Genomic DNA, 57,671 nt, shown 5'->3' with positions numbered 1-57,671 from the left:
ATTGATGGCATTGATGATGAAGATATTTATCTATTAGGTTATGTATCTAACTCATTAACTGGAAAATACAAGCCGTTAAATAAAACTGGAATTGTCCTGCATCATGATCTTGACCCATATGATATCACTTGGAATTACGCTCATTTTGCTATTCCGCAAGAAGGCAGTGATCATGCAGTTGTAACAAGTTACATGACGAATAGAGGTTACTTCGAAGACCACAAATCTACTTTCGCACCAAGCTTCAAGCTTAAAATTAAAGGTCACAAAACATCTGTTGTGAAAAATAGTATTCTTGAGCAAGGACAAATAACTATAAAATAATGATAGTTAGGTAACATCCAAGAGAAAAGAAAATGCCACTACAATTGTTGGCATTTTCTTTTTCTATTCAGAAATACCTTTATCCTACCTTGTATGTATGAAAACCAAAAGCGTGGTGAAAACATGTGGTAAAGGAAAGAATAAATAAGAAATGGTATAAACAACTGAGTTTATTGCTCATTTTTTTCTCTATTATTGTAAGTATTTCATTACTAGTGAATCAACTGAACAAACCGAATGAAAAGGCATATGCTCACAACACTTCCACATTGAAAGAGGATTTTAACGGAATGGATTCGATTGTTCGTCAAATTGAACTGAAGCATGAGGGCAACATTGGATACTATTTAGCCTCCCAACCTATAGAAGCCTTAAATAGCTTAGCAACATCTACAGACTCCTTGAAAGACCTTGAAGTAAATGGCTCTGAAACACTTCTGATTAAAGGCGATGTCTATCAATTAGAAGCAGATATCTCATGGACAGAGAGCAAAAAATGTAGGGTTGAGGCTAAGAGAATCGACTGACAAAGAAAAACACGTTGATGTTGGAGTTTTCGTTGACTCGCCACAGCCTTATTCTTATGTCAATCGCTCAAAGACCGGACACCCAGACAAAGATCATCAATATGTAGAAAGTAAGGCTCCATTTGATGGGAGTAAGCAGCAGGTCCATTTGAAAATTTTTGTAGATAAATCAAGCATTGAAGTATTTGTGGGTGATGGAAAAACCACACACTCACATTTAATATTCCCAAGAGCTGAGGATCAAGGTATCACTCTCTTTTCGGAAGGCGGAACAGCGAGCTTCAACAATCTAAAGATCACACACCTTAGGTCCCTTAAATAACAATGCAGGTAAACATTTGGTTACGTACTCAAGTTTGGAGTAAAAAACACGCTTAGCTCCTTGCTAATTTATGGGTTCCCATATTTCATTACTACAAACTGAGAATCTACTATCCAGTTCTGTAATACTTGCAATAAACGAAGAAAACATTCTTAAAAATAAATGTTCACTCATGAATTTTTTTAAATTTCAGTGATTTCTCTGTATGCTTGTGCCCCTTAGTTGGTCCAATAAAAGAAAAAAAGAGGCTGTCGAGAAAAACTTTCTCAACAGCCTGAGACTCTGTTCAAAATTGTTAAACAAAGTTTTTTATGCACTTTTCTGTGAACTTACATTTACTCTTGTTTTATAAATTCCTGTGTGATTGAGGAATAAACAAAACAGGGAAAGAAGAAATAATAAGATAAAACTCAGAAAATAATCTCCGGTTATATCCTTTGAAAATCCAAGCGCAATTGGAGGAAAAAAGCCTCCGATTCCTCCAATTGCACCGACAATACCAGTTACAGTACCCGTATTCCCACTTGAGACTTCAGGTACCATCTTGAAAACTGCCCCATTTCCTATCCCTACCAACATAGAGATAATTAGGCAATTTATACTGAACAAAATAAAGTTATTATCCATATTAAAAGCAATGATCAATCCACATAATGATACACCGCTAAAGACAACGGATAACAATCCTTTTGCTCCAAAACGATCAGATAGATACCCGCCAACTGGACGTATTAACGTAGCAATTATAACGAATCCTGCTGTTCTAATTCCTGCATCAATGGCTGTAATGTTAAAAAGATCATTCAACAAAGTAGGTAAATAAATACTAAAAGTAACAAAGCTTCCAAAGGTAAGGAAATAAAAAATCGATAAAAGCCAAGTTTCTTTAAATTTTAATACAGACCAGGATTCCTTTAAAGTCTTGGTTTTACTTGTTCTTTGTACATCTTTTGTTCCAAACCAGAAAATAATAGCCATACATGCCATTGTGAAGGCAAGGCTCCAAAATACCCATGCCAATCCAAAGGAATTAAAAATCACAGGAATCAAAAAATTAGCCACTGCTGATCCCAAATTACCAATCCCCGCAATTCCTAGAATCAAACCTTGTTTTTGGGGTGGATACCATTTAGATACATAGGTAATCGAGATAGCAAACGTTGTTCCTGCCATACCGATAAAAAATGCCCAGAACAACATCATGGCATAAGAATCTGCAAATCCCGCTCCAATCATCGGTAAGATAAGGAGTGCCATAGTCAAAGCGTAAACTCTTCTGCCACCAAAGCGATCTGTTAAAATTCCCATTGGAATGCGCATTAAAGATCCCAATAAAACTGGGGTGGCAATAAGGATGCTTTTTTCTGTAATACTTAATTGATAAATTTTTTGAATTTCTGTAGCAATCGGTGCAAAGACCGACCAAACTGTAAATGAGACAATCATTGACAGGGTCGATAAAACTAATATTGATGTTTGATCCTTTTGTTTCATTATAAAGACCACCTTGCATTTTTCCTGGTGTTATGTGTTCTTAGTTCCAAGATAAATTAGCTTAATGTAAAATTAAATCTTTAATAAAACGTTTAATTATATATGGGTCGAGCATTAATAGTTTGCTAATTTTTATAGTATTTATGGAAAGAGAGTTTATTTCAATCTAATCAATTCACACAAAACAGGGGATTTTTTTAAAATACTACTCTTACAACTAATACGATAAATGAAAATAGATTGATATCTTTTTGCTTCTTCACTTTCATTTCCTCCAATTTTGTCTGAACTTTTATTAATATAAAGGTAACATTTTATTTTTTGTTTTTGTATTTTCATGTCAGAAAATGTGACATGAAAATTTTAATGCCTACCTGTCACGACCCGATTTTTGCAGATATTTGTCAATTCGACAGCCCACCACAACAAAGGCTAAACAAACGTTTAATTTACTTCTTTAATTTTGGGTAATACCTCATATTTGATAAGGGGAGGACGAGTATTTAGCGTCCTTATCCTTTTTGTTTAAGAATCCTTATTAGATCACACCCAATGTGTAAAAGATAATGACCAATTGTTAAAGGAAGAAGCTCATTTACATTCCCAAAAAAATAAAGAGCCCTCCATATGAAAGGCTCTTTTCTCACTGTTACATTAATTATTTATCTTTCATCACAAGTAGTGAACAGCATTCCACATGGCTTGAGTAGTGATTGCAAACAATATGATGTAGTCGTGTTTACCTACTTATTTCATATTTAGTAAAGCAATTTATAATCTTCTCGAAGTTTCCATTTCTTATTTTTTTCGGTATTTTCTCTTGTTTACTGGGGGTTCTACTTATCGTGAGGACATGGTTGTTATATAGTGTCAGCCATCATTCCTACAACATCTGCTGCTTGAATAATCCTATTATGATAATCTTTTAAGGTTTTTTCGAGTAGCTCACGCATCTCTTTTTCTTTAGGGCTATTTCGTTTAAAGTTGACTTGAATATGATCTTCAAGAAGTTTTTTTAGTAATTTTAAGCGTAAATCCTCATGCTCCTCTTTTTTTTGCAAATCCTTGAGAAATTCTTCATCAAGAATACTTATATCTGGTTTTTCAATTATACTCTATTGTAACGTCTGAATCAAAGATTCCTGCTTTATTTACTAAAGCCGTCGCTGGTCGTGCATGAATTCCTGTTTTATCTGTAACGATTAATGTTTTTTGTACCATTTCTATCTCTCCCTATATTCATTTTCTTAAAGACTATCACTTGTATATTTATAGGCCCTAATTGCAACAACACTTTAAACCTTCCATCTGCGCCCTCTTAATAGCACTAGTACTTTCAGACTAACTTCGCCTACCGTACTTAATAATGTACAATCTAAATCAGATGCAATTAGCTTAAAATTGTTTCTACCCCATTTCTAAAATCACTTTAGAAACTTCAACAATACTTAACTAGAAGGCTCGTACTCTTACTTCTAGAATGTATAAGTACAAAGAGAGAAGAGAAGATCTATTCTCTCTTTGTAAAATCTTCATTAAGAGCATTAAAGATTCTCTCCATTCGAACTAATGACATCTTTATACCAATAGAAAGATTTCTTTCTACTTCTTTCTAACGTTCCGCTTCCATCATCGTACTTGTCAACATAAATAAAACCATATCTCTTTGAATATTCTCCTGTTGAGGCACTCACTAAGTCAATACAGCCCCATGATGTATATCCAATTAGATTGACACCATCTTCAACTGCTTCGCCCATAGCTTTGATATGATCACTTAAATAATCGATACGATAATCGTCGTTAATACTACCATCTTCTTCTACCTTATCGTATGCTCCCAGTCCATTTTCAACGACCATGAGAGGTTTTTGATAACGGTCATATAATTCATTTAATGCAATGCGAAGACCTGTCGGGTCAATCTCCCAGCCCCAGTCACTTGCTTTAAGGAATGGGTTTTTCACACCACCAATGAGATTTCCTTCACCAATCTCTTCTGGTGTCTTTTCTTTCTTCTCTGTTCTTGACATATAATAACTAAATGAAATAAAATCAACCGTTCCTTCTTTGATTGTTTCCAAATCACCTTCATGCATATCAATTTCGATGTCGTGCTCTTTAAAGAATCGCTTAATGAAAGTCGGGTATTCTCCTCGAACCTGCACATCTCCACAGAAGAAATTAAAGAGTCTTCCTTCTTCTACTGCGTGCATCACGTTTTCCGGATTGCAATCATATGAATACGTCGGTGCGTAAATCAGCATACATCCAATTTTTGATTCTGGAATAATTTTATGACCAAGATTTACTGCAATAGCACTTGCAACAAATTGATGGTGTAGCCCTTGAAAACATTCCTGTAAACGTGTTTCTTCACTTGTTGCTGAAAACCCTAGGCCAAAAAGCGGGAAGTGTGTAGCACCATTAATTTCATTAAACGTTAACCAATACTTCACTTTACCCTTGTATCGTTTGAAAATAACCGTCACATATCGCTCGAAAAATTTAATTAACTTATGATTTTTCCACCCACCATATTCTTTAATTAAATGTAATGGTGTTTCGTAGTGTGCAATAGTTACTAATGGCTCAATTCCGTGTTTATGAAGTTCATCAAACACACGATCGTAAAAAGCCAATCCTTCTTCGTTCGGCTCCGTTTCATCTCCGTTTGGAAAAATACGAGACCATGCAATACTTAAACGAAATGTTTTGAAGCCCATTTCTGCAAATAAAGCAATATCTTCTTTATAACGGTGATAGAAATCAATACCCTCATGATTCGGATAAGTATATTTAGACTTATCCATTTCGAAATCAAAGCCAGTATCAGATAATAGCTTAAGTCTGTTCTCTCTCCCTCCAGGTAGTACATCAGCTAAATTTAGCCCTTTTCCACCTTCTTGATATGCGCCTTCTAATTGGTTTGCTGCGGTAGCACCGCCCCATAAAAATCCTTCTGGAAATTTTACTGCCATCATAATCACCTCATCAGATATAGTCAAAAATAATAGATTACCGCTAGGTTATATTGTTCTGCCAATAGAGCAACACGGCTGTTTGTTTAATCAATCACTACAATCGCTCATGATTTCGAGTAGTAAGTACAAGGTCTTTAAATTCCTATTCTCCTTATGTTCGGTTGGCACTATCGCTTTATAACGAATTTTTCTAGATAGTGCTTGCGAATAATACGTATCATCTACGATCGCCAAATATTATCCCTCCTTATTTCCGAAAGTATTTTTAAAGCTCTTCTCCATTTGTTTCAATTACTTTTTTATACCAATAAAAAGATTTTTTCTTCGTTCTAAAGTGCCGTTACCGTCATTATCCAAAACAGTAATGTGAATCGTGAAAACTACTATCCTCTATACTCTATTTTCAACCATATTGATACAATTCTACTCTCTGAATTTGCGGCATATCTATTCTCATAAAGTACCTTTCATCACCATTTAAAGTGCGTTCCCCAACCCACTTTCCATCTATAAAATTTCCTTCTTCATAGTCTAGAATTCCTACTTGATAACTCCTATTCTTTTTTGATAAGAACGAATAGGAGAAAGAGGTTCCTATAATATAAAATTCATTTTTTGCTGTTTGCAAAATAATACCAGAAGATTTTGGCGCTGTTTTAGTAGTTGGGTGATAAGCTATTTTGATGTCATATTCTTCGGTTTCAATTATACTGCCCCTCTCATGCTCATTCATTCGCATAAAAGAATACACTTTATTTTCTTCACGGCACTTTTCGATAAGTGTCTGTGCACCTTGCAGTATCTCATATGATTTTTTTAAATATTCACTTGTATTTGTAAATTCCCATGCTGATGTATCAATAGCTAATGTTTTCATGACTGCTGGACTAGCAATACCAGTTAGAGATTCAGGATCTTTTAAGAAATCTTCTATTCCAAAAGGGGCAAAACACAATGCTTGATATTTTCCAATTGCATAAAAGACATTTGATATATTTTGAACGTCACGGCGATGTTCTGGAATAAGAAGTGGGTTATTATACATCGCAAATTCGTTAGCTACTCCATTAAAATCTGACACATAAATGTCAGGTAATACAGCATCAATCTCAGGAGCTATTTTTTGCCAAAGCGGAATAAATTTAGCAACTGGCCCTCCACTTGGATGCACACCTGGTCTCCATGGGTATTTTTCTATCCACGAATTAACAAAATATGGTATTTTGTAGATTTTTTTACCCGCTTCTGCAATTTGATTAACAGCTTGGGCATATGCATATGCCATAAAATATTCTGGGGCATTCGAACCAAAAGCTTCATCATAATTTCCACTGACATTGTATAATTTAGCTAGATCATCTGGTATCTCTTTTTGATAGATACTTTCGGCAGTTTCTGAATAATCTCTGTCACTACCTAAAAGTCCTATTTCATTTTGAACTTGGATTCCTATAACAGTTTGATTATTCTCATCTATCTCTTTCACTTTAGTTACGAATTTTTCAAAAGTCTTTTTATCTGCATTTATTGCCTCTTCACATAATGGTGATATCACATCCATTGATTTTCCATACATATCTTTTGCTCGCCAGAACCTAGTTGTGTCTGTTTTCACCCATTTTGGCGTATAACTTGAGATGCCATTTTTCCATAAACCAAACCACAATAATATTAATTTCATATTGTTATCTCTAGCTTGTGAAATAATACCCTCTAATAAAGAAAAATCAAAATTGCCCTCATCCGGTTCTAACTTTTCCCAATAAATAGGTACTAGCAGTGTATTTAGATTAAGGTCTTTTACATATGGCCAAACCTTTTCTTCCATATAGTTAAGATTTGATGCACTAGAATTGTGTAATTCTCCCCCATAAGCAATGAAAGGCTTACCATCAACCAACCATTTCCATCCAGTAGATGTTCTTACCAATTTAGATAGTTCTGTCATTATTAGTTCCCCCTTAAAGATTCTAGAAAATATATCTTATAATCCACTTAAAACACATTATTTCTTGTTAATTTTGGGTATTTTCAAGCAGAAAGTAATCAAAATATGTTTTGTCTTCATCTCAGTCCATTTCCACTGGCATACATGCCAATAAATACTCCCGTAAATGCAGAATTAGCACATTCTGTAGCAAGATGCTTAACCCTAGTACTCTCAAATTCCTTTAGTTGCTCTTTACTAGTACCTCAAGAGAAATAATAGTTTTATTCATCTCCTGTTATCTTTAAATAGATTTCAACCGTGTCCTGACTCACGGCTATTACTTTCGTTTGAATATCAGCAACATTTTTACGTAGCAAGACTACTTTTATTCCATTTCGTACTGTAACCAGTAAACCCAATTGATGCTCGTTAACCATATAGATGGATAATCCAGATAGGTTTTTGTTAAGCCAATTCTTCACTTATAAATTCAAATGCTACTTCTTTTACGTCCTTACTATTTCTCCCAATAAATAGCTTGAATTTCCCTTTTTCCGCTTTATATTGCATGTCTTTTGTGAAAAACTTTAGGTCTTTTTCAGTGAGAATAAATTCAACACTTCTGGCTTCCTGCGGCTCCAAATCTACTTTCTTAAAGCCTTTTAACTCTTTAACTGGCCTTACAACACTTCCAGTGATATCTTGGATATAAAGTTGAACAGTTTCTTTACCTTTGACATTCCCTTTATTCTTCACGGTAACAATTGCTTTAATGGAACTGCCACTCTTAAAAGTATTTGAATTAAGTTGAATGTCACTATATTCAAATTCCGTATAGGATAGGCCGTAACCAAATGGGTATCTTGGTTCATTTCCTATGTCTAGATACTTGGATACAAATTTAGAGGAATGTCCAGAACCAACGATTGGTCTACCTGTTTTAAATTCATTGTAGTAAACAGGAATTTGTCCAACATTTATTGGGAAGCTCAATGTCAATTTACCAGATGGATTAACGTCCCCACTAAGAATGTCAGTAATAGCTAAGGCACCTTCTGTTCCAGGGAACCATGCTTCCACTAATGCGTCCACCTTGTCTAAAATGCCATCCAAAACTAATGGCCTGCCATTAAACAATACACAAACAATTGGTTTATTCAACTTAGCTAATTCATCCAGTAACTGAATTTGTATTTCATTGACGGATAAATCTGTCCGACTTGCAGCTTCCCCGCTTTGAAAGGTGTGCTCTCCCAGGGCTACAACAATGGTATCCGCATCTTTTGCAATTTCTAATGCCTCTGCTAAATCTGTTTTTGCATCTCTTTTTTCTAATTTCTCTTGAACCATAAAACCAAAATCACCTAATAAAGAGAAATCATCCACAATATCACAGCCATGGGCATACGATACATTTTCACCAAACTTATTTTCCATCGCTAACTTTAATGTTGTTACCTTGCTTTTGTCTGCAAAGAATGCCCACAAGCCGTTTAGGGATGTTTCATTTGCATATGGACCAATTAATGCTATTTTCTTATTCTTATTTAAAGGTAATACCTGATTTTCATTTTTTAATAGAACAATAGATTCCTGCGCTAAAGAACGTGCAACCTTCCTATTTTCTTCCGAATACAATACTTCTTTTTCTATTTTTGCATCCGCACCTCGAAAAGGGTCTTTGAACAAACCTAACTCATTTTTCAAGTTCAGCACTCTTAATACTGCTTCATCAATTAATTTCTCATCAATCTCGTTGTTTTCTACCAATGCCTTCAAATGGTTTGCATAGACTGATGTTTTCATATCGAAATCAACACCCGCTTCTATACCTAACTTTGCTGCATGGTCCTCATCTTCTGCATATCCGTGGTAGACTAATTCTTTAATGGCGGCATAATCTGAGATAGTTACTCCATCAAATCCCCATTCTCCCCTTAACAGATCCCTCAATAACCTCTTATTACCGGATACCGGAATGCCATCTACCGTATTAAAGGAAGTCATTACCATCTTGCAACCAGCGTCTACTGCTGCTTTATAAGCCGGTAAATAATCTTGTCTAAGTCTTCTCTCCGACATATCAACAGTGTTATACTCTCTTCCAGCCTCAGGCGCCCCATAGGCAGCAAAGTGTTTAACACATGAAGCTACGTGTCGTAAATCTAAGTCTCCTTGTAAGCCTTCTACTGCTGCTTTTGCAAACACGCTATTTAAGTAAGCATCCTCACCTGTTGACTCCATCACGCGTCCCCATCTAGGATCTCTTACTAAATCTGCCACCGGAGAGAATACTCCATGAACACCAGCTACTGCAGTTTCTTTTGCAACCATTTCCAGCCCATTTTTAACTAAGTCTGGATTCCACGAACAAGCATAAGATAAAGGGATGGGCAAAACTGTTTTATAGCCATAGATAACATCTGCACAGAAGAGAAGTGGGATTTTATTTGCGCTATTTTCCAAATGCTCTTCTTGGATTTTTCTTAACTCATTTGCACCAAGAACATTAAAAATAGAACCCATATTATGAATCACATCATCACTAATTCCTAATTTAGCCTTAGGTCCTGTGATTGCCGCATTCTCACTATAAAGTCCTCCATCTAGCTGAACCAACTGATATATTTTTTCTTCTAAAGTCATTTGATTCAATAGAGACAATAATTCTGCTTTCTTCATGAAAAACACCCTTTTAGTTAGTCATAAATTAAATAGTCTCTCAAATTATCTAAGAGACTATTTAATCCACAAATGTTATATATCAGAAATTATTAGTTAACCGTTCGTACACTAGCCTTATTATCATCTTCCGATTTAACATTTTCTTGTTGTATTGCTTGTTTTTCCGCAATTCTGAAAAATGGATACCATAATCCTACCCATATAACGATTAATGCAACTTGGAATAATGCAGTTTGCCAACTACCCGCCATTAGACCTTGTAATATTATTGGCATCCCAGCTGGTGCAGTTACTCCAGTTAAAGGTGGAATAATGCCCACCACTGTTGCAAGATATGCAAGAGTTAAAGAAATACAGTTATTAAAAATAAATGGAATTGCAAATAATGGATTAAAAACTAATGGTGTTCCAAATATAACCGGTTCCGTTATACCAAAAGCTGCTGGTACAATAGACAGTCTACCTAGTGTCTTATATCTTTTACTTCTAGCTATTATCATTAATATACACAGCCCTAAAGCTGAGCCTCCAAAAGTATAGACTGCAAAAAAGTTTAAACCAACTATATTTGGTAATTCTTGACCTGCAGAATACGCACTTAATTGTTGGGCATCCAAAGCCATCCATACAGGCATTACAACACTAAAAGTTACCATTGTTCCATGAATACCAAAGAACCATAATAATTGACCAATCAATGCAACAATTAATATGGCCCATATATTTCCGCCGAGTTGCTGTAATGGCGTTTGCAATAATCCATAAATAAATGCGTGTACACTTCCAAACGAAGTGTTTGCAAAGATTGCTGTAATAATTACAAAGAGTGCCACTATGATTGTTCCTGGGATAAGGCTAGCGAATGAGTTCTTAATAAACGGTGGAACAGATTCTGGCATTTTAATAGTCCAGCCTTTTTGTGTGATAAAAACAAACAACCTAGTTGATACGATTGAGACAATGATTGCTGTAAATATACCTGTTGCACCTAACCACTGCATCGGAATGATTGCCGATGCCATTCCTATATCGTCTATAATTGGTTCAACTGGGGTAATGATAAAGAAAGAGATCAGAGCCATAATTGCAGGTATGATACCTTTTACATCAAAGGTTTCTGCTAAACTGTTTGAAATACTAATCAAGAATATTACTGCTAAAAAATTGGTCGTAAAGGTAACTGGCAGTTGTAAAAAATGATCAATACCGTTTGAGATAATAAAATTTTGATAGGCTTCTATTGGCAATTGTTTTAAAATTGCAGCCAATGATCCGATGATAACTGCAGGTAGAGCCGCCATCATACCACCCATAATAGCCTTTAAATATCTATTTTCTGATAAGTTATTGGCTATTGGTTGAACTTTTTGTTGAAAAGCTTCCATATTTAATTTCATGTGTTTCCCCCCTATATATGTTAGTGTACTACCTCATAAACCAAAACAATTATTGGTTGATTTGCATCACTTATTTATTAATTCTAGTGCAAAATCAAGCACTTTCTTTCCATTCATGGTTCCATAATCTACCATATTAATAATATCGACGGGAATCCCTTCTGGACCACCAAATTCTTTAGTATAGCTTTCTTTCTTGTATGCGATTTGTGGACCCAAAAGTAATACATTAGCATCATCAATATATTTCTTGATATCGCCACCACCTGTAGCTTTGATTTTTATTTCTTCATCTTTCTCTTCTGCCGCCTGCTCCATTTTTCTAACAAGCATGCTTGTTGACATTCCTGCTGCACAAACTAATAAAATGTTTTTCATTCCTATCTCCTCCTACAAATGAATAGTTTTTTTAGTAAGATCAATGATTTCTATTGATAAGTCTCTCACTGTCATCGCGTTCATTAAGTGATCCTGTGCATGTACCATTAATAAAGAAATCTCTGTACCATCACCTCTTGCTTCCGCCTGAATTAAATCGGTTTGGATTCGATGAGCCTTGTTTATCTCCTCGCTAGATTCCTCTACTAACTTCTCAGCTTCTTCAAATTGGCCTTTTTTAGCTTCTGCTATCGCTCTCATCGCACAGCTTCTTCCATTACCACCATGAATGATGATACCCATAATTATCTCTTGATTTTCCAAGTTGTCACCTTCTTTTTGTTAATTTTTTTGCTTAACTAAACTATACAGAGAAAACGTTTTCATCAAAAGCCAACCTTTTTCCGTGTGTAAAGGAAAGAAATTGTCGATTTAAATAACAGTGAAAACATTCCAAAAATAAGAGAATGTAGCCATAACTACATCCTCTTGATCAGCTTTACAATTTCAGAGCGATCCGTTGCTGTGATAAGATGTTGAATGATTTCTCTATCATCGATAAACCGAAATAGTTTTTCATACATCGGCTCTAACTCCTTTTTATTCTCATCAGCAACATGCAGTAAACAAACAAATTGGACTTTATTTTTCCCCCAATCTATCGGCTTTTCCAATGTAGCAATCGTCCAGAAAGTCTCTGGAGATTTTGCCTCTAATGGATGTGGAATAGCTACTAAGTTACCATAGCTAGTCGAAGCAGCACGTTCTCGGTCCTTTACCGTTTCAATGATCCCCTCTCCAGTCATTCCTTTTTCTATTAATTGCTTCCCTAAAAATTCAATTACCTGATCGGGATTCTCACAGGCTAAGTGAAGAAAAATCAAGTCTTCTCTCATATATTTATCAATAACTGATTCTTTATAACCTCCAACAATTTGTTCGATTTTTGTCAGTTCACTTTCACCCAACAGGGTACTGATGACCACATTGGGGATAGTAATCGAATCTGGTAGTGGCACCGTACTAACAATAAAATCGATGTCCTCTTCCTTATATTTTGGGAGGTTATGTAATTCGGTTGTACCTAAGATGGTAAGTTTATTGCCAAATCTTGATCGCATCTTATACAATAATAATTGTGAACTGCCAAGACCTGTAGTACAAACAATCAGACACCGCTTTGGTTTGGTATTTAACTTTGCCCTCTCTATGGCAGCACCGAAATGTAGCGCAATATAACCTACTTCGTTTTCATTAATGACAATATTAAAGTCTTCCTCAATCACTTTCCCCGCTGAAATGGCAGCCTCAAAAGCAATCGGGTAATTGACCTTAATAGCCTCCAACATCGGATTTCGTAAATTCATGCCATGTTTAAAACGATGAATCGCGGGTTTTAAGTGGAGAGCAATGGCAGCAAATAATTCTTTATCATGAATGATTCCTAAGTTCATTTGGCTCTCTACTAATACAATTAATCGCTCAACTGTTTTTAGAATCATTCGATCGAAGCTATTTAACAAAACTGCTTGATTCTTATTTAATAGTAACCTAGTTCCTAACAAATGCATCGCGACGTATAAAATTTCTACACTTGGAAAACTGATGTCTAACGTTTCCTCAATGCTTCTTATAATCTTCTTTGCAACTTCATATTCCCTCTTCGTTTTAATGTCTTCCTCTATAGCATTTAGACTTTCTACATATTGCTCAATCTTTACTCTTTTATAAGCAATGGCAATATGTACAACTAAATTTTGCAAGGCAATATCAGATATATTGAGTTCAAATGATCTTAGCTGTTTTAATGCCGTATCACGAATTAAATCCAGCTTATCTTCCGGTAATAGCCAAGACCCCTGTTCCATGTTGTCCACAACCATAACTGTATGACGAAACAGTAATTCTGAAATAGCAAAACGTATATTCCTCTCTGAACCTGAAAGAATTAAACCATACTTAGGTCGTTGGAAAAGGTCAAGATTATATTGCTTTAAGATAACTTTGACATCTTTTAAATCATTTTTTAAGGTAGATCTACTTACATACAATTCGTCTGCTAAATCTTCTACTTTTAGATACTCAGGGCTCAACAGAAACTTCTTCACTAAACACTGTACCCGGTCTTCCGGTTCCACTGGAATATTATCGTCTATTTCAATAATGTTATAGATAAATTGCTTAAATGCCTCTTCATCTATAACATCCAGCTGGTACCCCTGGTTCCTAACAGAAACAATCTTTGCCCCAGCTTCATTTAACTGTTGATCTATAACTTTTAAATCATTTCGAATGGTACGAGAGGTTACTTGTATTAAAGAAGCTAATTGATCACCCTTAATTGGTTTATTAGTAGCAATCAGTTCTTTTAATATATGTTGTTGTCTAGCATTCATAAGTCCCTTCCTCTCGACTTTGTTTCTGTGTTTAATTGTAAAGCGTTTTCATTTTGTTTTGGGTATAGAAAATTTCCTTTAGTTAGGAAATATGTTAACAATGTAGTCAATCAATTTGAAATACATACTCCCCTTTAATTTTTCTACACATTTATTATAACAGTAAAGATTAACTGGAAATGTTTACCATTATTTGCTGCACAGTAATTGTCTATGTAATACAAGAGTTACTCCACAGCCTGTCCCTTTTGGCTGATCTTATTGAAAATCAATCAAATTCTTAACATTTTTGATTATCAAAACTTAGTTTTATACCTTTTTACCAGAAAAATTTTAGTTATAAACAGTCTTTCATACTTCGCCATACACAGGTACATTTCAATAGCTGTAATCAAAGACCGACTAAAACCAACATTTTAAGTAGATTAGCCATTGCTGAGTTGAATTCAACCTTAAGTAGCAATAAGAATAAACCATGGAGTAGATCGTAGATCAGTGGGTGATTATTATTAATATTGCCTCACCTCTTAACGTAAGCAAAAAGAAAAAGGCTTCCCAAAAGTTTAATCAACTAATGAGAAACCTCTTTTCTATTCCTGATGTTAGCATTTTGTTAGCAAATCGTAGAGAAACCCTTATATATCAAGGGTTTGAGCGGTTCTCATATAATGCCGACCATTAAATAATTTCTTCACTTCCTTAAAAACTTCAAGCATTAGTCAAATTTTTCAAAACTTAACTAAGTTGGTCCATGAAAATATACTGCATCATAGGGTTTTAGCAGGAATTATCTCCATGGATAAAATTTATTTAAAGTTTCATTTCTTTCTTTTAAATAATTTTCAACCCATTCAACTGCAATAGTTACGATCTGCCTGCATCCATGTATCACCTTGACCTTCCTTTTTGTAACCATATAGCAGGGAATCTGTTAATTGCACATATTTTAGCTTCATCTATATGTCCAGCTGGCTCAGATTTTTCTATTTATTCAGATCCATAATTAAAAACACCTTTTTATTTTAGATACTATTAATTATTCCCTTTCCAATCCGTATATGCAGTATTTGACTGAGGATCTGGGTGACAGTATTAATTACTTCTTCGAAAGAGGGTTCTTCATACGAATACTACACATTTGGTTTTAAACTACTCTGTTTAATCTATTAGGTAAGCAAATATTACACTGCTTTTTCTATAAAGCTTCTATAAATTTTTCAGCACCTTCTAGAGCATTAAACATATGTGCTTTCTAATCAGCAATTCAAAACAAGAAAAGATTGCTCCCATCTAGAACATTTAGCTAGGGGATATCAATCTTTAATAACTTACTCAACTTTCGCAGACCAAATTAGGCAGGTAAGCCCTGATATAACTAGGTAAACCTGCAACCCATTGTGATAGTTGATTATTAAGTAATTGTTGTGTTTGTTTATTCGTTTTCTTTAATACATCTTGAAGAAGCTCGATTAATTGCTGCAATGCAACAGCCCAATCAAGTTCATTCACTTCGTCACAAAGGTCATAAAATAATCCACCTAGTGTACGTTCATCTGTGTGGCGTAGCCCTTTCTTTCCTTGAAGTGGCGTCGCAGATCGATAGAGTTGTTTTAAGGAAAGCCTTTGTCCATTTACGTTGTAGCGCTGCTTGGCATTCTTCACCATCCCAATCACATCAAGCCCTTGTTCGACAATTGCTTGAATCAGAGGTTGTTGAGTAAACCAGGTATCCATCAACACGTAAGAAGCTTCAATCCCATTGGATAACGCTCGATCAATCATCGCTGGAATTTGGTTAGGTGCAGACTGGAGTGCTTCAGTACTACGTTTATAACCAGAACATCGCTTTTCAATTTTTTCGTTCATCCCATTAATGGTAGACGTTTTTGAGCTTAGCAAAGAGAAATCAATCGGCATGAAGGTATGACCGTCTGACCAGCCTAATATAAACATTCGAAATCCTTTATAAAATCGCATCTTCAAAGAAGCGTGATCAAAACAACGGGCAAGTAATTCAACATTTTTACTACGATTACGGTCAAACGTAGAGTCGTCAATAATGAGCACTTTTGGACGGTTCTTTGATGTAAGTATACTGACTTTTTGAATGGTAGCTTCGCTAAAGTGCAAAAGGAATTTTCTCCAAGCAAACTTGGAGTGATATAAAAAACGATAGACGGTATCTTTGCCTGGATAACAATCATTCTTCTTAGAAATAAAAAGGTTAAACCAATTTTTTTGATGAAAAATCAGACAGAAAACTAGTTGAAACAAATAGGTACATGAAAACCCAAAGCTTTTTCGAATCCCCGCTTGACGCAGGTGTTTCGATACTTGTAATTCAGTGAATACAGAAGAAAGTTCATTTGGTAGTTGCTCATTTGAGTATTGTTCCTTTATCATAGAGAAGGCACCTCTTCTTTGTGGTAATGGTTTCTAGTCAATTCTACTATAACAAAGAATCAGGTGCTTTTTCTTGTTTAAAGGCAATAGTCAAGAAGTAAAGTTGATCGTTCTTGAAGCTTTGATAGACCTAAAACAAGACCGATTTTCAATGTGCGAAAGTTGAATAACTTATATCTATTGTGTAGAGCTTGCTGGTCAATTTTTTTAGAAATTCTATATCCACTATGTTTTGCAAGTAATCTAAAGACGCTTATTTACCGAACATAATTAAAAACCACAGTAAAATGAAAAGAATGTTATTTTCAATAATAAGTACTAAAAATTCCAACAAAATTAACTACGATATATCGTTGCTAATAAAAAGCAGCAGGAATCCCTATTTGGGGCCTGCTGCTTCTTTTAAAACTATCTGCGAGACGCACTCCACATGCGCAGTATGCGGAAACATATCAACAGGCTGAACTTCCATCGTCTTAAACCCGCCACGCTCAAGAACTTCCAAATCCCGAGCAAGCGTCGCAGGATTACAAGAAACATAAACCACCCGCTGCGGCTTCATCTCTAGTATCGTCTCCAATAGCGCCTCATCGCAGCCCTTTCGAGGTGGATCGACCACAATGACATCAGGCTTAATTCCTTGCTTTCTCCACTCAGGAATAACCACTTCTGCTTCTCCAACTGCGAATTCTGCATTCTCAATCCCATTGAGTAAAGCATTTCTCTTTGCGTCTTCAATTGCTTCCGGAACAATTTCCACTCCATATACTTTTTTCGCCTTTTGCGCCAGGAAAAGGGTGATGGTGCCGATGCCGCAGTAAGCGTCGATGACGTTTTCTTTTCCTGTCAGCTGGGCGTATTCCAGGGCTTTGTCATAGAGGGCTTTTGTTTGTTCTGGGTTGACTTGATAGAAGGAACGGGCCGAGATGGCGAATTTGATGTCGCCGATATAGTCGTAGATGTATTCTTCTCCCCAAAGGACATTTGTTTCATCGCCGAAGATGACATTTGTGCGTTTTGGGTTGATGTTTTGAACGATTGATTTTACGTTTGGGTAAATAGAAATGATCTCGTCTATGATTGCTTTTTTATGAGGAAAATCGTTTGTTTTTGTGACGAATACGATCATGATTTCCTTTGAGACGACGCCGTAGCGGACCATGATGTGACGGAGCCAGCCTTTGTGTTTTTGTTCGTTGTAGGCGCGGATTCCATGGCTGCTGCAAATATTTTTAACTGCTTGGACGATTTCGTCATTTGCTGCTTGCTGGATTAGGCATTTTTCCATGTCAATGATTTCGTGGCTTCGCTGTTGATAGAAGCCTGCGACGAGTCCGCCTTCTCTTTCACCGACTGGAACTTGGGCTTTGTTCCGGTAGTTCCACGGATCTTTCATTCCTAATGTCGGATGGACAGTTACCTCATCCATGTTCAGTTTGCCAATTCTTGAAAGCACTTCCTTCACTTGCTTTCGCTTAAACGCAAGCTGTCCTTCATAGCTGAAATGCTGAAGCTGGCAGCCGCCGCATTGTTTGTATATTGGGCAAGGAGCATTTGTCCGGTGCTCACTTTCCTCTGTTAATTCAATCAATCTTCCAAAAGCAAAGCCTTTTTTTGTTTTTGTAATCTTTATTTTGCCTTTTTCACCGGGCAAAGCATTGGGTACAAAGATCGGGAAGCCTTCCACCTTTGCTACTCCGGCTCCATCATGTGTGAGGTCCTCAAACGCCACATGATAATATTCATTTTTCTGTACAGGTATCATTTGTATGTCACCTCATTTAAATGGGCCTGTTGTGTGCTCATCTTCTTTTACAAATGCTTTTTTTATAAAAGAAAGCAGCATACAACACAAAAACTTGGCTGCAAAAGCCAAGTTTACTGATTCATTTTTTCTGCTTTTTCTTTGGATGTGATGAATTCAATATGACGGTATAAGTTTTCGAATTCGGCTGGGACAAGTCCCCCGTATTCGCCGTCAAGGTTTAGCTGCATTTTTGCTTGAGAGTTTATCTTCACTCGATTCGCTTTTGTATAGATAATATGTTCATCATTAATATGCTCGCCGCGCATCGCCATGCTGGCTACCTTTATAAATTCGGCAATGTTTGCCTTCTTTAAGATAAGCAGATCGAACATGCCGTCATTTAAGCTGGAGTCTGGTGCAAGCTTTTCAAAGCCGCCGACTGAGTTCGTCAGTGACACTAGAAACATCATAATTTCACCTTGAAAAAGCTTACCATCATATTCAATTTCGACCTCTGTCGGACGAATGGATGGAAGCATTTCGATTCCTTTTAAATAGTATGCAAGCTGACCCATCACAGTTTTCAGCTTACTCGGCACTTCATATGTTAACTCGGTTAACCTTCCGCCGCCGGCAATGTTTACAAAATATTGATCGTTCACTCGACCGATATCTATCGCACGGGCTTCGCCTTCCAATATCGTATCAACTGCCCGGAGCACATCTTCGCGCGGGATGCCAATAGCTCGTGCAAAGTCGTTCGTTGTCCCGACTGGCACAACGGCTACCTTTGGCCTGTACTCCATCTCAGCAATTCCATTTACCACTTCATTTATTGTGCCATCGCCGCCTGCTGCGATAATAAGGTCATACTGACGCTCACATGCAAGCTTAGCCGCCTTTATCGCGTCTCCCTCACATGTTGTTGCATGGCAGGAGGTTTCATATCCGGCTACTTCAAATTTGGCTAATACTTCAGGTAAGTGTCTTCTAAATAACTCCCGCCCTGAAGTAGGATTATAGATAATTCTCGCTTTTTTCATTTCCCCATCATCCTAAAAGTATAGAATGTAATCCAATCTTTCTGACCAAGGATTAATTATACTACTCCTATAAAAATTCGCAAGTACGACTAGCTTTCAATAACATGCCCGAAAAAGCTAAGAAACAAACGTCAAGTCCAGCATATTGTAAAAAGTCTATTGAAACAAGCCGATTTGAATCAAACAAACGTTTAATTAATAAACTCTTTTTTAAAGTTTGTTTAAGAGATTGTTACTTTTTTATTTATTTGACATTTACAAAAAGGCAAACGGTGCACCCCTGATTGCTTCAAACTCACATCAGACCTCTACTTCAAGCTACACCAGAATTCTAGGTCTAAGAAGCTGCGTATTGCAACCAAATTTAGAGATAGCATCCATAATAAAGCCAAAGGCACCTTGAAAACGTTTCTTCCAGGTGCCTTTACACTATTATCGTTTGTTAATTTCTTCAAGCAATAGCTTATTAACCATTGGAGGATTTGCCTGGCCTTTACTTGCTTTCATTATCTGGCCTACTAAAAACCCGATTGCCCGGTCTTTTCCGTTTTTAAAGTCTTCGACGGATTGCGGGTTGGCATCCAGCGCTTCGTTCACCATTTTGCGTAATGTGCCTTCATCAGAGATTTGAACTAGCCCTTTGTCTTTGACAATTTGTTCTGGATCTCCGCCTTTTTCAATCAGTTCCTTGAAGACCTTTTTCGCAATTTTGGAAGAAATGGTTCCTTTTTCAATTAAGGCGATTAATCCAGCTAACCCATCTGGTGTAAGAGCGGCATCACTTAATTCTTTTTGCTCTGCATTCAGGTAAGCAGATACTTCTCCCATCAACCAGTTAGATGCTTGCTTGGCATCGCCGCCTGCTTTGACCGTTTCTTCGAAGAAATCAGACATTTCTTTTGTCAGTGTTAAAACTTTGGCATCATAAGCAGGTAAACCGAGCTCTTCAACATAGCGTTTTTTACGTTGATCCGGCAGCTCTGGTATGGTGGAGCGCACGCGCTCTTTCCATTCATCATCAATGTAAAGGGAGAGCAGATCAGGCTCTGGGAAGTAACGATAATCGTCTGACCCTTCTTTGACACGCATCAAGATCGTTTTCCCTGTTGACTCGTCAAAACGGCGAGTTTCCTGTTCAATAATGCCGCCTGATAAAAGGACTTTTTCCTGACGTACTTCTTCATGTTCAAGCCCTTTGCGAACAAAGTTAAAGGAATTCAAGTTCTTTAATTCCGTTTTTGTTCCGAATTTTTCTTGTCCGATCGGGCGCAAGGAAATGTTTGCATCACAACGGAGAGAGCCTTCTTCCATCTTACAGTCTGAAACGCCAGTGTATTGAATAATTGATTTTAATTTTTCTAAGTAGGCATACGCTTCCTCCGGAGTGCGGATATCAGGCTCAGAAACAATCTCTACGAGCGGTGTTCCTTGGCGGTTAAAATCAACTAGTGAGTATCCTTCACCTGTATGATTCAGCTTGCCTGCATCCTCTTCCAAATGAAGACGCGTAATACCGATTTTTTTCTTTTTGCCGTCCACTTCAATTTCAATCCAGCCATGTTCTCCGATCGGCTTGTCAAATTGAGAAATTTGGTAGGCTTTCGGATTATCCGGATAAAAATAGTTTTTACGGTCAAATTTGGTGTCTGTTGCAATTTCACAGTTTAAAGCCATCGCTGCTTTCATCGCAAAATCAACAGCTTCTTTGTTTAATACTGGCAGAACACCTGGGTAGCCAAGATCGATGACACTTGTATTTGAGTTAGGCTCTGCCCCGAAATGGTTCGGTGACGCAGAGAAAATTTTTGAGTTTGTTTTTAATTCCACATGGACCTCAAGTCCAATAACCGTTTCAAAGTTCATTTGTTCTCACCCCTTACAATTCAGGTTTTGCTTTATGATGATCGGTTGCTTGCTCAAACGCATGGGCGACACGATAAATGGTGCTTTCATCAAAGTGCTTTCCGATAATTTGCAATCCTAATGGCAATCCGTTTGAAAGTCCGCATGGGATAGAGATTCCCGGGACACCTGCAAGGTTTACTGGGATTGTTAAAATATCATTGGCATACATAGTTAATGGGTCATCTGTTTTTTCTCCAATTTTAAAAGCTGGAGTTGGAGTTGTCGGTCCAATGATGACATCATATTTTTCAAAAACATCTTCAAAGTCTTTTTTAATAAGCGTCCGTACCTTTTGAGCTTTTTTATAGTAAGCATCATAGTATCCGGAGCTTAGCGCAAATGTTCCAAGCATAATCCGGCGCTTAACTTCGTTTCCAAAGCCTTCTGAACGGGTTTGCTTGTACAAATCAATTAGGTTCTCCGCATTGTCTGTCCGGTAGCCGTAACGGATGCCGTCAAAGCGGGATAGGTTGGCTGAAGCTTCTGAAGATGATAATAAATAGTATGTAGCAAGAGCATACTTAGAGTGCGGGAGGGAAACTTCTTCCCAAGTGGCGCCAAGGCCTTCCAGCACCTTTAAGGCTGCAAGCACAGACTGCTTTGATTCTTCACTGACGCCCTCTCCTAAGTATTCTTTAGGAACAGCGATTTTTAAGCCTTTTACATCACCTGTAAGGGCAGATAAGAAATCAGGCACCTCGACATTAGCGGATGTAGAGTCGTTTTCGTCTACCCCTGCGATTGTTTGCAGGAGGTAAGCATTGTCTTCAACATTTCGTGTAATCGGGCCGATTTGATCTAAAGAGGATGCAAAAGCAACAAGGCCGAAACGGGATACACGTCCATAAGTAGGTTTTAAACCGACTACTCCACAAAATGCTGCAGGCTGACGAATGGACCCGCCCGTATCAGAACCTAATGAAAATGGTACCTCTCCAGCTGCTACCGTAGCTGCTGATCCACCGCTTGATCCACCAGGGACTGTCTCAAGGTTCCAAGGGTTTTTCGTTAATTGGAATCCTGAATTTTCAGTAGAAGAGCCCATTGCAAACTCATCCATATTGAGCTTGCCGATAGTCACAGCTTCTGCTTCATTCAGGCGCTGAGCAACGGTTGCATGATAGATTGGATCAAAATTTTCAAGGATTTTACTTGAACATGTTGTTCTTAAGTCCTTCGTAACAATGTTGTCCTTCACTCCGATCGGCATACCAAATAATAAGCCGTACTCGCTCCGATTCCCGATTGCATCATCTAGTTGCTTTGCATAGTCACGAGCTTTGTCTTCGTTTAATGTTAAGAATGCTTGGACTTTTCCGTCCACTTCATTAATACGTTTATAAGACTCGTCCACTAAATCGGTAACAGTGATTTCTTTTTTATGTAAGAGCTCTTTTAATTCTGATATTTTATGGTCAAATAATGACATGGATGTAAGTTCCCCTCCTTATTCAAGAATGGATGGTACTCGGATATAGCCATCTTTATGGTCAGGAGCGTTTTTCACAACATCCTCGACCGGTAAGCCTTTAGCCGGTACATCTTCTCTCAAAACGTTTTTCATATCAAGTACGTGAGATGTTGGCTCAACATTCTCAGTATCAAGTTCATTTAATTGTTCAGCAAATGTTATGATCGCGTCTAATTGCTGTGTAAACATTTCTGCTTCTTCTTCGGTAATTGCTAATCGGGCCAAGTGGGCCACGTGTTTTACTTGATCAATCGAAATGCGGGACATTTCTTGTTCACCTCCACGAAGTCGTACAATCACAATACTCTGATGATACCAAAGTTTAGGGCAGTAAAGCAACTTATATAGGAGACGATGGCTTTAATGTAAGCCATTTTCAATGATTTTTTTAAGAACGACCGCATGATTATGCTTTTCATCTTTTGCTCCGTATAGAATGGTGACCTTTTCTTTTTTCGCTAAAGCGGTTAGCTGCTTTAGCTTATCTGCTTTAGTGGAATCATTTTCAATTTCTTCTTTGTATTTTTCTGTAAACCTTTCAAAACGGTCTGGCTCGTGGTTAAACCATTTTCTTAGTTCACCTGTGGGAGCAATCTCTTTCATCCACTCATCTAAATCGGCTTTTTCCTTTGATATCCCTCTTGGCCATACACGGTCAACAAGAATTCTTTTTCCATCATGACTGCTGGGGTCCTCGTATATTCGTTTTAGATGGATGTGCATTTTCATCTGCTCCTTTTAAAATAGTACTTTCTATTTTCCCTTTTATACGGAAATGGCAAACAAAAGATCATTTTTTCATTCATCAACTAATAGTGAAAAGTGCCTTTTTTCCCAGATTTTAATTGTCAGAATAGTTTTACTTTAATTATATTGTGTAATCGCTTTCATATTAATAGGTATACTACATAGTGAAGGATTCTCTTCTTACCAAAACAGGTTTATTTCCTTGAACAATCGGGAATAGTTTGTTAGGTTAAGAAACCATAAGCGTCTAGACGAAGCACGTCATTTGTTGGTTTGTCAATAGATGACACTAAAATGTCAAAAGAAGGAGAGATAAAGTGAGTGTCGGAGTAATTGTGTCTTTAGGAATTTATTTTGTCGGTATGCTTCTTATTGGTCTGTATGCCTACAAGAAATCTACCGATGATATTGAGGGCTATATGTTAGGGGGACGCGGACTTGGCCCTGCCGTAACAGCATTATCAGCAGGAGCATCTGATATGAGCGGCTGGATGTTAATGGGATTGCCAGGTGCTATGTATACAACTGGTTTATCAAGTATGTGGTTAGCTATTGGGCTGTCTCTAGGAGCTTATGTGAACTATTTAGTTGTAGCGCCTCGTTTGCGGACATACACCGAAGTTGCGAATGACTCCATTACAATTCCTGATTATTTTGAAAATCGATTTAATGATAAGTCACGAATTTTACGAATGGTTTCTGCAATTGTTATTATTATTTTCTTTACGCTTTATACCTCTTCAGGTGCAGTTTCAGGCGGTATTTTATTTGAATCTGCTTTTGGAATGGATTATCGAATCGGCTTGTTTTTAACAGCAGGGGTTGTTGTTGCTTACACATTATTTGGCGGTTTCTTAGCGGTAAGTTTAACAGACTTTGTTCAAGGTGTTATTATGTTTTTAGCCCTTATTTTAGTGCCTATTGTTGCCTTCTCAGACTTAGGCGGGGTACAGCCTACATTTGATGTCATTCGAGAAGTAGATCCTGCATTGCTTGATATTTTTAGAGGAACGACGATTATTGGAATTCTTTCGTTTTTCGCTTGGGGACTAGGATACTTTGGTCAGCCTCATATTATAGTCCGTTTTATGGCAATTAACTCTGTAAAAGAATTGAAGCCTGCCCGCCGAATCGGCATGACCTGGATGGTTATTTCTGTTTTTGGTGCTATGCTTGTTGGTTTAACAGGGATTGCCTATGTGAACGAAACAGGAGCTACACTTGCAGACCCGGAAACAGTATTTATTATGTTTTCAAATGTATTGTTCCATCCACTTATTTCAGGCTTCTTGTTAGCAGCGATTTTAGCAGCGATTATGAGTACAATCTCCTCTCAGCTGCTGGTCACATCTAGTGCATTAACAGAGGACTTTTACAAAACTTTTGTAAAGCGAAACGCTAGTAACAAAGAGCTTGTATTAGTTGGCCGTTTAGCTGTATTACTTGTAGCAGTTGTTGCTGTTCTCTTATCGTTGACTCCAAATGATACGATCTTAGGATTAGTCGGCTACGCATGGGCAGGATTTGGTTCTGCATTCGGTCCAGCTATCCTGTTAAGCCTGTATTGGAAACGAATGACCCGCTGGGGTGCACTTGCAGGTATGATCGTCGGTGCAATCGTAGTCATCCTTTGGATCAGCATCCCTTTCTTTAAGCAAGTAACAGGAGATATGTATGAAATGATTCCTGGCTTCTCCTTAAGTTTACTTGCCATCGTTGTTGTAAGTTTAATTACAAGCAGACCATCTAAACACGTAAAAGAGAACTTTAAAGAAATGGAAGAAGTATTGGAAGAAGAATTAAAATAAATGAAAAGCAAAAGCCATGGGGAAAGCGATCTCCATGGCTTTTGCTAATTATAATCCAATTTGTTGTTTTTCATGATGGGACAGGTAGGCGGCTTCATTTACAGTCGTCAAAAGGATAATATCTTCCTTTGTAATCGATGGTTTTTTACCTGAAACAATTTCTTCTGCCCATTGATTCATTGGGGTGAGCAGAGGGGCTGGAAGGCTTGAAATCATTTTCTTTGTTTGGTTTTTTCTCAGCTCTATTGCTTCATCTTTTATATAAAGACATCCTTTAGTACCATATAGCTCTAAAAGAAAGGGACTGTCTTCTGATGTAAATGATGTTTCGAGATTTGCGAGAACCCCATTTTCATATTCGACAATGATTGTTGCTGAATCCTCAACTTCCTTTTGATAGGTGTAATGAAAATGAGCTTGTACTGTTATTGGTTTTCCTAAAAGCCGGTTACATAAATAAATCGGGTGTGCACCCAAATCAATTAGGGCCCCTCCGCCGCATGCTTCTTTATTATAAAAGTGGGCTGGCAGCCACCCCTCAGGAAAAGCTTCAGATGGAACAGCTCCATTGTGTGCTACTCGGCACCTGGCCATTGTCAGTTCCCCAAGCAGCCCTTCATCCACTGCCTTTTGTGCGTATAAGTAATAAGGAGAGCTAAGACGCGGGAGTGAGACCATTAGGGACACTCCATTTTTTTCTACCTCTTCATAGATGTTTGTGCATTCATCACCGGTGAAAGCTAGTATCTTTTCAGTAAAGATGTGTTTCTTATTTTTTGCAGCTTGTACAATGATATCCGTATGTAGGTTGGTCGGTGTAGAAACAACAACAGCTTGAATGGTTGAGTCATTAAAAATGCTAGTAAGGTCGTCAACAAAAGGAACACCAAGCTCCTCTCCCCATCTGACGCCTCTTTCGTTTTCCTCATCCCAGACACACTTTATTTCAAAATAAGGATTATTTTTCACTTCTTCCGCATACTCATCGGCATGGACATGCCACCTACTTAATAAAGCTACTCCTAACATACACTATACACCTCCATTTTTGAAAAGTTCTAAAACGGTTAGTTTTATTTAAAAAGCAAACGATATTTACGTGAGAAAATCCTATCTCTGCCTGATGATAAGTATTTTGTGCGTGAGACACGGCACAAATATAAAAGCCCTTCTACTTTTTTTAAGCAAGGTTAAGATAATGGGAAGCAACCTTTGACCGGAATACAATAATCCCTATTAAAAACCTCCCTAGAAACTAGGGAGATTTAGCAGTTAAAGCATTTCAGAAGTTGTTTGTGCTTGGAGGTGAAGGAGCAGGTAGTCAGGACCGCCCGCTTTGGAATCTGTACCAGACATGTTGAATCCGCCGAATGGCTGATATCCGACAATTGCTCCTGTACAGCCCCGATTAAAGTAAAGGTTTCCGACATGGAAATCCTCTCGAGCCTTCTCAATGTGTGCACGGTTATTAGAGATGACAGCACCAGTTAAACCATAATCTGTATTGTTTGCAAATTCTATTGCTTCATTAAAATCTTTAGCTTTTGAAAATCCGACAACTGGTCCGAAAATTTCATCCTGCATTAAACGGGCTGTCGGGGCAAGATCAGCAACAACAGTAGGCTGGATAAAGAATCCTTTTGAATTACTTCCTTCTCCTCCTGCTACAACTTTACCTTCCTCATTTCCAAGGTGTATATAGCTCATAATCTAGTCAAATGCGGATTGATCGATGACAGGTCCCATAAAAGTAGATGGTTTTTCAGGGTTTCCTTCAGAAATTTCTTTAGTTAGTTCAACTACGCGGTTCAACACTTGGTCATAAACTTCTTCTAACACGATCGCACGGGAGCATGCAGAACATTTTTGACCTGAAAATCCGAATGCTGATGCAACAATCGATTGTGCTGCTAATTCAAGATCAGCTTCTTTATCTACAACAATCGTATCTTTTCCGCCCATTTCAGCAATAACACGCTTTAACCATTTCTGGCCTGGATGCACCTTGGATGCTCTTTCATAAATGCGCGTCCCGACATCACGTGAACCGGTGAAGGATACGAAGCGTGTACGTGGATGATCCACTAAATAATCCCCGACTTCAGCACCGCTTCCAGGAATAAAGTTAAGAACACCTTTCGGTAATCCGGCCTTCTCCATTACTTCTACAAATTTAGCAGCAACAACAGGTGTTGTGGAAGCAGGCTTTAAAAGAACCGTATTGCCAGTAACAATAGCGGCAACTGTTGTACCAGCCATAATCGCAAATGGGAAGTTCCACGGTGAAATAACAACACCTACACCTAATGGAATATATCCATAGCGATTGTATTCGCCTGGACGGCTTTCAACAGAAACTCCGTCTTTAAGCTTCAGCATTTGACGAGCATAAAACTCCATAAAATCGATTGCCTCTGCTGTATCTGCATCTGCCTCTTTCCACGGCTTACCAGCTTCTTTCGTTAATAATGCAGAAAATTCATGCTTGCGTCTGCGCACGATCGCAGCTGCCCGGAACAAAATATCTGCACGAACTTCAGGTTTTACTTTTCTCCAATGGTTAAATGTCTCATCAGCAGTCTTCATCGCTTTTTCAGCTAATTCTTGATCAGCCTTCGATACCCGGCCAATGATCTCTTTTTTATTGGCAGGATTAATAGACACTATTTTGTCATCTGTTGTGACACGTTCTCCGCCAATTATCAAAGGATAATCAAGACCAAGATATGAATTTACTAATTTTAAACTCTCTTCATACGCCTTCTTATTAGATTCGACCGAAAAATCAGTAAATGGTTCATGCTTGTATGGAATCACTATCATCTACCTCCCCTTTTACGATTTTAATAGATAGAAAAAATTGTAAGTTGTCCTATCAAACCAAGTCTGTTAAGGGGTTAGTTCTCCTCAGTCCCCTTCTCTTCTTTCATTCTACCTGAAAATTGCTAAAACTTTCAAATATAAAGAGAAACGGGGGTATCAGGTACCAATGGTACCTGGTACCCCCGTTATTTGGGACACCTTCTTCATGTATATTATTCAAATATATGGACGGTTGGTTTTTCTTGATTTGGTTTTCGGACGATAAGTGCTTCTGGTCCGCCTGTTGAATGTATATCTACTTCAATGTTTAAATAATCAGGGAAGAATTCCATGATTTTTCCCGTAACAAATTGTGTAAAGGCGATTACTTCTGTTTTTCCGTAAAATTGCATTGGGATTTCAATCTTCAACTCTTGGAGTTCTCCATCTTTATAAAAGCCTTTGCCTATTACTCCTGTATAATTAGGGAAAAATTCATCAATTTCATTCTTGAAACGGTCAAATGTACTTGCGTCATCACGGTAAGCTTTAGTAGCCTCAGGTGATGGGAAGAAGTGGTGTTCCTCATTTAGGTTTTTCCAGTCTCCAATGTTTGTTTGGCCAGGCTTTACTTCTGCTTTAGTTAAAAAGTTACCTGGTACGATGGAGGACTTTGGTGCCTGCTTATACATCGCAATGACAATCGGAATATTTTCCATTCCCTTTTTTGCACGGACTCTTTTTACAACTTCTGCAGCGATTTTTTCTCCCTCAGCTCTTATCTCACTATCAGAAATAGGCCGCTGACGCGGATATCCATCCTCTTGATTGTAATAATAAACAGAATTGAGTGCCAATCCAAGCACAACACCACCGAATTCCACCGTTTCTTCGTTCTTTCTTTTAAAATAATTATGTTCGAGAATATGAGCTAAGTAAATTGGACTTTCCTCACTTTGTGCTTTAGCCGTTTCGGCATTGCTAGTCGGAGGGTTTAGGCCTAGGTTTTTAAATTCCTTATCCTTTTCTTTAGCCTCTTCAAGTGCTGCTCCTTCCTTTTTGCGGCTTAGCCAGCTTCGGATTGTCTCAGCATCCAATACCTGACCTTCTTTAAAACCATACTCCTCGGTTGAAAAAGTATCCTGTGCAATTCTCATTAAGCCTGTTTCAAATTCATCAATGTCCAGGCGTGTATTAAGGTTATCTGCTACCAATCCGCGTGCCTGTCCTGCTTCAAATGGAAGAACCATTTTATAATACTGATCGGAAATGTTGTATTTCGGAATTATCGCTTTTTTCTTTGTATCCGAATCAGTCTCTTGAACAAGCTCCTCTTCTTCCCCAAAATTCGGAGCGCATGCGCTTAAAAGCAGCATGACAGCCACCGATAATACAAGCATTTTTTTCAACTTTTAACACTCCTCTATTTCTTCAATTCTTCCAGGAGTCTTGCTTCATCCCAGACCTCTATATTTAAATCTTGGGCCTTTGTCAACTTGCTTCCTGCCGCTTCTCCTGCAATCACTAAATCTGTTTTTTTGCTGACACTTCCAGTCACATTGCCGCCCAATCGTTCAATTTCAGCTTTTGCATCATCTCTTGAAAGCTGCTCAAGCTTACCAGTTAAAACGATAATTTTTCCTGCAAAATAAGAATCGCTTTCCTCGGCTTTAACTGCTTTAGCTCCATTGTAGGACATCGATACTCCCAGTGTCTTTAGCTCATCAAGAAGGCTTTGAACCTCAGGTTTTTCAAAGTAAGTTACAATCGAATCAGCCATTTTTTCTCCAATTTCATTAATCGCTATAATCTCATCAAATTCGGCATTTTGCAATCGTTCCATCGTCTCAAAATGCTGAGCAAGGGTCTTTGCAGCCTTAGCTCCTACATGACGGATCCCAAGCCCGAACAAAAGACGCTCCAAGGAGTTCTCCTTTGATTTGTCAATTGCGTTTAATAGGTTTTCTGTTGACTTCTCACCCATTCGCTCAAGGGCGATAACCTGCTCTTTTGTCAATTTATAAAGATCCCCAACATTATGTATGAGCTTCTCTTGAAAAAGCTGAGCAATCACACGTTCACCTAAACCATCAATATTCATTGCATTTCGGGAAACAAAATGAATCAGCCCTTCCCTGATTTGAGCTGGACATTCTGGATTAATACAACGAAGCGCTACTTCTCCTTCAATTCGCACAAGCTCACTTTCACATTCAGGACAGTTAATCGGCATTTGGAATTCTTGTTCATCGCCAGTACGATGTTCCTCAAGGACATTGACAACCTCGGGGATAATGTCGCCCGCTTTTTTTATGACAACATAATCGCCAAGTTTTATGTCCTTTTCACGAATTAAATCTTCATTATGGAGTGAAGCTCGCTGGACAGTCGTACCAGCTACTCTTACAGGCTCTAAAAGGGCTGTCGGCGTGATAACACCTGTCCTGCCGACATTAAGTTCAATTGCCAAGAGCTTCGTCATTACTTCTTCGGCTGGAAACTTATAAGCAATTGCCCAGCGAGGACTCTTTGCCGTATAGCCCAGCTTTTCCTGCTGCTCAAGATAATCTACTTTGACGACTAAGCCATCAATTTCATAAGGAAGCTGACCTCGCTGCTCTTGGAAGCTTTGAATGAAATCGATCACTTCATCAATGGACTGGCATTGTTTGCGTTCTTTGTTCGATTTAAATCCGAGTTCATCTAATAAATCAAGACCTTGACTTTGTTTGATGACACCTGTTTCACCAAGGTCTGCAATACTATAGACGTAAATATCCAGATTTCGTTTCGCTGCAATTTTCGGATCAAGCTGCCGAAGTGAGCCTGCCGCTGCATTGCGCGGGTTTGCAAAAGGTTCTTCTTCCTTTTCAATTTTTGCTTGATTTAATTTTTCAAAGGACCTTTTAGGCATAAAAGCCTCTCCGCGAACTTCAATAGAAAGGCTTTTCTTAAGGCGCAAAGGAATAGACCGGATCGTTTTAAGGTTCTCTGTAATATCTTCTCCTGTTGTACCGTCTCCTCTTGTCGCTCCTTGGACAAACGTACCGTTTTCATAACGCAATGAAACAGCAAGTCCATCGATTTTCAATTCAACCATATATTGAACATCATCGCCGACCCCTTGACGGACTCTTCGATCAAAATCTCTTAAATCCTGTTCATTAAAAGCATTTCCCAAGCTGAGCATCGGCGTTTTATGCTGAACTTTTTCAAATGCCTCTAATATTTCGCCCCCAACACGCTGTGTAGGCGAATCAGGAGATTTAAACTCAGGGTACTCAGCTTCCAGCTCATAAAGCTCTTTCATAAGCCGGTCATATTCAGAATCAGGAACACTCGGTTTGTCAAGCACATGATATTCATAGTTGTATTGATTCAATAATTCATGCAGTTCATTCACACGTTCCTGAGCTATTTGTTTGTCCATCAAACGACAGTCCTTTCTTCTTACGATAAAGTGAAACTTAGCAGCAGTGGGGTTTTCCACTGCTGGTTAGTTGAGGCCTGCAGGTCACACAGGCGTTGCCACTGAAGGTGGCGCTTTTAGGCTGTGTTCCTTTTTCCGGACTCTTACGGGCAGTGCTTTTTCCTTACTGCCCGTTAGATGTGGGATAAAGTGAAACTTAGCAGCAGGGGGGTTTTCACTGCTGGTTAGCCCTTGGCCCACAGAATGTAGGTCACACAGGCGTTGCCCTGAAGGTGGCGTGCTCTTAGGCTGTGGTCCTTTTTCCGGACTCTTACGGGCAGTTTCTTTTCCTTACTGCCCGTTAGATGTGGGATAAGTGAAACTTGGCAGCAGTGGGGGTTTTCCACTGCTGGTTAGTTGAACCAATCGGACTCTTACGGGCAGTGCTTTTTCCTTACTGCCCGTTAGATGTGGGATAAGTGAAACTTAGCAGCAGTGGGGTTTTCACTGCTGGTTAGCCCTTGGCCCACAGAATGTAGGTCACACAGGCGTTGCCCTGAAGGTGGCGTGCTCTTAGGCTGTGGTCCTTTTTCCGGACTCTTACGGGCAGTTTCTTTTCCTTACTGCCCGTTAGATGTGGGATAAAGTGAAACTTAGCAGCAGTGGGGTTTTCCACTGCTGGTTAGCCCGAGGCCTGCAGAATGCAGGTCACACAGGCGTTGCCACGGGAAGCAGCGCTCTTAGGCAGTAATCCTTTTTTCGAACTTTTTCCTAACTGCCCTGTTGAAATTGGGTAACAGCAGATGTATTTTTTCCTCTGCTATTTATTTTGCCTGAACCTACAGAACTTCTAATTACAAGTTTTATCCTTTTTGTATTGGCGCAAACTTAGCCAACAAACGTTTGATTCCAACTGGTGAAGGAAAGGCAATATCAAGCTCCGTTCCTTCTCCATCTCCTTTGACACTGACAACAGTACCCGTTCCCCATTTTTTATGAATTGCTTTATTGCCGACTGCCCATTGCAAGTCATCTCCGCCTGTTGTGTTCGGGACAGGCCTGGAAACAGGGGCTCTGCGTTCCTGTTTTCGCAGATTACTTCCAAATGGAGTATTCATACGATTTTGCTGTTCATGGACCGGCTCCACCAATTCCTCTGGAATTTCTCTAATAAAACGAGACTCAGGATTCATACTTGTTCTTCCGTAAAGTGTACGCATTTGGGCATTTGTTAAAAATAACTCTTGTTCTGCACGGGTAATTCCAACATAAGCCAATCTGCGTTCTTCTTCCATCTCTGCTTCTTCCATTAATGAACGGCTGTGAGGAAAAACTCCTTCTTCCAATCCAATAAGGAAAACCACAGGAAATTCAAGGCCTTTAGCAGAATGCAAAGTCATCAGAACTACTGAATCCTTAGGGGCCTCTTCCTCTTCTTCATCCAGTTTATCAATATCAGCAACTAATGCTAAATCTGTCAGAAAAGCAACAAGACTTTTATCTTCACTTTTTTCCTCAAAATTTTTTGTTACTGATAAAAACTCATCTATATTTTCGAGTCTGCTTTGTGATTCGATGGTTTTCTCAGTTTTTAACATATCACGGTAGCCGGTTTTTTCTAAAATCTCTTCCGTCAATTCAGTAACAGACAAATATTCTTGCATATTGGAGAGATTCCGGATTATTTCACGGAATTCTGATAGCGAATTATTTACCCTTGCACTTACCCCGACCTGTTCAATCTCTTCGATTGCTTGGAATAATGAAATATCATTAATTGCTGCAAAATGGGCAATTTTGTCCTCAGAAGACGCACCAACTCCCCGCTTTGGCACATTGACAATCCGGGAAAGGCTTATATCATCAGCAGGATTTGCTACTAATCGCAAATAAGCGAGGATATCTTTAATTTCTTTACGATCGTAGAACTTTATCCCGCCCACAATGCTGTAATTAATGTTCGATTTAAGAAGAGTTTCCTCTATTACACGTGATTGGGCATTTGTTCTGTAAAGGATCGCAATTTCAGAAAATTTTCTTGCGCCGCTGTCTGTGAGTTCTTTTATTTTTCCTGCCACAAATTGAGTTTCCGAAGATTCGCTGTCTGCTCGATAATACATTAGCTTTGGACCGTCTGTATTTTCCGTCCAAAGTTTTTTGGGCTTCCGATTTGCATTATTTTTAATGACTTCATTCGCCGCTTCAAGAATTCTTTTTGTCGAACGGTAATTTTGTTCCAATAAAATTACTTGAGCATTTGGATAATCCTTTTCAAATGAAAGGATGTTGGCAATATCGGCCCCTCGCCAACGATAGATTGATTGATCAGAATCACCAACAACACAAATATTTTTAAAACGGGAAGCAAGCATTTTTACCAGCATATATTGCGCCCGGTTTGTATCCTGATACTCATCAACATGAATGTATTGAAACTTTCGCTGATAGTATTCCAAAACCTCTGGTACCCGCTCAAACAAAAGAATCGTAGTCATAATTAAATCATCAAAATCCAGAGACTGATTTTTTCTTAATTTCTTCTGGTAGTCCTTGTACACATCTGAAACAACCTGCTCATACATCCCGCCTGCCGTTTTTTCATATTCGTCAGGAGTTACGAGCTCATTTTTTGCCCCGCTGATTGAACCTAACAGTGTGCGGGGATCGAATTTTTTCGGGTCAATGTTCCGTTCTTTAAGGATGGATTTGATGACAGAAAGCTGATCAGCTGAATCTAAAATAGAGAAATTACGATTGATTCCTATCCGGTCAACATCTCTCCTTAGAATTCGAACACACATCGAGTGGAAGGTTGAAATCCAAATATCCTCCGCAACAGGGCCGACAATCCCCTGTATTCTCTCTTTCATTTCACGAGCAGCTTTATTAGTAAATGTGATCGCAAGAATGTTCCATGGAGCTACCTGTTTCTCCGCCATTAAATAGGCAATTCGATGAGTCAGCACACGGGTTTTTCCACTTCCCGCTCCTGCCATAATTAAAAGTGGACCGTCAGTTGCTTTGACGGCCTCCTGCTGCCTGTCATTCAAACCTGTTAATAATGTATTTGATAGAAATTGCAAGTCCGTCACCACCTAATCAAACATATGTTCCATTTTACTAAAAATTCCTTTTAAAAACAATTACGATTTCACAGCTTGTACCGTTTTTATAGCCGAATCTATATTATCGTATATAACATTTCCAACGACAACTACATCTGCAAATTGAGCCATTTCTTTAGCCTGCTCAGGAGTAGTAATCCCCCCTCCATAAAACAATGTAGTTTTATTTAGGACAGATTGAACCTCTTTTACAATCTGCTGATCACCATATTCCCCGCTAAATTCCAAATAAAAAATTGGGAGGTTAAATAAATTTTCTGCCGTCCGCGCATAGGCCTTAATGTCTTCCAAATCCAATTTTGTTTGAGCATCCGTTAATTTCGCAGCCTTGCATTCCTCATTAAGAATACAATACCCTTCAACAAGAAGCTCGTCCCAGTTCATTAAATCTCCATATTCTTTTACCGCCTCTTTATGAAGCTCTACAATCCATTTTGGATTTTTGCTATTTAGTACAGTAGGGATAAAATATAAATCAAAACCTGGGATAATAGATTCGATCGTTGAAACCTCAAGTACACACGGTACTAGAAATCGTCTAATTTTTGACATAATATTAAGTACTTTGTCGGAGGTGATATTGTCGCTTCCCCCCACTATAACAGCATCTGTTCCAGATTCACAAATCGCCTCCAGATGCCTATCTGATATATCTTTATCAGGATCGAGTTTGAAGACATGCTTCCACTCGGTAACATCATACATGCTAGGGTCCTCCATTCTTTTTACCATTTCATTATTATATCAAAAGTAACTGCTTGGAAAAATGGTGGAGGATATATTCCCATTTTATCAAGGATTAAAATGATCTATAAGGCTATTACAGTTATTAGGACTGATGTTTGTGCGTATATTTAGGGTTATTTCTTTAGCTTTTAAAAAACTGGACGATAAATGGCCCTTGCTGGGTAATAAAGGTTTAAATCTTTCGGAATACATTCGTCGGGAGTATTAGGGGGGACGGCTCATATGATGCTCAAATTAGCTATTAATTTTAAAATAGACAGAGGAATTTGCCTTTTTAATTATTTTTTATTCAATATAAGAATAATTCTTTAAAGAATACACTAGAAATTGGAATTGAAAAGTGTTTATCTTCGAAAATTATATACTTATCTTCGAAATTTTAATTATATCTTCGAAAACAATGGAGATATCTTCGAAATTTTCAATATATCGATTATTCGACAAAATTCGTTATTTTCCGATAGTTACACCTGATAGATTAGCTTGAGACTTCCAAACAATAACGTGATAGCTGGACAATAATACCACACTTTAACACGTTAATATTTTTATTTACTTAAACCCCATTTTGCTTTAATACAGGAATGCTTTCTTAACTGACAAAAAAAGAAAGCAACTGTTTCATTGCTTTCTTTTGGATCGTCTTATGATTCTTTTGGATGTTTTTCATACACTCGGTCAAGAGCAAGTTCATAGGCATCGTTACCATAGTTTAAGCAACGCTTTACGCGTGAAATGGTTGCCGTGCTTGCACCAGTTTCCGTTTCAATTTTGTGATATGTGTATCCCTCACGGAGCATTCTTGCTACTTCGAGACGCTGCGCTAAAGATTGAATTTCATTCACAGTACAAAGATCATCGAAAAATCGATAACATTCTTCGAGATCTTTTAGAGATAAAATCGACAGAAACAGTTGATCAAGTTCTTTACCGCGTAATTTATCAATTTGCATGATCATTCTCCTTTAGCTGGTTCTATTGTTATCATACTATAATCGGGAACAATGCATATCCAAGTCATTCCAGGGACGAATTTAACTAGCTCTCCAGCTGAAACAGGAACAATTCGGCCATCACGGTTCTCCCAATTGACACCTTTGGCCCCTCCGCCTTGCAGTAGAAGACCTTGTCCGCCTGATTCCAAATCAATCGTTCTTCGGCCTTGTTGATCTTTAATATCATGATTTGCTTCAACTATAAATACATTCGAAATGAGCACCGGGTCCTTAGTTTCACGGTCAATCGTTTGCTCGCCATTACTAAGTCGTTCATATTTATTCAGAGATTTATTGTATTGATAGGTTGATTCGTATATTTTACTTTTTCCGAACGGAACACTAACTTTATCAACCTTTTCGCCCTCTATTGATGAAAGCTCTTCTTCCGTATAAAATGTAAAAGGTTCAGCAGATCCCTCTGTAGAGATTTCATCTTTTTCTGCACCTTTTAAAATGTTTTTATAGGAGGTATAGGAATTGTGAGGGGCTTTTGCATGATCAGCTCTCCAAAATAATGACCCATCATAAAAAAGGCCGTTTACAAAGTCTGCTTCCCCGCTTTCAAGCTTTTCCTGTGCACCAGGACTCCAGCCATGACTCACGTAGATGGAATTAAATCCTTTGCTCAGGTCCACATAATAATCTCTCGCACTTCGTACGGGTCCAATTATTTCTGGCTGCTTACTTTGATAGATAGCAAGAAATCTGGTAACTTCCCCTTCAGCTAAAACTTCATAAACAACATCTGCTTCATGAAGACCTGATTGGGGCCTTGCCTTTGGATGGTTATTCACCATCACTGCCACTGGTCTTTGGTTGATTTTACCTTCAGCGGCTTCTCCAGATAATGGGTAGAATGCCGCCTCTTCCTCGGTTTCTGTCACGTTTTTTTCTTGTTGCGGCTCTTGCTCTCTCCCGGCTTCTGGGTCTTCATTATTACAGCCATTTAAAAAAATGAATACAAAGGTGAGTAAAAAAACCCAACGCCATTTCATTCCTCATCTACACACCTTTTCTGTGGAAATAAAGGGGAGCTATTGCAACCCAGGAGCTCCACCTTTTATCGGAAATTTAGTTTGTTCTAAAAAAATATCATCAATAAGTTAATTCTAAAAACACTGTTATACTTTCTTATTTTAACGCATTATCGATGGAAAGAGTACCGTTTTTTTCATAACATCATAAATTCCGCTTGGTGTTATGCGAATAAAAGGCAAATGGGTAGATGAAAAAAATAAGAGTGTGTAGATAGCATCCGGGAATTTATATCCCCGCTCTTTTAACAGTTCCTTTAAAATCTTTTCTTTTTCCATCAAAGCTTCATATTTATCAGTTGAGGCAGCCCCTTGAATCTGTAGCGGAATTTCTTGAATTGTCTCTCCATTTTCAACCAATACAATCCCGCCGTTTATTTCTTTTAACCGTTTAAAAGCGTTCAGCATATCATTTTTGTTTTTTCCAATTAACAGGATGTCTCCAGTCGTTGAATAGGAACTGGCTAAGCCTTGAACATGTGTGGCAAAACCTTTAAGCATCGTGTTGATCCGCCAATTTCCGTTACGATCAAACAAGGCTAAATAGCTTTCATCATGATCGGTTGACAGCTGTTCGAGCGAATTGTCAATCGTTAAGGAATAAGGTTCCATGATGACCGAGTTCCTCATTTTCATGCCCATAGGCATCGAAAATTGCAAATCGTCAATTGTCATATCCCAACCTAATGTGAATTCTTCCTCACCCCAATCAAAGTTTGGAAAATTCCCTGTGTCTTCTCCATTTTTTCTTAACCATAACCCGTTTGCAAGTACAGAGATTGGCGCAGGGTTATTTTTGTTTTCCAAAATATTAATATTCGCAAGACGTCCTGGGCCGATCGCTCCGATCAAGTGATCATTTCCATAATATTTCGCAATATTGTATGAACCCATATTATAAGCGTCAATTGCAGGGATTCCTTTTTCAAGAGCTTTTTCGATCAGCTTGTTTGTCATCCCTTCCAGGTAAAAGGACGGTGTAGAGCCATCCGTTGTATAAAACATCGCGTCATAATGGTCAATGCCGCGATCCATCATTTCTTTCAGAAGTTTATCTAAGTCTGGACGGATAGAGGAGTGACGCAAGGAAACATGATACCCCAATGCAAGCCGCTGCAATACTTCTTCTCCTGTCATTGCTTCATGATCACAATCTGCTCCGAAAAGCTTCATTTTTGTCAATGTAGCTTCGGATGCTCCCGGAAAATGGCCTTCAATTCGTTTATGATGACGCTTAGTTTCCTGCATGCGATATAGCATAAGATCATCGCCTGCCAATAATTTAGGCCATCCAGTCAGCTCCCCTCCTTGAATAACCCCTTCATGCTCAATCCATTTCTTCATTAAGTCCGGTGATAAAATTCGGTCTTCTTCTTGTATCTCTGTTTGAAGATCATAACGAAACCACCAATAAAATTGAACAGGAAGCTTATTGAGCTGATCCAATAAAGTAAGCGCTTTCTTTTTGTCGTAATGCAAAAGCAAAAACAGGTTGTCATTAATAAATGTTGTCGTCCCATATTGAGACACATACTTTGCTAACGAATGGGGATTATATAATTGAAATGGATGCACATGCGGTTCAATGTAACCTGGCACTAGAAATCGGCCATCACAGTCAATGACTTCAATGCCCTCCGATAACTCTGGCATCTTCTGACCAACATAGACAATTCGATTTTCATGAATCCATATATGTGCGGACAACCATTTATTTAAATAAGGATTTAAGTATGTTCCGTTTTTTAAAATAAGGGTCGGTGCAGACTTTGACGAAACAACATCAATTTGCTCACGTATTTCTCTGTTTTTCCAACGATATTTTTGTTCGGGCATCTAAACAACCCTCCTTAAGCTGTATATCTTAAGCTATATGTTAACATATGGAACCTATTAACGCATTAAAGTTTGCAAAAATTTCACAAATATAGTTTGGTGCCAAGTTTGGTGCCAGGCACCTTTTTTCAAATTCGGTGCCTGGCACCATCACTCATAAAGGAGGTGTTCTAGATGGTTAGACCAAATATAGGAATTGTGAATGCTCTTATTCGGATTACTGTTGGGCTTACATTGGTAGCATGTGCTGCAGCTAAATATTCGAGAAAGCCATGGAGAGAATCGTTGCTATTGCTTATGATGGCAGGGGCGATGAAGGTTGGAGAGGGAATATTGCGGTTTTGTCCAATCACTTATTTGTTTGAGCAATATCAACAAGATCAGGAATGCTGCGACTTTAACGATGAGGATCAAGCAGAAACTTATAATCCATCATAAAAATGGTGCCAGGCACCAAATTTACAATTTGGTGCCTGGCACCTACCTCATTGATAGGAGATGATAACATGTTATTGGAATATTTTACTGATATGTCGTTTGTGCTGGTTGGTTTGATCGGTAGTATTGTTGCTTTGTTGTTTGTTTATATTAAGAAACGACGTGCTTAATTGCTCGGTGTGCGATGTCATTTCTGTAAAAGAGATTAGGACTTTTTATTTCCTCCACATATTCGTAGGCTTTCTTTTGTGCTTTTTGGATAGTTGCCCCTAAAGCACATGCTGCTAAAACACGTCCGCCATCTGTTACGAATTGTCCGTCAACTGACTTTGTACCTGCATGAAAGACAAGCGCATTTTCATCTTTCACTTTTAATTCCCCGATCGGACTGCCCTTTTGATAATCTCCAGGATATCCATTTGACGCAAGGACTACTCCTACGACAGCTTCGTCCTTCCAGCTTAAATTTACTGTTTTTCCGTCAAGTAATGATAAAAGAACCTCCACTAAATCAGATTCCATTCTCGGAAGAACAACTTGGGTTTCCGGATCTCCGAACCTTGCATTAAACTCAATAACCTTTGGTCCTTCTTTAGTCAGCATAAGACCTGCATACAAAATACCCGTAAATGAAATGCCTTCTTTTGCAAGTGCCTCTACAGTCGGCTGTAAAATGGATTTAATTGACTCTTGCACTACCTCATCACTGATTTGCGGTACAGGAGAGTAGGCTCCCATTCCACCGGTATTCGGTCCTTCATCTCCATCAAATGCACGCTTATGGTCTTGAGCGATCACCATTGGATGAACCTCTGTTCCTTTGACAAATGCCATTAGTGAAAATTCTTCGCCTTCTAAAAACTCTTCAATGACAATTGATTCACTTGCTTGTCCAAACTTCTTATCATTTAAAAACTCATCTACACATTGGAGAGCTTCTTCCATTGTAAGAGCAACGGTTACACCCTTTCCAGCTGCCAACCCGTTTGCTTTAATGACAATCGGAGCTCCCTTTTCCTCTACATAAGCTCTAGCTTCAGCAGAAGAATGGAACGTTTGGTAATCTGCTGTTGGAATATCGTACTTTTTCATTAAGTCCTTTGCAAACTGCTTGCTGCCCTCAATCATGGCTGCTTTTTTATTTGGACCGAACACCTTTAGGCCTGCTTGTTCAAATTCATCCACAATCCCGTTTATTAACGGCACTTCTGGACCAACAATCGTTAAGCCAACATCATTTTCTTTTGCAAAATCAATAAGGCGGGAAAAATCATTTTCATCGATAGGTACTAATGTTGCTGAATCCTTCATACCATCATTTCCTGGAGCAGCAAACACTTTTTCTACCTTCTTGCTCTGCGCAGCCTTCCATGCTATCGTATGTTCGCGTCCGCCTCGCCCGATTACAAGTACATTCATGTTTTCACCCCATTAACGTTTTATCTTTAGAACCGTCAACCGACAGCTCTGATCATCATTCAGAACTGTAATAACCGACTTTTTTATATAAGTAATAATATGCTAATCCGGCAACCCCTGTCTGGCTGCAGTGCCTAGTCCGCCCAAGAACAAAAGGCAAGGCCGGCCTTCCCGGATTGCTCGCCCGAGTACTTCCCTTAGACAGTTCACGGCGCTTCGGCTCTTCCTTACTGCCCTAGAAGCACCGGCCTAATACAATCCTTCATTAATGTTTAAAATGACGCGCTCCTGTAAATACCATGGCAATTCCATGTTCATCTGCTTTGCGGATCGAATCCTCATCTTTAATGGAGCCGCCTGGCTGGATAATCGCTGTTACACCGGCTTTAGCAGCTTCTTCAACTGTATCAGGCATTGGGAAAAAGGCGTCTGATCCCATTGCGCTGCCGTTTGCTTTTTTACCAGCTTGATCAATCGCAATTTTAGCAGCACCTACACGGTTCATCTGTCCTGCGCCAACTCCGATTGTCATTTCATCCCTTGTTAGCACAATCGCATTGGATTTCACATGCTTGACTACCTTCCATGCTAAATCAAGATCCTTCCATTCTTGTTCTGTCGGCACGCGATTCGTTGGAATGGTTACTTCTACATCTTTTAAAGAAAGTGTATCTTCATCCTGAATAAGAAGTCCGCCGTGAATAGAAGTCAACTGCTTTTCTTGCTTAGTTTGTCCAGATGGATCAAGCTCTAGCAAGCGAATATTCTTTTTCGCTTGTAAAATCTCAAGAGCTTCACTTGAATAGGAAGGTGCAATCACAATCTCCAAGAATATTTCATGCAATACTTTAGCAGTTGCCTGGTCTACTTCTCGGTTAAGCGCCACTATTCCGCCAAAAATAGATGTGGAATCAGCTGCATATGCACGTTGAAACGCTTGTTCAATCGTTTCGCCAGTCCCAACACCACAAGGGTTCATGTGCTTAACAGCAACTGCTGCAGGCAAATCAAACTCACGTACAATTTGCAGGGCTGCATCAGCATCTTTAATATTGTTATAAGAAAGTTCTTTTCCATGAAGCTGCTTTGCTTCTGCAATCGAAACGATTGAGGAAATTGGTTTTTTATAGAATGTTGCTTTTTGATGAGGGTTTTCACCATAACGTAAGGATTGTTTCTTTTCAAACGTAACGGTCACACTTTCAGGCTCTTCATCTCCAACGATATTCGTTAAATATTCAGAAATGAGGGCGTCATATGCAGCAGTATGACGGAATACCTTAGCTGCCAAGCTTCGTTTAAAATCAAGAGATACAGAGTTTGTTTCTTTCAATTCATCCAATACTCGTCCGTAATCCGCAGGGTCTACTACTACTGCAACATCTTGATGATTTTTTGCCGCTGATCGCAGCATCGTTGGACCGCCGATATCAATATTTTCTATTGCATCTTCAAACGCCACATTAGGTTTTGAAATTGTTTCTTTGAATGGATATAAATTCACCACTACCAAATCAATCGGCTTGATGCCATTTTCCTCAAGCTGTTTCATATGGCTTGCGTTTTCTCTTACAGCAAGTAATCCGCCATGAATAGAAGGATGCAGGGTTTTCACACGGCCGTCCATTATTTCAGGAAATCCTGTGACTTCTGAAATACCTGTTACCTTCAGCCCATTTTCCTGCAGGAGCTTATGAGTTCCGCCAGTTGAAATAATTTCGACTCCTTGTTCGATTAGACCTTGAACGAAAGGAACCAAGTTTTCTTTGTTTGAAACACTGACTAATGCACGTTTAATTGTCATTTAATTTCACCTCGGAGTTCTTTTTCAAGAAGATTTGCTATCACGTTTGGATAAAGCTCATGCTCCAACCGATGGATGTTTGCTTCTATGTCTTCCAAGCTTTCACCAGGACTCACTTCAATTGCTTTCTGAGCGATAATAGGACCTGTATCCATACCCTCATCGACAAAATGAACGGTTACCCCCGTTACTTTAACACCTGCACGATAGGCTTGCCCTACTGCGTCTTTTCCAGGAAAAGATGGCAATAAAGAAGGATGAATGTTAATAATTCTGTTTGGATAGGCACTTAATAATGTAGGACCTATTAAGCGCATATAGCCAGCTAAAACAATAAAGTCTATTTCATAATGATTTAACTGCTGAGTAATTTCTGTCTCAAATGCTTCTTTAGATGAATAAGCTTTAGGATCAAATGAAAAAGCAGGAATATCTTCGTTTCCAGCCCTTTCTATGACATAAGCATTCAATTTATCACAAACTAATAACTCGACCGAACAATTTAAATTCCCTGCCTTTATATAGTCAACGATTGCCTGAAAGTTAGAACCGTTTCCCGAAGCAAAAATAGCGATTTTCATCATTCCATGGTTCCTCCGCCAAAGCTTACTCCGCTTTGCCCGTTCTTAACACGGCCAATAATAAAAGCTTTTTCTCCGTTTTCTTCTAAAACTTTAATTGTTTGATGGAGGACTTTTTCTTGGACCGCTAATACAAAGCCAACTCCCATATTGAAGACATTGAACATTTCTGCTTTAGAAAGAAGTCCCTTTTTCTCAAGGAATTCGTAAATTTGCGGGATCGGCCATGAGCCAAAGTCTATTTCTGCCTCAAAGCCTTCCGGCAGCATCCGCGGAATGTTTTCAATAAATCCCCCGCCCGTAATGTGCGCCATCCCGTCAATTTTGAAGTTCTTTAACACTTCTAAAACAGGTTTCACATAAATTCTAGTTGGAGTAAGCAATTCATGTCCGAGCTTTTCTTCAAACGGCTGATAGGTTTCTTCTAAATCTAATCCTTGCTCTTCAAGAAGAATTTTTCGTACCAAAGAGAAACCGTTGCTATGAAGCCCGCTTGAAAGCAGGCCAATTAGGATATGGCCTGCTTCAATGTTCTCACCAGTAATCAGATTGTCTTTTTCGACAACTCCAACTGAAAAACCGGCGATGTCATATTCATCCTCATCATAAACGCCAGGCATTTCTGCTGTTTCACCGCCAACTAACGCACAGCCGGCCTGCTCACAGCCATCAGCTACCCCTTTTACAATTTGCTCAATCTTTTCCGGATCAGCTTTCCCTAATGCTAAATAGTCTAAAAAGAAAAGCGGTTCCGCACCTTGTGCAAGGATGTCATTTACACACATGGCAACTGCGTCAACCCCGATTGTATCGTGTTTGTTTGTCATAAAAGCAAGCTTTAGCTTTGTGCCAACACCATCTGTTCCAGAGACTAGAACCGGCTTTTTATAGTTTAATTCTGAAAGATCGAACATCCCTCCAAAACCGCCTAGACCTCCCATAACTCCTGGACGAATCGTTTTGGCCACATGTTTTTTCATCCGGGTAACTGCTTCATAACCTGCTTCAATGTCGACACCTGCTTTTTTGTACGCATTTGACATGAGGATCCTCCTTACAAGCATTTATTTTAAACTCTTTCAAAGAGATGTTGTTTTAATGAAGGCAATCGGTTAATCACCGATTGCTTATAGTCTTACTCTTTAATTTTCGGAAGGGCGAATACTATCTTTATTTATTTAATACCTCTTCCTTCACATGCGGCAGCACTGTATCATCATAAATTTCTGTCGGGTATCTTCCTGTAAAGCAAGCAAGACACTGGCCTTTTAATTCCCCTTCAAATGGTCTGCCGATTCCATTTAATAATCCTTCCACTGTTAAAAAAGAAAGCGTGTCTGCGCCAATAATTTGACGGATCTCTTCTACAGAGTGATTAGAGGCAATAAGCTCTTCGTGAGTCGATGTGTCAATACCGTAAAAGCATGGGTTGCTTATTGGAGGAGAACTGATTTTCACATGCACCTCGGTTGCACCCGCATCCCTTAACATCTGTACGATTCTTTTGCTCGTCGTTCCCCGAACAATGGAATCATCAACCATTACGACACGTTTACCTTCAACAACTCCGCGTACAGCAGATAATTTCATTTTGACTCCTTGCTCTCTAAGAGCTTGGGAAGGCTGAATAAACGTTCTTCCGACATATCTGTTTTTAATAAGTCCGAGCTCATAAGGAATTCCAGAAGCTTCTGCATATCCAATGGCAGCTGAAATACTCGAATCAGGCACACCTGTAATGACATCTGCCTCAACAGGTGATTCCATTGCTAATTGTTTGCCAAGGTTCTTACGGGCAGTATGCACATTAATTCCATCAATATTGCTGTCAGGTCTGGAAAAATATATATATTCCATACTGCACATCGCACGGTTGCTATTTACTGAGAAGCGCTCAGAACGTAAACCATTATCATCGATAATAATCAATTCTCCAGGCTGTACATCACGTTCATGCTTTGCGCCTACTACATCGAATGCACAAGTTTCTGAAGCAACGACATATGCATCACCTAAACGGCCAATCGACAAAGGTCGCAGTCCGTTTGGATCTAGGGCAACCATCAGCTCAGTCTCCGTCATGATGAGAAACGCATAAGCTCCTTTTAGCATAGTCAACGCATTTTTCACTTGATCCTTTAAAAAGTAATGACCGCTTCTTTTAATTAAATGGGCAAGCACTTCTGTATCTGAAGTCGTTTGAAAAATACTTCCTTGATTTTCAAGCTGATGCTTTAACTGGGTGGCATTAACTAAGTTGCCGTTATGAGCAACCGCAAGCCCTCCCATTTGCGAACGGAAAAGAAGCGGCTGAACATTTTCAAATCCGCCTCCGCCAGCAGTTGCATACCGCACATGTCCGATCGCTGCTTTCCCACTGATTGTGTTAAGCTTTCCGTTTTCAAATACTTCTGTTATGAGGCCCTGCCCCTTTACACAAGTCAAATTTTCTCCATCTGTTGATACAATTCCTGCTCCTTCTTGTCCACGATGCTGTAAGCTGTGAAGTCCATAATAGGTGATTTGCGGTGCATCTTGATGCCCCCAAATTCCAAAAACTCCACACTCTTCATTTAATCCTTTGATTTCAGCAAGCATGGGATAGCCCCTTTCCATGCATCTTCAAGAGCTTTAACCGATGCATCTATGATAGTTTCACCAGTTGATTGAGTTATCGTTAATTTTTCATCAGATGTAACTGTTCCAATTAGAGATGCTGAGAAAACAATTGATTCAAATTTTGATTGATGTTCTGGTTTAATTGATACGACAAAACGTGATTGCGATTCACTGAATAAAGCAGTAACTGCGTCACCTTCTATAGCAGCTTTTGCCCCAAGACCTTTCGTTGTCATGAGACTTTCTGCAAGAGCTACACCGAGTCCTCCTTCTGCAATATCATGAGCAGAAGAGACAAGCCCCTGTTGAATAGCTGTTGATAATTGAGACAAATGAGCCTTTTCCGTATCTAAACAAAGCTTTGGTGCTTTTCCGTAAATCTTTCCTTCTGTTAATTTCTGAAGTTCGCTTCCGCCGAATTCTGCCTGTGTTTCTCCGATAACGTAGATTAGATCTCCTGCTTGTTTAAAGTGCTGAGTTGTAATATAGGCTGTATCTTCAATCAAACCAACCATCCCGATAACAGGAGTCGGATACACAGCAGTTCCGTTTGTTTCATTATAGAGGGAAACATTCCCGCCGATAACAGGTGCATTTAATTCCCGGCATGCTTCACTCATACCGTCTGCTGCTTTTTCGATTTGCCAGAAAATTTCAGGCTTTTCAGGATTTCCGAAGTTTAAGCAGTCTGTGATTGCTAGAGGAGTCCCTCCTGAGCAAACGATATTACGGGCTGCTTCTGCTACTGCAATTTTTCCGCCAACCTCAGGATCTAAATATAAATACCTGGAGTTACAATCAGTAGTCATCGCTAATGCTTTATTTGTTCCTCGTACACGAAGCACTGCAGCATCAGAACCTGGAGCAATGACAGTATTTGTACGAACCATGTAATCATATTGATCGTAAACCCATTCTTTACTTGCAATTGTCGGCTGGCTTAGAAGTCTTATAAGGGTGTCCTGAACATCCTCGACATGTGGAGTTTGAACATCCATTTTTTGAAACTCGCGATAATAAGCGGGCTCCGCTGAAGGCTTATGATAAACTGGCGCTTCCTCTGCAAGCGCATCAACCGGCAGCTCAGCAACAACCTCTCCATTGTGGGTAAGTGTCAGCATTTTATCATCTGTTACTGTTCCAACAGAAACTGCATCAAGATCATATTTTTTGAAAATATCAATGATCTCTTGCTCGCGGCCCTTTTCAATAACAAGCAGCATACGTTCCTGAGATTCTGAAAGCATCATTTCGTAAGGAGACATTCCAAGCTCACGCTGCGGAACCAAGTCTAAATTCATCTCCATCCCAGATCCAGCTTTACTTGCCATTTCTGCTGAAGAGCTTGTTAAACCTGCTGCTCCCATATCTTGTATACCTACTAAAGCATCACATTTGATGACTTCTAAGCAAGCTTCAAGCAAAAGCTTTTCCATAAATGGATCGCCAACTTGAACGGCTGGCCGTTTTTCATCAGATTGATCTGTTAATTCTTCAGAAGCAAACGTTGCTCCGTGGATACCGTCACGTCCCGTTTTTGCGCCAACGTACATCACTGTGTTTCCAACGCCTTTTGCCTGGCCCTTTTTAATATCCTCATGATTAATTAAGCCGACGCACATCGCGTTTACAAGCGGATTTCCATCATAGCAAGAGTCAAATTGGATCTCTCCTCCAACTGTTGGAATACCGATACAGTTTCCATAGCCTGCAATCCCGGCCACTACTTCTTCAAACAAATACTTCACTCGGGGTGAAGTTAATTCACCAAAACGCAGCGAATTTAAGATCGCGATAGGACGGGCACCCATTGAGAAAACGTCACGAATGATTCCTCCTACACCTGTTGCCGCTCCTTGATATGGTTCAATTGCAGACGGATGATTGTGGGATTCAATTTTGAACACAACCGCTTGGTTATCACCAATATCCACGATTCCAGCGCCCTCACCAGGTCCTTGCAGCACCTTCTCTCCTGTTATAGGGAATTTTTTCAGAACAGGCTTTGAATTTTTATAGCTGCAGTGCTCTGACCACATCACGGAAAAAATACCGATTTCTGTATAGTTTGGCAACCGACCAAGAATATTTTCAATCATTGAAAACTCTTCGTCACTGACACCCATTTGTTGATAAATTTTTTCTGTTTTGATCTGTTCTGAACTTGGTTCAAGCAGTAGTGACATGAGATTCCCTCCAGTTTTTCACAATCGATTGAAATAACTTCAAGCCATCGGCACTGCCTAACAGTTCATCCACTGCACGTTCTGGGTGAGGCATCATACCGAGCACATTTCCCCGCTCATTTATAATTCCTGCGATATCTAGCAAGCTTCCATTCGGGTTATCCTTGTAGGTAAATACGATTTGATTGTTTTTTTCTAATTTGTCATATGTTTCTTGGTCACAATAATAATTTCCTTCACCATGGGCAATTGGAATGGTGATCGTTTCGTTGTTTGAATAAGAGCTAGTAAACACTGTGTTTGCATTTTGAACAACTAATTCAACCTGGCGGCACATAAACTTTAGGTTTTGATTACGTTTCATCGCACCCGGCAAAAGGCCAATTTCCAGTAAAATTTGAAATCCATTACAAACTCCTAATATTGGTTTTCCTTGTTCAGCAGCTTTCTTTACTTCCTTCATTACATTTGCAAAACCTGCAATCGCACCTGAACGTAAATAATCACCATAAGAAAAGCCGCCTGGTAATAAAATACCATCAAATCGGCTTAAATCTGTTTCATCATGCCACACATATTCTACTTCTTCTCCAAGTTCATCCTGCACAGCATGAAACATATCAATGTCACAGTTTGAACCTGGAAAAACGATCACTGCGAATTTCACTGTGCGACAACCTCCTCAACTTCATAGCGGTAATCTTCAATAACTGTGTTAGCAAGCAGCTTTTCACACATTTCTTTAACAACGGTGTTTAGTTCACGATCTGACTTCTCAATCAAAAGCTCCATATATTTTCCGATTCGAACATCTTCAACTTCTTTATAATTCATGCTGTGCAGCGCATTTTTCACAGCGCTCCCTTGCGGATCTAAAACACTTTCTCTTAGCGTTACATACACCTTTACTTTGTACATGCGTCATTTCCCCCTAATCGAGTTAAGATTTCTTCATATGCTTCTGTTAAACTCCCTAAATCACGGCGAAAAACATCTTTATCGAATTTCTGATTTGTTTTTTCATCCCACAGGCGGCAAGTATCTGGAGAGATTTCATCTGCTAAAAGCAATGTTCCCTCTTCTGTTAAGCCAAATTCCAGCTTAAAATCAATTAAACGGATCCCACAATCAGTGAAATGACTGATTAGTACTTCATTCACTTTTAAAGCAGCTTGCTTCATTTCTTTAATTTGTCCTGGATCAGCTGCTTTTAAAACCGCGATATGGTCTTCTGTAATAAGCGGGTCACCTAAATCATCGTTTTTGTAATAGAACTCAACGATCGGCTGCTCTAAAGCAGTACCTTCTTCTAATCCAATTCTTTTTGCTAAGCTTCCAGCAATTACATTTCGTACTACGACTTCTAAAGGAACAATCGAAACCTTGCGTACTAGCTGATCTGTTTCTGACAGCCTCTTCTCAAAATGATTATTTACGCCTGCTTCTTTAAGCTTTGAAAAAAGCAAACTGGAAATTTCGTTATTTAATCGGCCTTTTCCTGAAATCGTTGCTTTCTTTTCACCGTTAAAAGCTGTAGCAGAATCTTTATATGACACATAGAAAAGCTGATCATCGTTTGTTCGGAAAATCTTTTTGGCTTTTCCTTCGTAAAGCAGTTCACCTTTTTCAATCATCTAGGGAGCCTCCTAAATCAGATTATTGGGTATAATGGAAAGCAGAAGCGCCCCTTCTTGGAGAAACGGCGCTATCATTTTGCTTGAAAAGCTCGTGGCTTAAAGTCCAAGCCGATCAAAAATCACATCGACATTTTTCAAGTGGTAATTATAATCAAAGCAATCTTCTATTTTTTCTTTGGAAAGACGGGCAGTAATTGCCTCTTCTCCTTCTACAAGCTCTCTAAATGGAACCTGCTTTTCCCACGCCTCCATCGCTTTAGGCTGAACAAGATCGTAAGCTTCTTCTCTTGTCATACCTGTATCAATGAGTGCAAGCAGTACCCGTTGAGAGTAGATGAGACCTAATGTCCGGTCCATATTTCGTTTCATGTTTTCCGGGAATACAGTCAGGTTTTTCACAATGTTTCCAAAACGGTTTAACATATAATTCAAAGCAATCGTTGCATCAGGAAGAATAATCCGTTCTGCAGAAGAATGGGATATATCTCGCTCATGCCATAATGGAACATTTTCATAGGCAGTTAACATATGTCCGCGAATCACGCGTGCTAACCCAGTCATGTTTTCTGATCCAATTGGATTGCGTTTATGCGGCATAGCAGAAGAACCCTTTTGTCCCTTTGCAAAAAACTCTTCTACTTCTCTTGTCTCACTTTTTTGAAGCCCGCGAATTTCCACAGCGAATTTTTCAATAGATGTCGCAATTAAAGCCAGCGTTCCCATATAATCGGCATGGCGGTCGCGCTGCAAAGTTTGTGTAGAAATAGGTGCCGGGCTTATTCCAAGCTTTTCACAAACATAGCTTTCAACAAATGGATCAATGTTTGCATAAGTTCCAACCGCACCTGAAATTTTCCCGACTTCAATCCCTTCTTTTGCCCGCTTGAAACGCTCAAGGTTTCTTTTCATCTCTTCATACCAAAGGGCAAGCTTTAAACCAAATGTTGTCGGTTCAGCATGAACCCCGTGTGTACGCCCCATCATGACTGTGTACTTATGCTCCCCGGCTTTTACTTTTAAAATCTCTACGAAATTCTCAATGTCTTTTAAAAGAATATCATTAGCTTGTTTGAGCAAATAGGATAATGCGGTATCCACTACGTCAGTAGATGTTAATCCATAATGAACCCATTTTCGCTCTTCACCGAGAGTTTCAGAAACCGCTCTTGTAAACGCAACGACATCATGTCTTGTTTCTTTTTCGATTTCGTTAATACGGTTTACATCAAAAGATGCAGACTCCCTGATCTTCTTTACATCTTCTTTTGGAATATCACCAAGCTCTGCCCATGCCTCACACGCCAAAATTTCAACCTCAAGCCAAGCTTGGAAACGATTTTGCTCTGTCCATATCGCTCCCATTTCAGGTCTTGTATAACGTTCAATCATTTGTCATCCTCCGTTCTTAGTTGACCCCAAAGAGTTCATTTATCTTTTTCTCTGTTTGTTCAATCGCTTCAGTTAAAAAAGTCATATGCCCCATTTTGCGATTTGTTTTTGCCTCTTTTTTACCGTACAAGTATAACTTCGCATCCTTTAAGAGGGAAAAATTCTCTTCAAGTATGTTAAGATCCTGGCCAAGAAGATTCACCATCACACCCGTTTGCAGAAGGGCAGTAGACCCTAAAGGCAGTCCGCATACCGCACGAACATGCTGTTCAAATTGACTGGTGATGCTTAAATCAAGACTGTAATGCCCTGAGTTATGCGGTCTTGGAGCTAACTCATTTATAAAAATCTCATTTTCCTTTGTTAAAAACATCTCAACCGCAAGTGTTCCAACCAAATCCATCTTATTTGCTAATTGAATCGCCATCTGTTCTGCTTCTTCTGCAACTTCTGTTTGGATTCTTGCAGGCAGAATGCTTTGATAAAGAATATTGTTCCTATGAATATTTTCTGCAACAGGAAACGTTTTAGTCTCCCCATTACTGCTTCTAGTTACAATGACAGAAATTTCTTTATCAAAAGGAAGCCATTTTTCTAAAACACACTCACCTGATTTCAGCAGATCTTGTGCATTCACTTGATCTTCTATTGTTTTCAATACATATTGGCCTTTTCCGTCATAACCGCCTCTGCAAGTTTTTAAAACGGATGGCAGACCAATTTTTTGAATCGCAGCAGTGAGCTCTTCCTGAGATCGAACTACTTGGTAAGGGACGACCCTGCAGCCAGCATTTGTGATTGCTTGCTTCTCTGTTTTTCTGTCTTGCGTTTGCAGCAGCAATTGGCTCCCTTGAGGAAGGTACGTATTCTTTTCGATCCAGCGCAATGCTTCATAATCAATATTTTCAAATTCATAAGTGATCACATCGCTGACATCAGCCAGCCTCTTAATTCCCTCTAAATCATGGAAAGGAGAGGTTATCTCAATATCTGACACCTGACCGCAAGGGGAATCTGGAGTAGGGTCAAGAACAGCAACGTTATACCCCATGTTTTTAGCTGCAATCGCCATAAACCGCCCTAACTGGCCGCCGCCTATGATTCCAATCGTACTTCCTGGTGATATCTGTCTATTCAAGTAAATCACTGCTTTCAAGAACTTTTTCTTTTAATAACTCTCTTCTCGTTTCTAACCGTTCTGCTAGTTCAGAGTCCGTTGTTGATAAAATTTGGGCTGATAATAGACCTGCATTTGTTGCGCCTGCTTTTCCAATTGCCACAGTTGCAACTGGAACTCCGCCTGGCATTTGAACAATCGATAATAGAGAATCAAGCCCATTTAATGCCTTAGATTGAACAGGCACGCCGATAACAGGCAGCGTTGTCTTCGCCGCAACCATTCCAGGCAAATGAGCAGCTCCCCCAGCACCCGCAACAATTACTTTCAGCCCTCTTGTACGTGCTTTCTCAGCGTATTCAAACATATAATCAGGTGTCCTATGTGCAGACACTACTTTTTTCTCATAAGGAACTTCAAGCTCTTCTAATATATCGCAAGCATGTTTCATCGTTTCCCAGTCTGATGTACTACCCATAATTATTCCAACAAGAGGCTTCATGATATCCCACCTTTTCAGCATAAAAAATGCCCGAATTTGTATTGCTGCTAAGAGAAAGCAATACAAACCAGGCATAGAAATGTCCTAGTGACATCCTAATGACAGGTTGATTCCTTCCCTCATAGTCCAATAATTTACGGTTATCGGGTAGAAACTTTTGGGCCATATTCCCAACTATATATGAGGAACCGTTTCATAAATCTATCCTTATCTTAGCAAGAAATCTTACAAGATGTCAATCAAAAATCGAACAATTTTAGGTGTGTGTTTTTGATTGTTCGTATTTTACAGCAATTTCCCTTCAAAAATGATCTTTCTTCCAACAGGAACTATTTGTATCTTCCCATCCTCCTTGACTTCTTGAAAAATAGGTTCTTCCATTCTTCTAGTTGGAGAATATCCTTCATTTTTCATGCGTTCTAAACATTGACTAATCGTTTCACTCTCTTCAACTTCAAATTTTCGTTTTGCAGGCTTTTTACTCATACTTTAATCTTCCTTTTCCTAACCGCTTTAACCCAGAAGCCGCCGTGTATGCTTTTTGGTTCATAAGAGATGATAAATGCCTTTGAATCGATATCTTTAATCGTTTCGTAAAGCTGGAGTTCATATTTCCGTGGAGTTAGAATTTGAAGTGCAGTGCGTGCACCTTCTAATCCGCCTGCTGCCCATGTCGTAACTCCATATCCTTTTTCACGAAGCATCCTTGGCAAATCCCGGTCTATTTCTTGCGTAATCACATTAACAGTGATATATCCTAAAGCTAATTTCTCTTCTATTTTCATACCTACGATAACGCCGATACCATAACCAACTGCATAGGCTGCTAAATTTTGAATCTGATTAAGGTTATCTAATACAAGGCCTAACCCCACCACATATATCACAACTTCAATTGTACTAATTAAGGCTGCTAAATAACGTTGACCCTTAAGCGTTAAAATCATTCGAATCGTAAAGAAAGACACATAAACAATATTAATGAGAAGAATGATGATAACCATTGTTATACTATTTTGAAGCAATGAAACTCCCCCTTAAAATTCCACTATAAAACAGTTCAAATTTTACTAGAGATTGAAAATGGTTACAATGGTTCATCTAATCTTTTTTGGAAAAAATATTTAGTTGTAGTTACTTTTTCCTGTCCTTGATTTTTCTATCCAAAATCAGACCCGCCACTCCCATCCTACGAGCCAAAACTCCCAACATTCCATCCAGGTTTATGTTGCACAATCATAAATCTTGAAAGGCGGCTGAAGCCAATTAAGACAGCCAACTCAGCTTTTTTGCAGCTTGTTGTAGAGCAAAATAATAAATTTTTTATAAAAAATGAGCACACAGTAAGTAGTTTTCTAATAAGTGCAATTTTATAATGTAATTAATTCTTGCTAATGACATGCAAGAGAATTTTCATAATCGTAATTGGTGTTACGCCGATTGCTTTTAGTCTCCCATCCCATCATTTTTTTGGGGAGATTATCGTTGTTCCAATGGTAACAAATTTTGTAATAAAACCAAGGAGGGCAAACATGTCTTTTATTCGCTTTGACGCAATTCGCAATGAAGTGACCAATGACCAAGAGCAGCAGGCTTTAAGGCGTTATGTCGATCGCTCAGATGAACGAGACGGTATGAATCAAGAGCTGCAAGCGAAAAACCCTTTTGAAGTAGATTCGCCAGAACGGGCTGCTTTCCGAAAAGCCACCATTAACCCTAGGGATGGATATTCGATAGAGCGCATTATCGGCCAAGATAATCTGTTTCCGACATCCTATCTTGAAGCTGGAGTTAAAGCGGCTAAATCTGTTTGCAGGATCGAGGTTCGGGACCGTATCGGAAGGGTGCTCGGATATGGGACCGGCTTTCTAGTTTCTCCTTCCCTGCTGCTTACAAATAATCATATTTTAAAAAACGAAGTGACGGCAGAACATTGCCTTGCCCAATTTAATTATGAGCATGACCTTAACCTAAGAGAGCGCCAAATGAAAAGCTTCCGTTTATCGCCAAAGCGCTTCTTTATGACAAACACGAAGCTGGATTTTACATTAGTTGCATTGGAGGAGCTTTCTGAAGACAAAACGAATTTGAGCGACTTTGGCTTTTTACCTCTCTTCCCTCCATCTGGAAAAGGATTAGTAGGAGAATTCGTTTCCGTTATTCAACATCCTTCTGGGGCACCTAAAGCTTTAGCTATTAGAGATAGTAAGATTATTGACGTGTTTGATGATTATATCCATTATTCAGCAGATACATTGGAAGGTTCTTCTGGGTCTCCAGTATTTAATGATGAATGGACTGTCGTTGCTCTCCATCACGCAGGTGTTCCAGACCCTAAAGACGAAACAAACTATATCGCCAATGAAGGTACACGCGTAAGTAGTATCGTTCAATTTGTACAAAGTGAACAACCAAAGTTAAGCAAAGATAAGAAAAAGTTAATAGATGAATTGCTAAAGACCCAAGCTTCTGAGGAGCCAGCAGGGGAAGAAATCCTTGTTAAAGAATTAAGCCTTGAATGGTATGAGGGCTCAACAGGACACGACCCTGCTTTTTTAGGAAATTCATTTGAAGTCCCTTTTCCGGCATTTCGAAAAGACCTTGAAAATGACATTACACCAGTGGAGAGCGGTGAAAATATTCTCCATTATACTCACTTTTCAGCGGTAATGAGCAAATCTCGCCGTTTGGCCTTCTATACAGTAGTCGATATTGACGGAAATCAGCTGAGAGATATTAAACGAGGAAATGATAGGTGGTATTACGATCCGCGAATTCCAAGAGACCTGCAATGCGGTGAAGAGCTGTATAAAAACAATGATATTGATAGGGGCCACCTGGTTCGCAGACGAGATCCAGTCTGGGGAGACTCGGCAGAAGAAGCAAACGAAGACACATTCCACTTTACTAATTGTTCTCCTCAGCATAAAGATTTCAATCAAAAAACCTGGCTTGACCTGGAAGATTATCTGTTAAACAATGCCGAAAACGGCAAGTATAAAGTGACAGTCTTTACAGGCCCCATCTTTCGGAACGATGACGTAACGTACAGAGGAGTTCAAATACCGGCAGAATTCTGGAAAATTGCCGCCATGGTTAAGGATGACGGCAGCCGATCAGCAACCGCCTACTTACAATCCCAGAAAAACCTTGTTGACGATCTAGAACTTGCTAACAATGAATATAAAACTTACCAAGTTCCACTCATAAAAATTGAAGAGTTAACCGGTCTTGACTTTGGAGATTTACGGAAATATGATCCTGTCAGTCATTTAGAAGCTACAGTTAGCTATGTCATTCAGGCTGCAGAGGATATTCGACTCTGACGGAATCTACCTCTTTTTAACAGAGGATGCTGAAAAAGTATCATCGAAGATTTTCATAGTACTCAAAAAATAAAAGAAGCAAATAACTTCTATGTAGTAGGTCATTTGCTTCTTTTTCTCTTTTAACGGACTATCTTTGTATCCTCCTCTTTAGCAGAGGAGCTTTTAGTTATTAGCGGATCTTTTATAAAAATGATTTGAGACAGACTGATCGGATAATCCCATCGAGAAGCAAATTACTTTTGTCGACCACAGCGTTTCATAAACTTATTTGAAAATGGATAAAAATAAAGAGGGATCGCTTGTTATTAGGAAAGTTCTTGAGCAAATAATTGATTGTTAGAACACGGAACCATTGAATATTTTTTAACACTTCTCATGATTTTCATATTTACTTGCCTTAAATCCTCATTATTGTCCTGGAGTCCCTGCTTTCTTGCCCAATGCGGAAATTTATTGTCCTATTCTTCAAATTTAGTGTCTTATTTTTGGGATTTACTTGCCAAGTAAGTGATATTACTTTCCGCCAATCCACGATATTAGCCGGAAAGTGTCTATATTGGCTTGGCGGGTAAATACGAAAGTTGCATGGAACCTGGCAGGCCTCTTGAACTTCCTATTCCATACTATTAAGAAAATGTAATCTTTTGGCTTAAGCACATGGGCGGGCTGGGGAGGAAAATTGTTCTTTAACCATCTTATAACATATAGTTATTCTTTTATGAATGGGATTTGGGGATGAAAGGAGAAAGTATCAAAGGATAGCTGATAATTTTGAGTAATTTTCTGTTTTTGTCATCATTCTATCCCTCCAAATTTGATTTTCATGGGGGAAAGCGCCTTCATAAAGGGGTTCTGTGGAAAAATGACGCGAAGAGCGGAATGGAAAACAAGTTATCTTCGAAAATGAACCCTTTATCTTCGAAATTTTTAATATATCTTCGAAAACCACAGATTTATCTTCGAAAATTCCCAAATATCGATTGTTCGACAAAATTCTCTATTTTTCGATAGATAATCCGAATTGTGGTGGGTGGCTTCGATGACCTTTTATCCTTGTTATCCATTTAAAACTTTCTGAAACAAAAAAAGAACAGCACTCAGCTGTTCTTTTCCTTATGAACCTGGCGACGTCCTACTC

46 protein-coding genes, 3 pseudogenes and 1 riboswitch (1 of these 50 running past the window's edge) are annotated in these 57,671 nt (G+C 38.9%); of the genes and pseudogenes, 7 read left to right on the top strand and 42 right to left on the bottom strand.

Annotation, left to right across the window (positions count from 1 at the left end):
* The 3 genes from IC621_RS19485 to IC621_RS27235 all read left to right on the top strand — a co-directional run.
* On the top strand, positions 1-324 hold the 3' portion of the coding sequence (locus IC621_RS19485; RefSeq protein ID WP_191160549.1) for a glycoside hydrolase family 68 protein. It extends 1,137 nt beyond the left edge of the window; only the last 324 of its 1,461 coding nucleotides appear in the window; its start codon lies off the left edge, out of view; it ends in the stop codon at positions 322-324.
* A 125-nt stretch (positions 325-449) separates the two neighbouring features.
* Positions 450-851: a hypothetical protein gene (locus IC621_RS27240; RefSeq protein ID WP_396653079.1), complete on the top strand. Its 402-nt coding sequence runs from the start codon at positions 450-452 to the stop codon at positions 849-851.
* The gene (locus tag IC621_RS27235) at positions 829-1,173 is read left to right on the top strand and encodes a GH32 C-terminal domain-containing protein (RefSeq protein ID WP_396653078.1); all 345 of its coding nucleotides are present in this window, start codon (positions 829-831) and stop codon (positions 1,171-1,173) included. Before IC621_RS27240 ends, IC621_RS27235 begins: the two co-directional genes overlap by 23 nt.
* A gap of 309 nt (positions 1,174-1,482) precedes the next feature.
* On the opposite strand, the gene IC621_RS19475 is transcribed toward IC621_RS27235, so the two are convergent.
* The 19 genes and pseudogenes from IC621_RS19475 to IC621_RS19390 form a co-directional block, all read right to left on the bottom strand.
* On the bottom strand, positions 1,483-2,667 hold the full coding sequence (locus tag IC621_RS19475; protein WP_191160547.1) for a nitrate/nitrite transporter: 1,185 nt from the start codon (positions 2,665-2,667) through the stop codon (positions 1,483-1,485).
* Positions 2,668-3,527: 860 nt separating this feature from the next.
* Complete coding sequence (locus IC621_RS19470) at positions 3,528-3,728, bottom strand: type I restriction enzyme endonuclease domain-containing protein (RefSeq protein ID WP_224752658.1); 201 nt, start codon at positions 3,726-3,728, stop codon at positions 3,528-3,530.
* Positions 3,729-3,774: 46 nt separating this feature from the next.
* Positions 3,775-3,888, bottom strand: a pseudogene (locus IC621_RS19465) (HPr family phosphocarrier protein); the annotation flags it as partial.
* Positions 3,889-4,211: 323 nt separating this feature from the next.
* Positions 4,212-5,651, bottom strand: coding sequence for a glycoside hydrolase family 1 protein (locus IC621_RS19460; RefSeq protein ID WP_318153092.1), 1,440 nt, complete (start codon positions 5,649-5,651; stop codon positions 4,212-4,214).
* 265 nt (positions 5,652-5,916) lie between these two features.
* A pseudogene (locus IC621_RS27230) lies at positions 5,917-6,005 on the bottom strand (family 1 glycosylhydrolase); the annotation flags it as partial.
* A gap of 49 nt (positions 6,006-6,054) precedes the next feature.
* Positions 6,055-7,599 (bottom strand): DUF5597 domain-containing protein, encoded by a 1,545-nt coding sequence (locus IC621_RS19455; RefSeq protein WP_191160541.1) that lies wholly within the window; start codon positions 7,597-7,599, stop codon positions 6,055-6,057.
* A gap of 263 nt (positions 7,600-7,862) precedes the next feature.
* A complete protein-coding gene (locus tag IC621_RS19450; RefSeq protein WP_191160539.1) occupies positions 7,863-8,063 on the bottom strand; it encodes a hypothetical protein in 201 nt (66 codons plus the stop codon).
* Complete coding sequence (bglX, locus tag IC621_RS19445) at positions 8,047-10,263, bottom strand: beta-glucosidase BglX (RefSeq protein WP_191160537.1); 2,217 nt, start codon at positions 10,261-10,263, stop codon at positions 8,047-8,049. The genes IC621_RS19450 and bglX overlap by 17 nt, the downstream gene beginning before the upstream one ends.
* 92 nt (positions 10,264-10,355) lie before the next feature.
* Entirely contained in the window at positions 10,356-11,663 is a 1,308-nt protein-coding gene (locus IC621_RS19440) for a PTS sugar transporter subunit IIC (protein WP_191160535.1), read from the bottom strand.
* 66 nt (positions 11,664-11,729) lie between these two features.
* Positions 11,730-12,041 carry a PTS sugar transporter subunit IIB gene (locus IC621_RS19435; RefSeq protein ID WP_191160533.1) on the bottom strand — a complete coding sequence of 104 codons (312 nt, stop codon included), beginning with the start codon at positions 12,039-12,041 and terminating at the stop codon, positions 11,730-11,732.
* A 12-nt stretch (positions 12,042-12,053) separates the two neighbouring features.
* Complete coding sequence (locus IC621_RS19430; RefSeq protein ID WP_224752661.1) at positions 12,054-12,344, bottom strand: PTS lactose/cellobiose transporter subunit IIA; 291 nt, start codon at positions 12,342-12,344, stop codon at positions 12,054-12,056.
* A gap of 176 nt (positions 12,345-12,520) precedes the next feature.
* Positions 12,521-14,437 carry a BglG family transcription antiterminator gene (locus IC621_RS19425; protein WP_191160529.1) on the bottom strand — a complete coding sequence of 639 codons (1,917 nt, stop codon included), beginning with the start codon at positions 14,435-14,437 and terminating at the stop codon, positions 12,521-12,523.
* A 1,332-nt stretch (positions 14,438-15,769) separates the two neighbouring features.
* Positions 15,770-16,840, bottom strand: a complete 1,071-nt coding sequence (locus IC621_RS19420) for an IS4 family transposase (protein ID WP_191160527.1) — start codon at positions 16,838-16,840, stop codon at positions 15,770-15,772.
* A gap of 379 nt (positions 16,841-17,219) precedes the next feature.
* On the bottom strand, positions 17,220-18,605 hold the full coding sequence (gene rlmD, locus IC621_RS19415; protein ID WP_224752657.1) for a 23S rRNA (uracil(1939)-C(5))-methyltransferase RlmD: 1,386 nt from the start codon (positions 18,603-18,605) through the stop codon (positions 17,220-17,222).
* A 113-nt stretch (positions 18,606-18,718) separates the two neighbouring features.
* Entirely contained in the window at positions 18,719-19,630 is a 912-nt protein-coding gene (locus IC621_RS19410) for a diacylglycerol kinase (RefSeq protein WP_191160525.1), read from the bottom strand.
* Between the two features lie 432 nt (positions 19,631-20,062).
* Positions 20,063-21,493, bottom strand: coding sequence for an Asp-tRNA(Asn)/Glu-tRNA(Gln) amidotransferase subunit GatB (gatB, locus tag IC621_RS19405; protein WP_191160523.1), 1,431 nt, complete (start codon positions 21,491-21,493; stop codon positions 20,063-20,065).
* Positions 21,494-21,506: 13 nt separating this feature from the next.
* Positions 21,507-22,964, bottom strand: coding sequence for an Asp-tRNA(Asn)/Glu-tRNA(Gln) amidotransferase subunit GatA (gene gatA, locus IC621_RS19400; protein WP_191160521.1), 1,458 nt, complete (start codon positions 22,962-22,964; stop codon positions 21,507-21,509).
* A gap of 18 nt (positions 22,965-22,982) precedes the next feature.
* Complete coding sequence (gene gatC / locus IC621_RS19395) at positions 22,983-23,273, bottom strand: Asp-tRNA(Asn)/Glu-tRNA(Gln) amidotransferase subunit GatC (RefSeq protein WP_191160519.1); 291 nt, start codon at positions 23,271-23,273, stop codon at positions 22,983-22,985.
* A 93-nt stretch (positions 23,274-23,366) separates the two neighbouring features.
* Entirely contained in the window at positions 23,367-23,729 is a 363-nt protein-coding gene (locus IC621_RS19390; protein ID WP_191160517.1) for a DUF488 domain-containing protein, read from the bottom strand.
* Positions 23,730-24,070: 341 nt separating this feature from the next.
* Here IC621_RS19390 and putP point away from each other — a divergent pair, with 341 nt between their 5' ends.
* The gene (putP, locus tag IC621_RS19385; protein WP_191160515.1) at positions 24,071-25,561 is read left to right on the top strand and encodes a sodium/proline symporter PutP; all 1,491 of its coding nucleotides are present in this window, start codon (positions 24,071-24,073) and stop codon (positions 25,559-25,561) included.
* Between the two features lie 48 nt (positions 25,562-25,609).
* On the opposite strand, the gene IC621_RS19380 is transcribed toward putP, so the two are convergent.
* The 9 genes and pseudogenes from IC621_RS19380 to IC621_RS19340 form a co-directional block, all read right to left on the bottom strand.
* On the bottom strand, positions 25,610-26,590 hold the full coding sequence (locus IC621_RS19380) for a Gfo/Idh/MocA family protein (RefSeq protein WP_191160513.1): 981 nt from the start codon (positions 26,588-26,590) through the stop codon (positions 25,610-25,612).
* Between the two features lie 243 nt (positions 26,591-26,833).
* Positions 26,834-28,381: pseudogene (gene pruA / locus IC621_RS19375) on the bottom strand (L-glutamate gamma-semialdehyde dehydrogenase).
* 215 nt (positions 28,382-28,596) lie between these two features.
* Positions 28,597-29,772 (bottom strand): CamS family sex pheromone protein, encoded by a 1,176-nt coding sequence (locus IC621_RS19370; protein WP_191160511.1) that lies wholly within the window; start codon positions 29,770-29,772, stop codon positions 28,597-28,599.
* A gap of 14 nt (positions 29,773-29,786) precedes the next feature.
* Positions 29,787-31,793 (bottom strand): NAD-dependent DNA ligase LigA, encoded by a 2,007-nt coding sequence (ligA, locus tag IC621_RS19365; RefSeq protein ID WP_191160509.1) that lies wholly within the window; start codon positions 31,791-31,793, stop codon positions 29,787-29,789.
* A gap of 842 nt (positions 31,794-32,635) precedes the next feature.
* Positions 32,636-34,855, bottom strand: a complete 2,220-nt coding sequence (pcrA, locus tag IC621_RS19360) for a DNA helicase PcrA (RefSeq protein ID WP_191160507.1) — start codon at positions 34,853-34,855, stop codon at positions 32,636-32,638.
* A gap of 60 nt (positions 34,856-34,915) precedes the next feature.
* Complete coding sequence (locus IC621_RS19355) at positions 34,916-35,602, bottom strand: heptaprenylglyceryl phosphate synthase (protein WP_191160505.1); 687 nt, start codon at positions 35,600-35,602, stop codon at positions 34,916-34,918.
* Positions 35,603-36,288: 686 nt separating this feature from the next.
* Positions 36,289-36,597, bottom strand: coding sequence for a YerC/YecD family TrpR-related protein (locus tag IC621_RS19350; protein WP_191160503.1), 309 nt, complete (start codon positions 36,595-36,597; stop codon positions 36,289-36,291).
* A 2-nt stretch (positions 36,598-36,599) separates the two neighbouring features.
* Positions 36,600-37,637 (bottom strand): DUF3048 domain-containing protein, encoded by a 1,038-nt coding sequence (locus IC621_RS19345; protein WP_191160501.1) that lies wholly within the window; start codon positions 37,635-37,637, stop codon positions 36,600-36,602.
* Positions 37,638-37,778: 141 nt separating this feature from the next.
* Positions 37,779-39,512 carry an adenine deaminase C-terminal domain-containing protein gene (locus tag IC621_RS19340; protein WP_191160499.1) on the bottom strand — a complete coding sequence of 578 codons (1,734 nt, stop codon included), beginning with the start codon at positions 39,510-39,512 and terminating at the stop codon, positions 37,779-37,781.
* Positions 39,513-39,686: 174 nt separating this feature from the next.
* On the opposite strand from IC621_RS19340, the gene IC621_RS19335 reads away from it, so the two are divergent.
* Together IC621_RS19335 and IC621_RS27225 are read left to right on the top strand one after the other, a co-directional pair.
* The gene (locus tag IC621_RS19335) at positions 39,687-39,950 is read left to right on the top strand and encodes a YgaP family membrane protein (RefSeq protein ID WP_191160497.1); all 264 of its coding nucleotides are present in this window, start codon (positions 39,687-39,689) and stop codon (positions 39,948-39,950) included.
* 2 nt (positions 39,951-39,952) lie between these two features.
* Positions 39,953-40,120, top strand: coding sequence for an EYxxD motif small membrane protein (locus IC621_RS27225; protein WP_396653076.1), 168 nt, complete (start codon positions 39,953-39,955; stop codon positions 40,118-40,120).
* On the opposite strand, the gene purD is transcribed toward IC621_RS27225, so the two are convergent.
* The 14 genes from purD to IC621_RS19265 form a co-directional block, all read right to left on the bottom strand.
* Positions 40,101-41,369 carry a phosphoribosylamine--glycine ligase gene (purD, locus tag IC621_RS19330; protein WP_191160495.1) on the bottom strand — a complete coding sequence of 423 codons (1,269 nt, stop codon included), beginning with the start codon at positions 41,367-41,369 and terminating at the stop codon, positions 40,101-40,103. The two genes, IC621_RS27225 and purD, sit on opposite strands and share 20 nt — an antisense overlap.
* A 265-nt stretch (positions 41,370-41,634) precedes the next feature.
* Positions 41,635-43,173 carry a bifunctional phosphoribosylaminoimidazolecarboxamide formyltransferase/IMP cyclohydrolase gene (purH, locus tag IC621_RS19325; RefSeq protein ID WP_191160493.1) on the bottom strand — a complete coding sequence of 513 codons (1,539 nt, stop codon included), beginning with the start codon at positions 43,171-43,173 and terminating at the stop codon, positions 41,635-41,637.
* On the bottom strand, positions 43,170-43,757 hold the full coding sequence (purN, locus tag IC621_RS19320) for a phosphoribosylglycinamide formyltransferase (protein WP_191160491.1): 588 nt from the start codon (positions 43,755-43,757) through the stop codon (positions 43,170-43,172). Before purN ends, purH begins: the two co-directional genes overlap by 4 nt.
* Positions 43,754-44,797: a phosphoribosylformylglycinamidine cyclo-ligase gene (purM, locus tag IC621_RS19315; protein ID WP_191160489.1), complete on the bottom strand. Its 1,044-nt coding sequence runs from the start codon at positions 44,795-44,797 to the stop codon at positions 43,754-43,756. Before purM ends, purN begins: the two co-directional genes overlap by 4 nt.
* A gap of 127 nt (positions 44,798-44,924) precedes the next feature.
* On the bottom strand, positions 44,925-46,352 hold the full coding sequence (gene purF / locus IC621_RS19310; RefSeq protein WP_191160487.1) for an amidophosphoribosyltransferase: 1,428 nt from the start codon (positions 46,350-46,352) through the stop codon (positions 44,925-44,927).
* Complete coding sequence (gene purL / locus IC621_RS19305; RefSeq protein ID WP_191160485.1) at positions 46,328-48,559, bottom strand: phosphoribosylformylglycinamidine synthase subunit PurL; 2,232 nt, start codon at positions 48,557-48,559, stop codon at positions 46,328-46,330. Before purL ends, purF begins: the two co-directional genes overlap by 25 nt.
* Positions 48,543-49,226 (bottom strand): phosphoribosylformylglycinamidine synthase subunit PurQ, encoded by a 684-nt coding sequence (gene purQ, locus IC621_RS19300; protein ID WP_191160483.1) that lies wholly within the window; start codon positions 49,224-49,226, stop codon positions 48,543-48,545. Before purQ ends, purL begins: the two co-directional genes overlap by 17 nt.
* Positions 49,223-49,477, bottom strand: coding sequence for a phosphoribosylformylglycinamidine synthase subunit PurS (gene purS / locus IC621_RS19295; protein ID WP_191160481.1), 255 nt, complete (start codon positions 49,475-49,477; stop codon positions 49,223-49,225). The genes purQ and purS overlap by 4 nt, the downstream gene beginning before the upstream one ends.
* Positions 49,465-50,190, bottom strand: a complete 726-nt coding sequence (gene purC, locus IC621_RS19290) for a phosphoribosylaminoimidazolesuccinocarboxamide synthase (RefSeq protein WP_191160581.1) — start codon at positions 50,188-50,190, stop codon at positions 49,465-49,467. Before purC ends, purS begins: the two co-directional genes overlap by 13 nt.
* Before the next feature lie 102 nt (positions 50,191-50,292).
* The gene (purB, locus tag IC621_RS19285) at positions 50,293-51,585 is read right to left on the bottom strand and encodes an adenylosuccinate lyase (protein ID WP_191160479.1); all 1,293 of its coding nucleotides are present in this window, start codon (positions 51,583-51,585) and stop codon (positions 50,293-50,295) included.
* 16 nt (positions 51,586-51,601) lie between these two features.
* Positions 51,602-52,732, bottom strand: coding sequence for a 5-(carboxyamino)imidazole ribonucleotide synthase (gene purK, locus IC621_RS19280; RefSeq protein WP_191160579.1), 1,131 nt, complete (start codon positions 52,730-52,732; stop codon positions 51,602-51,604).
* Positions 52,716-53,204: a 5-(carboxyamino)imidazole ribonucleotide mutase gene (gene purE, locus IC621_RS19275; protein WP_191160477.1), complete on the bottom strand. Its 489-nt coding sequence runs from the start codon at positions 53,202-53,204 to the stop codon at positions 52,716-52,718. The genes purK and purE overlap by 17 nt, the downstream gene beginning before the upstream one ends.
* Positions 53,205-53,306: 102 nt before the next feature.
* Positions 53,307-53,408: riboswitch (purine riboswitch) on the bottom strand.
* An 81-nt stretch (positions 53,409-53,489) separates the two neighbouring features.
* On the bottom strand, positions 53,490-53,690 hold the full coding sequence (locus tag IC621_RS19270) for an NETI motif-containing protein (RefSeq protein WP_191160474.1): 201 nt from the start codon (positions 53,688-53,690) through the stop codon (positions 53,490-53,492).
* Positions 53,687-54,208: a DUF2179 domain-containing protein gene (locus IC621_RS19265; protein ID WP_191160577.1), complete on the bottom strand. Its 522-nt coding sequence runs from the start codon at positions 54,206-54,208 to the stop codon at positions 53,687-53,689. Before IC621_RS19265 ends, IC621_RS19270 begins: the two co-directional genes overlap by 4 nt.
* A gap of 528 nt (positions 54,209-54,736) precedes the next feature.
* Here IC621_RS19265 and IC621_RS19260 point away from each other — a divergent pair.
* On the top strand, positions 54,737-56,530 hold the full coding sequence (locus IC621_RS19260) for a DNA/RNA non-specific endonuclease (RefSeq protein WP_191160472.1): 1,794 nt from the start codon (positions 54,737-54,739) through the stop codon (positions 56,528-56,530).
* The last annotated feature ends 1,141 nt before the right edge of the window (positions 56,531-57,671 follow it).

This window comes from Metabacillus arenae, from assembly GCF_014773385.1.
Taxonomy (GTDB): Bacteria; Bacillota; Bacilli; order Bacillales; family Bacillaceae; genus Metabacillus_D; species Metabacillus_D arenae.
This window is presented reverse-complemented; position numbering and strand designations above follow the sequence as displayed.

Coding starts and splice junctions, on each gene's coding strand:
- IC621_RS19475 (WP_191160547.1), bottom strand. CDS start 2,667: ATGAAACAAAAGGATCAAACATCAATATTAGTTTTATCGACCCTGTCA.
- IC621_RS19460 (WP_318153092.1), bottom strand. CDS start 5,651: ATGATGGCAGTAAAATTTCCAGAAGGATTTTTATGGGGCGGTGCTACC.
- IC621_RS19455 (WP_191160541.1), bottom strand. CDS start 7,599: ATGACAGAACTATCTAAATTGGTAAGAACATCTACTGGATGGAAATGG.
- bglX (WP_191160537.1), bottom strand. CDS start 10,263: ATGAAGAAAGCAGAATTATTGTCTCTATTGAATCAAATGACTTTAGAA.
- IC621_RS19440 (WP_191160535.1), bottom strand. CDS start 11,663: ATGAAATTAAATATGGAAGCTTTTCAACAAAAAGTTCAACCAATAGCC.
- IC621_RS19435 (WP_191160533.1), bottom strand. CDS start 12,041: ATGAAAAACATTTTATTAGTTTGTGCAGCAGGAATGTCAACAAGCATG.
- IC621_RS19430 (WP_224752661.1), bottom strand. CDS start 12,344: ATGGGTATCATCATTCATGGTGGTAATGGAAGAAGCTGTGCGATGAGA.
- IC621_RS19425 (WP_191160529.1), bottom strand. CDS start 14,437: ATGAATGCTAGACAACAACATATATTAAAAGAACTGATTGCTACTAAT.
- IC621_RS19420 (WP_191160527.1), bottom strand. CDS start 16,840: ATGATAAAGGAACAATACTCAAATGAGCAACTACCAAATGAACTTTCT.
- rlmD (WP_224752657.1), bottom strand. CDS start 18,605: ATGATACCTGTACAGAAAAATGAATATTATCATGTGGCGTTTGAGGAC.
- IC621_RS19410 (WP_191160525.1), bottom strand. CDS start 19,630: ATGAAAAAAGCGAGAATTATCTATAATCCTACTTCAGGGCGGGAGTTA.
- gatB (WP_191160523.1), bottom strand. CDS start 21,493: ATGAACTTTGAAACGGTTATTGGACTTGAGGTCCATGTGGAATTAAAA.
- gatA (WP_191160521.1), bottom strand. CDS start 22,964: ATGTCATTATTTGACCATAAAATATCAGAATTAAAAGAGCTCTTACAT.
- gatC (WP_191160519.1), bottom strand. CDS start 23,273: ATGTCCCGCATTTCGATTGATCAAGTAAAACACGTGGCCCACTTGGCC.
- IC621_RS19390 (WP_191160517.1), bottom strand. CDS start 23,729: ATGCACATCCATCTAAAACGAATATACGAGGACCCCAGCAGTCATGAT.
- IC621_RS19380 (WP_191160513.1), bottom strand. CDS start 26,590: ATGTTAGGAGTAGCTTTATTAAGTAGGTGGCATGTCCATGCCGATGAG.
- ligA (WP_191160509.1), bottom strand. CDS start 31,793: ATGGACAAACAAATAGCTCAGGAACGTGTGAATGAACTGCATGAATTA.
- IC621_RS19355 (WP_191160505.1), bottom strand. CDS start 35,602: ATGTATGATGTTACCGAGTGGAAGCATGTCTTCAAACTCGATCCTGAT.
- IC621_RS19350 (WP_191160503.1), bottom strand. CDS start 36,597: ATGCAAATTGATAAATTACGCGGTAAAGAACTTGATCAACTGTTTCTG.
- IC621_RS19345 (WP_191160501.1), bottom strand. CDS start 37,637: ATGAAATGGCGTTGGGTTTTTTTACTCACCTTTGTATTCATTTTTTTA.
- IC621_RS19340 (WP_191160499.1), bottom strand. CDS start 39,512: ATGCCCGAACAAAAATATCGTTGGAAAAACAGAGAAATACGTGAGCAA.
- IC621_RS19335 (WP_191160497.1), top strand. CDS start 39,687: ATGGTTAGACCAAATATAGGAATTGTGAATGCTCTTATTCGGATTACT.
- IC621_RS27225 (WP_396653076.1), top strand. CDS start 39,953: ATGGTGCCAGGCACCAAATTTACAATTTGGTGCCTGGCACCTACCTCA.
- purD (WP_191160495.1), bottom strand. CDS start 41,369: ATGAATGTACTTGTAATCGGGCGAGGCGGACGCGAACATACGATAGCA.
- purH (WP_191160493.1), bottom strand. CDS start 43,173: ATGACAATTAAACGTGCATTAGTCAGTGTTTCAAACAAAGAAAACTTG.
- purN (WP_191160491.1), bottom strand. CDS start 43,757: ATGATGAAAATCGCTATTTTTGCTTCGGGAAACGGTTCTAACTTTCAG.
- purM (WP_191160489.1), bottom strand. CDS start 44,797: ATGTCAAATGCGTACAAAAAAGCAGGTGTCGACATTGAAGCAGGTTAT.
- purF (WP_191160487.1), bottom strand. CDS start 46,352: ATGCTTGCTGAAATCAAAGGATTAAATGAAGAGTGTGGAGTTTTTGGA.
- purL (WP_191160485.1), bottom strand. CDS start 48,559: ATGTCACTACTGCTTGAACCAAGTTCAGAACAGATCAAAACAGAAAAA.
- purS (WP_191160481.1), bottom strand. CDS start 49,477: ATGTACAAAGTAAAGGTGTATGTAACGCTAAGAGAAAGTGTTTTAGAT.
- purB (WP_191160479.1), bottom strand. CDS start 51,585: ATGATTGAACGTTATACAAGACCTGAAATGGGAGCGATATGGACAGAG.
- purE (WP_191160477.1), bottom strand. CDS start 53,204: ATGAAGCCTCTTGTTGGAATAATTATGGGTAGTACATCAGACTGGGAA.
- IC621_RS19270 (WP_191160474.1), bottom strand. CDS start 53,690: ATGAGTAAAAAGCCTGCAAAACGAAAATTTGAAGTTGAAGAGAGTGAA.
- IC621_RS19265 (WP_191160577.1), bottom strand. CDS start 54,208: ATGGTTATCATCATTCTTCTCATTAATATTGTTTATGTGTCTTTCTTT.
- IC621_RS19260 (WP_191160472.1), top strand. CDS start 54,737: ATGTCTTTTATTCGCTTTGACGCAATTCGCAATGAAGTGACCAATGAC.